Below are 57,671 nucleotides of genomic sequence, written 5' to 3' on the forward strand. Positions count from 1 at the left end.
GACCGTGAAACGACTCTACGCCGATGATAGTGCGGATTCCCGTGTGAAAGTAGGTAATCGTCAGGCTCCCTAAGCCAAGAACCCCCGCCCGAAAGGCGGGGGTTTTTGCATTTGCAGCGCAGAAATGCGCGATCTCACGGTTCTTCCATACCTTGCATGACGGCCGTACCCGTCAGCGCGCTCGCACCGAGCGTGGCGCCCGCGCCCCAATTCAATGCTCCGCCTGCGCCCCGTTGACTTCCCGCCGAAACGCCCCCGGGCTCGTCCCCGTCCATTTCCGGAACGCTCGATGGAACGCACTGGGCTCGGTAAAACCGAGTTCCGCCGCGATTTCCGCGACGCTGAGCGTGTGTCCGCGCAGCAGCGACTGGGCCAGCGCGCCGCGCAGTTCGTCCTTGATCGACGCGAAGCTCTGCCCCTCGCTGCGCAGGCGTCGCCGCAGCGTCGCGGGCGTCGTGCCGAGGCGCACGGCCAGCGTGTCGAAGTCCGGCCACTCGCTGGCCGGCAGCGCCTTCAGTCGTGCGCGCGTCTTCGCCACCCAGCCGGTGTCGTGCCGATAGCGCACGAGCAGGTTGCCGGGCGCGCCGCGCAGGAAGGTCTTCAGCGCCTGCCCGGAGCGGATCGTCGGCAGCGCGAGGTACGTGGCGTTGAACGCGAGCCGGCTGTCGGGACGGTCGAAATGCACGGGCACACCGAAGAACTGGTGGTAGTCACCGCGCTGGTCGGGGCTCGGGCACGCGAAATCGATGCGCTGCAGCGGAATGCGCCGGCCGATCAGCCAGCAGGCGACGCCGAGCAGGATCAGCCAGAACGTCCGGTAAGCGAACGCCGAATACGGTGCGCCTGCCTGCGTGAGGACGATCTGCGCCTGGCCGTCGGCGACCACGAGCTCGCCGTGCGGTTCGTCGAGCACGACACGCAGGAACTGCAGCGCACGCCGCAGCGCCTTCTCGAGCGTGCCCGCGTGCAGCACGGCATGGCACAGCAGCGTGAAGCTGCCGCGCCGCATCGGGCGGGCCGCGAGCCCGAAGAATTCGTCATCGATCGCGCTGGCGATCGCCAGCCACAACCGGCCGTACTGCTGCGGCGTGACGGGCTCGCGCACGGCGGCCGGCAGGCCGGCGGCACGCAGCACGGCCTCGGTCGGCATCCGCCGCCGGCGCAGGCTCTCGAGCGCATCCTCGACGAAACCCGGCGAGATCATCTGCGGCCCCATTTTTTCATGTCCTCCAGACATGGCAAAAGCGATCACGATTCTAGATTCTGTTTGTCATTGATTGCAATGTGACGGCTGTCTACCATCATCGATATACCCCCGGTTCGCCGGCGGTCATAACGAACAGGAGACACGCATGCGTGATGGAGCAACCGCCCGGGTGGTGCCGGCCTACGCCGACGCCGTGGCCGGCTTCCGTATCGAGACCGCCGCCGCACATCTGCACGGCGACCTGGAGCAGGGCCTGAACGCCTGCGTCGAATGCTGCGACCGGCATGCGGCGGCGGATCCGGATGCGATCGCGCTCGACTGGATCGACGTCGGCGGCCGGCACCGCAGCTTCACGTTCGCGCAGATGCAGGCGCTGTCGGCGCGGGTCGCGAACCTGCTGGTCGAGGAGGGCGTGAAGCCGGGCGACGTGGTCGCCGGCCTGTTGCCGCGTACGCCGGAACTCGTCGCGACGATTCTCGGCACGTGGCGCGCAGGCGCCGTCTATCAGCCGCTCTTCACCGCGTTCGGACCGAAGGCGATCGAGCACCGGCTGCGCATGAGCGATGCGCGTCTGGTCGTCACCAACATCGCGAATCGCGCGAAGCTCGACGAGATCGTGGATTGCCCGCGGGTCGCGACGGTGCGCGAGGCGGGCGACGCGCTGCCGGCGCGCGACATCGATTTCCGTGCGGCGCTCGACGCGCAGTCCGCGCTATTCGAACCGGTGCCGCGCAAGGGCACCGACCTGTTCATGATGATGTCGACGTCGGGTACGACGGGCCTGCCGAAGGGCGTGCCGGTGCCGCTGCGCGCGCTGCTCGCGTTCGGCGCATACATGCGCGACGCGGTGGACCTGCGCGCCGGCGATCGTTTCTGGAACATCGCCGATCCGGGCTGGGCATACGGCCTCTACTACGCGATCACGGGCCCGCTGCTGCTCGGCCACGCCACGACGCTGTACGAGGGCGGCTTCACGGTCGACAGCACCTACGACGTGATCGAACGGCTCGGCATCACGAGCCTCGCCGGTTCGCCGACCGCGTACCGGATGCTGATGGCGGCCGGCACGGAAGCGGCATCGCGCCTGAAAGGGCAGCTGCGGGTCGTCAGCAGCGCGGGCGAACCGCTGAATCCGGAAGTCGTGCGCTGGTTCCACGCGGCGCTCGGCGCACCGATCTACGATCACTACGGCCAGACCGAGCTCGGCATGGTCGTGAACAATCATCACGGGCTCACGCACGTCGTCCATGCCGGTTCGGCCGGTCTCGCGATGCCCGGCTATCGCGTCGCGGTGCTCGACGACACCGGTCGCGAACTCGGCCCCGGCGAGCCCGGCAACCTCGCGATCGACATCGCGCGCTCGCCGCTGCTGTGGTTCTCCGGCTACTGGCAGCAGGACACGCCGGCGATCGCGGGCGGCTACTACCGGACCGGCGACAACGTCGAGCTCGAGCCGGACGGCACCGTGAGCTTCATCGGCCGCGCGGACGACGTGATCACCTCGTCCGGCTACCGGATCGGCCCGTTCGACGTGGAAAGCGCGTTGATCGAGCATCCGGCCGTCAGCGAGGCCGCGGTGATCGGCGTGCCGGACCCGGAGCGCACGGAGATCGTCAAGGCGTTCGTCGTGCTGTCGAAGGGCTTCGACGGCACGCCGGCGCTGGCCGACGAACTCAGCCAGCACGTGAAGCGACGGCTGTCGGCCCACGCCTATCCGCGCGCGATCGAGTTCGTCGACGCGCTGCCGAAAACCCCGAGCGGCAAGATCCAGCGCTTCGTGCTGCGCAAGATGGAAGCCGAGAAGGTCGCTCAATCCTGACTATCGAATACTGACTACGGACTGCGAATGAACATCAAGGATCGCGTTTTTCTGATTACGGGCGCCGGTTCGGGCCTCGGTGCCGCGGTGGCGCGCATGGTGGTCGCCAAAGGCGGCAACGCCGTGCTGCTGGACGTCAACGAAGACGCCGGCGCGAGCCTCGCGCACGAACTCGGCACATCCGCACGCTTCGTGAAGACCGACGTGACGAGCGAAGCCGACGGGCAGGCCGCCGTTGCCGCCGCGCGCGCCGCGTTCGGCCGCATCGATGCGCTCGTGAATTGCGCGGGCGTCGCACCGGGCGAGAAGGTGGTCGGCCGCGAAGGCCCGCATTCGCTCGATCGCTTCGCGCGTGCGGTATCGATCAACCTGGTCGGCACGTTCAACATGATCCGGCTGGCGGCGGATGCGATGTCGAAACAGGACGCCGACGCGGAAGGCGAGCGTGGCGTGATCGTCAACACCGCGTCGGTCGCGGCGTTCGACGGACAGATCGGGCAGGCCGCGTATGCGGCATCGAAGAGCGGCGTGGTGGGCATGACGCTGCCGATCGCGCGCGAACTCGCGCGGTTCGGCATTCGCGTGGTGACGATCGCGCCGGGCATCTTCGCGACGCCGATGATGGCCGGCATGCCGCAGGACGTGCAGGACGCGCTCGGCAAGAGCGTGCCGTTCCCGCCGCGGCTCGGCCGCCCCGAAGAATTCGCGGCGCTGGTGCGCCACGTCGCCGAGAATACGATGCTGAACGGCGAAGTCATCCGTCTCGATGGCGCGCTGCGCATGGCACCGCGCTGACACTGGAGGAATGCAATCATGACGACACAGGATCCGATCGTAATCGTCGGCGCGGCACGCACGCCGATGGGTGGTTTTCAGGGCGACCTGGCCGCGGCCAGCGCGAGCGAGCTCGGCGCGGTGGCGATCCGCGCGGCGCTCGAGCGCGCGAACGTGCCCGCGGAGCGCATCGATGAAATCGTGTTCGGCTGCGTGCTGCCGGCCGGCCAGGGTCAGGCGCCGGCGCGGCAGGCCGCGCTGAAGGCCGGCTTGCCGCTGGGTACGGGCGCGACCACGGTCAACAAGATGTGCGGCTCCGGGATGAAAGCCGCGATGTTCGTGCACGACCTGCTGCTGGCCGGATCGGCGGACGTGGCGGTCGCGGGCGGGATGGAGAGCATGACGAATGCGCCGTACCTGCTGCCGAAGGCGCGCGCGGGAATGCGCATGGGGCACGGCCAGGTGCTCGACCACATGTTCCTCGACGGGCTCGAGGATGCGTACGACAAGGGCCGGCTGATGGGCACGTTCGCGGAGGATTGCGCGCAGGCTTACCAGTTCACGCGCGAGGAGCAGGACGCGTTCGCGATCGCGTCGCTGACGCGCGCGCAACGCGCGATCGCGGAAGGGCGCTTCGTGTCGGAGATCGCGCCGGTGACGGTGAAGGCCGGCAAGACGGAAGCCGTCGTGTCGATCGACGAGCAGCCGGGCAAAGCGAAGCTCGACAAGATTCCGACGCTCAAGCCGGCGTTCCGCGAAGGCGGCACGGTGACGGCCGCCAATTCGTCGTCGATTTCCGACGGTGCGGCCGCGCTCGTGATGATGCGCCGCTCGGAAGCAGACCGGCTCGGCCTCGCGCCGAAGGCGGTGATCGTCGGGCATTCGACCTACGCGAACAAGCCGGGCCTGTTCGCGACGGCGCCGATCGGCGCGATCCGCAAGCTGTCGGAGAAAACCGGCTGGAGCCTGCGCGACGTCGACCTGTTCGAGATCAACGAAGCGTTCGCGGTGGTTGCGATGGCCGCGATGCGCGATCTCGACCTGTCGCACGACAAGGTGAACGTGCACGGCGGCGCGTGCGCGCTCGGCCATCCGATCGGCGCATCGGGCGCACGCGTGATGGTGACGCTGCTGGCCGCGCTCGAAGCGTATGGGCTCAAGCGCGGCGTCGCGTCGCTGTGCATCGGCGGCGGCGAGGCGACGGCGATCGCGATCGAGCGCGTCGCGTAACGCGCGCCGGGAGGACGCAGGCGGTCTGGCCCGGGACCATACCGCCGCATCGGCGAAGCGCGTCACGCGCGCTTCGCCGAATCCGCCGTCATTCGACCGTTTCGCCTTTCGCCTGCAGGTCGGCGTGATAGGACGAGCGCACCATCGGCCCCGATGCGACCTGGCTGAACCCGAGCGCAAGCGCGCGCTGCCGCAACTGCGCGAATTCCGCGGGTGGAACGAAGCGCTTCACCGGCAGGTGGTGGCGGGTCGGCTGCAGATACTGGCCGAGGGTCAGCATGTCGACACCATGCGCGCGCAAGTCGCGCATCACCTGTTCGACCTCGTCGATCTCTTCGCCGAGGCCCAGCATCAGGCCCGACTTGGTCGGCACGTTCGGCGCCGCGGACCTGAATGCCTGCAGCAGGCCCAGCGAGTGCCGGTAGTCGGCGCCCGGCCGCGCCTCGCGATACAAGCGCGGCACGGTTTCCAGATTATGGTTGAACACATCCGGCGGGGATGCCGTGAGCAGGTTCAGCGCGACCTCGTGCCTGCCGCGAAAATCCGGCGTCAGCGCCTCGATCCGGAGTGCCGGGTCGATCCCGCGTGCGGCGCCGATGCAGGCCGCAAAGTGTGCGGCGCCGCCGTCGCGCAGGTCGTCGCGATCGACCGACGTGATCACCACGTACTTGAGCCTCATCGCGGCGATCGTTTCGGCGAGTCGTGCCGGCTCGTCCGGATCGAGCGGAAGCGGGCGGCCGTGCCCGACATCGCAGAACGGACAACGCCGTGTACAGATGTCGCCCATGATCATGAAGGTCGCCGTGCCGTGAGCGAAGCACTCGCCGAGATTCGGGCAACCGGCTTCCTCGCATACCGTATGCAGCTTCTGCTCGCGCAGGATTTTCTTGAGCGCCATCACCTCGCGCGAGCCGGGAAAGGCGGCACGAATCCATTCAGGCTTGCGCGGCATGTCGGCCGGTTCGGTCGCGACGATCCTCACGGGGATGCGTGCCATTTTTTCGGCGGCGGAGAGCCGGGTTCCGGCGGCCATCGGCGTGTTGCGGATATTCGTGTTCGCCATGGCTTACCCGCGGTAGTAGCGTTGCGCGACGAACGGGGTTCTCGCGACTTCCATCGGAACCGGTTTGCCGCGGACGATCGCATGCAGCGCCGTGCCCGGTGTCGCGAATTCGGCCGCGACATGGCCGATGGCCACCGGGCCGCCGTACGTCGGACCGAAGCCGCCGCTCGTCACCGTGCCGATCGAGCGCCCGTCGGCGTCGACGATGTCGGCGCCCTCGCGCACCGGCACCCTGTCTTTCACGACGAAGCCGACGCGTCTTCTTTTCACGCCCTCGGCGATCTGCCGCGCGACGACATCCGCGCCGGGATAGCCGCCGGCGCGTGCACCGCCAGGGCGTCGCACTTTCGAGAGGGCCCACAGCAGCCCGCCTTCGATCGGCGTGGTGCCGGTGTCGATGTCGTGGCCGTACAGGCACAGGCCGGCTTCGAGACGCAGCGAATCGCGCGCGCCGAGACCGATCGGCTCGACGGCAGGGTCGGCCAGCAGCAGGCGTGCGAGCGCTTCCGCCCGATCGGCCGGCACGGAGATCTCGTAGCCGTCCTCGCCGGTGTAGCCGGAGCGGCTGACCATGCACGCCGCGCCGGCCAGCTCGACACGCGTGCTTTGCATGAAGACCAGTTCGGCCAGGCGGGGCGCCAGGCGCGCCAGAATCGACGCGGCGGCCGGCCCTTGCAGGGCGAGCAGCGCGCGGTCGGCCAGCTCGACGACGTCACAGCGGTGGCCGATCCGTTCCCTCAGATGGCGGAGGTCGCGGTCCTTGCACGCGGCGTTGACGACCGCGATCAGCTCGGCGTCGCCGAGGCGGGTGATCATCAGGTCGTCGAGAATGCCGCCTTGCTCGTTCGTGAACAACGCGTAGCGCTGCATGCCCGGCGGGAGGTCGATCACGTCGACCGGCACCAGCGTTTCGAGCGCGGCGGCGGCATCCGGGCCCGACAGCAGCACCTGTCCCATGTGCGAGACATCGAACAGCCCGGCCTGCTCGCGCGTGTGAAGATGCTCTTTGAGTATGCCGAGCGGGTACTGGACGGGCATTTCGTACCCGGCGAACGGAACCATCTTCGCGCCGAGCTCGACGTGAAGGTCGTGAAGTGGAGTACGGGAAAGTGGGATCGTCATCGTTATTCCGGATCAACAGGATTTTAGGAGATCGCGCGCGGCACAGCTTCGGAGTACGGAATGAACGACTGGAACGATCCCGTATCCGGAGGCGTGTCCCGTTCTCCGGAGCGACGTCGAAGTCGCTCCCGAAGAACGGTCGGGCAATGGCCCGAACGGCCGTTACTTGCCGTATACCGGGAATGCGCCGCACAGTTCGGCGACGTGTCGCCGAACGCGGTCGATGACCGACGGGTTCTCGATATCGGCCAGGATGTCGCAGATCCAGCCGGCCACCGCGCGCGCTTCCGCTTCCCTGAAACCGCGGCTCGTCACGGCAGGCGTGCCGATGCGAATGCCGCTGGTGACGAACGGGCTCTGCGGGTCGTCGGGCACCGCGTTCTTGTTCACGGTGATGTGCGCGCGGCCCAGCGCCGCATCGGCCGCCTTGCCGGTCAATCCCTGGCGGATCAGGCTGACGAGGAACAGGTGATTGTCCGTTCCGCCGGAGACGATGTCGAAGCCGCGTGTGACGAACGTATCGGCCATGGCCCGGGCGTTGGCGACCACCTGCTGCTGATGGATCCGGAACCCGGGCGACAGCGCTTCCTTGAACGCAACGGCCTTGGCGGCGATGACATGCATCAGCGGGCCGCCCTGGATGCCGGGGAACACGACGGAATTGAGCTTCTTCTCGATCTCCGGGTTCGTCCGGGCGAGAATCAGGCCCCCGCGCGGGCCGCGCAACGTCTTGTGGGTCGTCGTGGTGACGACGTCCGCGTGCGGCAGCGGATTCGGGTACGCGCCGGCCGCCACCAGGCCCGCGACGTGAGCCATGTCGACGAACAGGTATGCGCCGATGGCGTCGGCGATCTGCCGGAAGCGCGCCCAGTCCACCACGCGGGAATAGGCGGAGAAGCCGGCCGTGATCAGTTTCGGCCGGTGCGCGATCGCCAGCGCCTCGACCTGGTCGTAATCGATCTCGCCGGTTTTCGCGTTCAGGCCGTACTGCACCGCACGGTAGAGCTTGCCCGAGAAATTCACATGCGCGCCATGCGTCAGGTGACCGCCGTGCGCGAGGCTCATGCCGAGTATCGTGTCGTGCGGCTCGAGCAGTGCCATGTAGACGGCGGCGTTGGCCTGGCTGCCGGAATGAGGCTGCACGTTCGCGTAGCCGGCACCGAACAGCGCCTTTGCGCGATCGATCGCCAGCTGTTCGACAACGTCGACGAATTCACAGCCGCCGTAGTAGCGCTTGCCCGGATAGCCCTCGGCATACTTGTTGGTCAGCACCGAGCCTTGCGCCTGCAGCACGCGCGGGCTCGTGTAGTTTTCCGAAGCGATGAGCTCGATATGGTCTTCCTGGCGAATGCGCTCGCGTTCCATCGCCGTCCACAGTTCGTCATCGAAGCCTTCGATCCGCATGTCTTTGCTGAACATTTTTCCTTCTCCTGGTATCGGTGCGGCGCGCACGTCGGGTGCGCGGCCGCTCAAGCAGGGTTGAGTGTCGTTACGAGTGGGTCGGCCGGCGCGTCACGATCGATACGCTTCCATCGGCGGACACGAACACACGAGGTTGCGGTCGCCGTAGACGTTGTCGACCCGCGAAACCGGCGGCCAGTACTTGCCGCCTGCCGTCGCCGCGACGCCGAGCGGATAGACGGCCTGTTCGCGCGAATACGCGTGAGGCCAGTCGCCCACGAGTTCGGCCGCCGTGTGCGGCGCGTGCTTGAGCGGATTGTCTTCGGCATCCAGCGTGCCCGCTTCCACGGCTGCGATTTCGGCGCGGATCGCGATCATCGCGTCGATGAACCGGTCGAGTTCGGCCTTCGATTCCGATTCGGTCGGCTCGATCATCAGCGTGCCGGCGACCGGGAAGCTCATCGTCGGCGCGTGGAAGCCGAAATCGATCAGGCGCTTGGCGACGTCGTCGACGCTGATGCCGCTGCTGTCCTTCAACGGCCGCAGGTCGATGATGCATTCGTGCGCGACGCGGCCGTTCGGCCCCGTATAGAGAATCGGGTAGTGTGGCGAGAGGCGCGCGGCGATGTAGTTGGCGTTGAGGATCGCCACCTCGGTTGCACGCTGCAACCCGCGCGACCCCATCAACGTGATGTAGGTCCACGTGATCGGCAGGATGCTCGCGCTGCCGAGCGGCGCCGCGGACACCGCACCGATCCCCGGCACGCTGCCCTCCCGATGCCCGGGCAGGAACGGCGCAAGATGCGCCTTGACGCCGATCGGGCCGACGCCGGGGCCGCCGCCGCCGTGCGGGATGCAGAAGGTCTTGTGCAGGTTCAGGTGCGACACGTCGCCGCCGAACGCGCCCGGCTGGGCAAGGCCGACCAGCGCGTTCATGTTGGCGCCGTCGATGTAGACCTGGCCGCCGTGCGCATGGACGATGTCGCAGGCGTCGCGTACGCGGGCCTCGAACACGCCGTGGGTCGACGGATAGGTGATCATGATCGCGGCCAGCCGGCTGTCGTACCGGGCGGCCTTGGCGGCGAGGTCCTCGATGTCGACGTTGCCGTCGTCGTCGCAATCGACGACGACGACCTGCATGCCAGCCATCTGTGCGGATGCCGGGTTCGTGCCGTGCGCCGACGACGGAATCAGGCAGATGTCGCGCTGTGCCTCGCCGCGGCTCGCGTGATACGCGCGGATCGCGAGCAGGCCCGCGTATTCGCCTTGCGAGCCCGCATTCGGCTGCAGCGACACCGCGTCGTATCCGGTGATCGTACACAGCATCGCCTCGAGTTCCCGCGCCAGCACGCGATAGCCGTCGGCCTGTTCGGCCGGTGCGAACGGATGCAGCCGGGCGAACGCCGGCCACGTGATCGGCATCATTTCCACGGTGGCGTTCAGCTTCATCGTGCAGCTGCCGAGCGGAATCATCGTGCGGTCGAGCGCGAGATCCTGGTCGGCGAGCCGGCGCAGGTAGCGCAGCATTTGCGTTTCCGAATGGTGGCTGTTGAACGCCGGGTGCATGAGGAAGGCGCTTCGGCGCAGCAGCGGGGCAGGCAACGCATCGGCGGTGGCGGCGTCGACGGCCGCGAAGTCGGGAACGGCGCGCCCTTCGGAGAAGATCGACCAGAGCGTGACGATATCGTCGGACGTGGTCGTCTCGTCGAGCGAGATGCCGATCCGGCGCACGTCGATGGCGCGCAGGTTGACCCGGCGGGCCCGTGCCGCCGCGTGCACGGCATCGGTGCGAATGCCGCTGTCGACGGCGATGGTGTCGAAGCAGTATTCGGTTGGCACGGCATGGCCGAGCCGGCGCAGGCCCGCGGCCAGGATCGCGGTGAGGCGGTGGATGCGGCGCGCGATCGCGGTCAGTCCGTGCGGGCCGTGATAGGCCGCGTAGAAGCCGGCGATATTGGCGAGCAGTACTTGCGCGGTGCAGATGTTGCTGGTGGCCTTCTCGCGCCGGATGTGCTGTTCGCGCGTCTGCATCGCGAGGCGCAGCGCCGGGCGGCCGTGCGCGTCGATCGACATGCCGACCAGTCGTCCCGGCATCGTGCGCTTGAACGTGTCGCGCGTCGCGAAATAACCGGCGTGCGGGCCGCCGTAACCCAGCGGCACGCCGAAGCGCTGCGTGGTGCCGACCGCCACGTCGGCGCCGAATTCGCCCGGCGGCGCGAGCAGGGTCAGCGCGAGCAGGTCGGCGGCGACCACGGCAAGCGCGCCGTTCGCATGCAGGGTGCCGACCACGTCGCGGTAATCGTGGATGTCGCCGAAGGTGCCCGGATATTGCAGCAGCGCGGCGAAACAGCCGGTGGCGGACAGATCGCGGCGCGGATCTCCGACGACGATCTCGATGCCGAGCGGCTCCGCGCGCGTGCGAACGATCTCGATCGTCTGCGGATGGCAATCGTGCGCGACGAAGAAGATCCGGCTGTCCGACCGGGCGAGGCGCCGGCAGAACGTCATCGCCTCGGCGGCCGCGGTGCCTTCGTCGAGCATCGACGCGTTGGCGATCTCGAGGCCGGTCAGGTCGGCGATCATGGTCTGGAAGTTGAGCAGCGCCTCCAGGCGGCCTTGCGAGATTTCCGGCTGGTACGGCGTGTAGGCCGTGTACCAGGCCGGATTTTCCAGCACGTTGCGCTGAATGACCGGCGGCGTGTGGGTGTCGTGGTATCCCATGCCGATGAACGAGCGGAACACCTGGTTGCGGCCTGCCAGTGCAGCCAGCCGGTCCAGCGCGTCGGCTTCGGTGCAGCCGGGAGGCAGGGCGAGCGGCGCATCGCTGCGGATCGCTGCGGGGACGACCTGCTTCACCAGCTCGTCGACGGAGTCCACGCCGAGCACGGCCAGCATCGCGGCCTGTTCGTCGGCATCGGGGCCGATGTGGCGGCGGACGAACGACTCGCGCTGCGCGACGGAATCGAATGCGTTCATGGCCGTCTCCATCATTCGCCGATATAGGCGCGATACGCGGCGGCGTCCATCAACCCGCTCAGCTGCTCCGGGCTGTCGATGCGCATCCTGAAGAACCAGCCGTCGCATTCCGCCGAATCGTTGACGAGGCTCGGCGTGTCGCCCAGGGCGGCGTTCGCTTCCAGCACGGTGCCGGACACCGGCATCTTGACCTCGCCGGCGGCCTTGACCGATTCGACGGTGGCGGCCTCGTCGTACTGGGCAAAGGCGTCGCCTTCGTTTGGCAGTGCGACATAAACCAGATCGCCCAGCTGCGATTGCGCGTGGTCGGTAATGCCGACGGTGGCGCTGCCGTCGTCTTCGACGCGCAGCCATTCATGGGATTCGGTGTATCGGACCTCGCTCATATGCTCTCTTCCTGACAGGGTTGCGTTGAGTGATGCGGCACACGCAAGCCGGAAGTGCACGGGCGGGAGGATGATCGACGAGTCGGCATCCGGACGAGACCGGGGCATTCCAGGCTGCATGCCTGATGCCCCCTCTGTCCGTTTGCCTGAGAGATTGCGCGCCCCGGCGGGGCGCTTCTCCTTCGGCGAGGCTTGGTCGACGACCAGAGGCCTACTCTCCAGAGCGCTAATCGATGCGTCAGTCCTTTTGCCTGAGAGTTTCTGGGGCGATTCCCCTTCGGCGCCGCCGGACGGCGGTCTCTCCTGACACATCCCGATAGCTGGCGACAATCTAGTCGCACGCCCGCGGCGGTGTCAACACCCCGTTCGACCGCCCATGCGGCGAGGCAGATGCCGCGGCACGGCGCAGGCGCGCCGAAAACGGCGCGCGGCATGGCGGAGCAAGGCCGCGCCGCGATCGCGGCCGGTCGATACTTCGGTGGAGACCGAAATGAATATCCGATATCGACTATCTGTCCGCCGGCGGGGGGCGGTTGCCCGACTGGGCCATCAGGTCGTCGAGGAACGCGCGAAGCACGGTCGGCTGCGCGGCGCCGCGACGCGTGATCGACGAGAACGGCCACGCGGACGTGAGCTGTTCCGCGGCGAGCTGGCGCATCTGGCCGGCGTCGACCCACTGTCTCGCGTAGTGCCGCGGCAGAAAGCCGATATACGCGCCCGTCAGGATCAGGATCGCCTGTGCCTCGACATTGTCGACGGTCGCGGCCGCGCTGCCGCTCTCGAGCAATTGCAGGTCGCGCTGCTGCAGGAACGCGCGCGCGACCACCTGGCTTTGCCGGATGCGTTCGATCAGCGCGTCGCCGGTGGCGTCGGTCGAGAACAGCGGATGGTAGCGGCTGCAGTAGAGGCCGTCGGGCTCCTCGTACAGTTGCGTGTAGGACAGGCCGGCGACGGTGAGCGGGAAGTGGCCGATCGCGAGGTGCAGCCGCCCGTCGAGCACGCGCTCCTCGAGTTCGGCCGGCGTGCCGATGTAGATGTCGAGCTGGACGTCGTGACCGCGCGAGACGAACCGGCGCAGCGCGAGCGGCAGGATGCTGTCGGTGTCGGTGACCGTGTTGTCGATGATGCCGAGATGAAGCCGGCCCGAGATGCGCTGCTTGAGCGCATGGGTGTCCATGCAGAACGCTTCCACCGCGAGCGCGAGGCGCTGCGCGGATTCGTAGGTCGCGACGCCGTGTTCCGTCAGACGAAAGCCGCTGCGGCCGCGTTCGCACAATTTGACGCCGAGGCGCGTTTCGAGGCTGGTCATCTGCTCGCTGATGGTCGACTGGCTCACGTTCAGCGCGGCCTGCGCGGCGGAGAAACCGCCGCATTTCACGATGGTCATGAAAATCCTGAGCAGTTTCAGGTCGATGTCCTGCAGCTGTTTCACGTTCCGTTCTCCTCCGTCCGTCACATCGGAATATCCGATATGGACATCTGATGCCTGCTATTTTTCCGGAAAAAATTTTTGCCCATAGTGACCGCAAAGGCAAGCGCATGGACGGCCGTGCGCCGAAGACGAATCCGCATACAGATGGAGACGGAGACAATGCAGAACAACAGCTATGAAAAGGGCAGGCTCAACCTGCCGTTCGTCGGTCACTGCACCTTTGCGAAGGCGCCGGTGTGTCTCGACTGGGAGAACATCGACGCGGACGTCGCGATCCTGGGTGCGCCCAACGACATGGGCACCCAGTGGCGCTCGGGCGCGCGCTTCGGCCCGCGCGGCATTCGCGAGGCGTCGACGCTGTTTTCGTTCGGGCACGCGGGCGCGTACGATCACGAAGACGACGTGCTCTACCTGACCGAGGACCAGGTTCGCATGGTGGACGTCGGCGATGCGGACATCGTGCACACCGACATGGCCACGAGCAACGCGAACATCGAACTGGCCGTGCGCAAGATTCTCGCCGGCGGGGCGATGCCGGTAGTGCTCGGCGGCGATCATTCGGTGCATGCGCCGGTGATCAAGGCGTTCGAAGGCCGCGGGCCGATTCACATCGTGCATTTCGATGCGCACCTCGACTTCGTCGACGAACGCCACGGCGTGCGATACGGACACGGCAACCCGTTGCGCCGGGCCTCCGAGATGGACCATATCGCCGGCATGACGCAGCTCGGCATCCGCAACGTCTCGTCATCCAACCGCAGCGACTATGACGCGGCCCGTGCCGCGGGTTCCAACATCCTGTCCGTGCGCGATGTCCGGCGCCTCGGCACCGACGGCGTGCTCGAGCAGATTCCGCAGCGCGGCGCCTACTACATCACGATCGACATCGACGGCTTCGATCCGTCGATCGCGCCGGGAACCGGCACGCCGAGCCACGGCGGTTTCCAGTACTACGAAGTGCTCGAGATCATCCAGGCGCTCGCGAAGCGCAGCCACGGAAGCATCGTCGGCATGGACCTGGTGGAAGTGGCGCCGGCTTACGATCCGACCGGCACGACGTCGATCCTGGCCGCGCAACTGCTGATGAACAGTATCGGTTTCATTTTCCACGCGCGCAGCCTGGCCCGCGCCCGCTGAGACATTCATATCAGGAATCGGGCGCGACGTCTCGCGGGACGCCCGAAGTCACTACCGTACGGCCCGGGGGACCTCGCCGAGAGGCGCCGGGCAGGCTATCAAGGAAGATCAACATGGATGCCGTAGTCGCGCAATATCTCGATCGTCACGATGTTTCCCAGGCGACCCGCAACTTTCTCGCCAAGCCGATGAAGATGTTCATCGGGGGCGCGTGGGTGGACGGCAGCGACGGCCAGTTCAGCGCCGTCACCGAGCCGTCGACCGAGGGCGTCATCACGCAGATTCCGTTCGCGACGCCGGCCGATCTCGACCGTGCCGTCGCCGCCGCCCGCCACCAGATCGATCACGGCGAATGGCGCCGCCTCAAGCCGCTGGAGCGCGAGCGGCTGCTGCACCGGCTGGCCGACCTGATCGAGGCGCACGCGGACGAACTCGCGGAGATCGAGTCGATCGACATGGGCAAGTCCGTCGCGCAGGCCCGCGCGATCGACATCCAGGGCACGGTCGACACGTTCCGCTATTTCGCCGGCTGGGCATCCAAGCTGCACGGCCGCACGGTCGAGCCGTCGCTGCCGGGCAACTATCTGGCTTATACGCGCAAGGAGCCGATCGGTGTCGTGGGCGCGATCGTGCCGTGGAACTATCCGCTGCAGACCATGGCCTGGAAGCTGGCGGCCGCGCTGGCGGTCGGCTGCACGACGGTCGTGAAGCCGGCCGAACTCACGTCGCTGTCGACGCTGCGCTTTGCCGAACTGGTGCAGGAAGCCGGCATTCCGGACGGGGTGGTCAACATCGTGACCGGTCGCGGCAGCGTGATCGGCGCCGCGATGGCGAGCCACCCGGGCATCGACAAGCTGACCTTCACGGGTTCGACGCCGGTCGGGCGCGACGTCGGGCAGAACGCGGTGCGGCACATCAAGCGCGTGACGCTCGAACTCGGCGGGAAGTCCCCGGTCATCGTGCTGGATGACGCCGATATTGACGCCGCCGCGCAGGCCGTGGCCAACGGCGTGTTCTTCAACTCCGGCCAGGTGTGCGACGCGGGCACGCGGGCCTACATCCACCGCGACATCCATGACCGCTTCCTCGCGGCGCTCGCCGACTACACGGCGACGTTGAAGATCGCCCCCGGGCTGGATCGCGATTGCTTCATCAGCCCGCTCGTGTCCGCCAGGCAAAAGGACACGGTCCTGTCGTACATCGAATCCGGCATCCGGGAAGGCGCCGAATGCTACTACGGCGGCCGCGCCCATGCGGGCCCGGGGCACTTCGTCGAACCGACGATCTTCGCGCATTGCCGTCCCGACATGCGGATCGTCCGCGAGGAAATCTTCGGCCCGGTGCTCGTGACCGCGCCGTTCGACACGCTCGACGAGGCCGTGGCGCTCGCGAACGATTCGTCGTTCGGCCTGGCCGCCGCGATCTACTCGAACGATCTGGGCCGCGTGCATGGACTGATTCCGCGGTTGCAGGCGGGCACGGTCTATGTGAATGCGCACAGCACCATCGATCCGGCGCTGCCGTTCGGCGGGTTCAAGACGTCCGGGTTCGGCAAGGACCTCGGGCCGGAGCAGCTCGACTATCTGATGGAGACCAAGTCAGTCTGCATCACGCTTCCCTGACCGGTTGCACGTGATGTGCCGCCTGCGGCCGGCATGCACGGCAAAAGCCTGCAGCCGGCCGAAGGCGGCCTGATTCCGATGCGAAATCTTCTCGACCCGTTCGTCCGGACCGGTCCGGGGAATTCGCTCTGCTTAGCCCTTTGCGATCATGGGGTACGACATGCAGGCAGAAACAAACGTATTGAAGGCGCCGCGCGGCGACCACGGTGCCATCGAGGCGCACTCGATCGACTTCGTCCCGGAAAGCGAGCGTACCGACCGGCTGGCCAGCCAGGGGCCGTTCTGGTTCGTCGGGAACTTCACGTTCTTCACGATGACGATCGGCTTCGTCGGGCCGAGCGTCGGTCTCGATTCGTTCTGGACCACCGTCTCGGGCACGCTCGGCATCATGTTCGGCACGCTGTTCATGGCGTTCCACGGCTCGCAGGGACCGCATCTCGGCTTGCCGCAGATGATCCAGTCGCGCGCGCAGTTCGGTTATCGCGGCGTCGTGCTCGTGCTGCTGGCGACGTTGTTCGTCTTCGCGGGCTTCAACATCGTCAACCTGGTATTGATGATGCAGGGCCTCAGGACGCTGTTCCATTGGGATCCGCTGCAGGTCGCGCTGGTCGTGACGGTGCCGGCCACGATCCTCGCGATCCTCGGACACGACTGGATGCACCGGACGTTCAAATGGTCGTTGTATCTTTCGCTGCCGCTTTACGGCCTCGTGACGCTGGCGGTGCTGGCCGGCTGGATCCATGACGCGCCGGCGGCGGCCGGTGCGCCGGTCGCGAAGCTGGGCTTCAACTGGACCGGCTTCATCGCGCAGTTCGCGGCGGCGGCCAGCTACAACATCGCGTATGCGCCGTACGTGTCGGACTATTCGCGCTACCTGCCGAAGAACACGCCGAGCGGCAGGCTGATCGCCGCGGTGTTCGTCGGGGCATCGCTGTCCGGCGCGTGGATGATCGCGGTGGGCGGATGGCTCGGTGCGCACCTGCATGCGACCGATGTGCTCGTCGCGCTCCACGGCGTGGGTGCCGGAATCGCGCCGCAGCTGGGCACGGCGGTCGTGGCCATCACGATCGTCGCGTTCCTGCCGGTGATCGCGATGAACATCTACAGCGCGAAGCTGACGGCCATCACCAGCGTGGACTCGTTCCGGAAGGTGGAGCCGACCGCGAAGGCACGGATCGCGGCGATCGTCTTCGTCGTGCTGCTGCAGTTCGGCGTGGCGATGCGCATCTACGCGTCCGGTTCCGGCCTGTCGGTGCTCAACATCTATCTGGTGGTGATGCTGTATTTCCTGGTGCCGTGGACGGCAGTCAACCTGACCGACTACTTCTTCGTGCGCAAGGGGCGTTACGCGGTGCCGCATTTCTTTCGCCCGCGCGACAGCCTGTACGGGAACTGGGGCGGACGCGGCCTGCTTTCGTACCTGATCGGGTTCGTGTCGATGGTGCCGTTCTTCTGCATCTTCGACGGCGACCGCGAGGTCTATGTCGGCCCGCTCGCGAAGGCGATGGGCAGTGTCGACCTGGCCTGGCTGGTGGGGCTGATCGTCTCGGCGCTCGCGTACTACGTGCTGTGCCGGTCGCTCGACCTGCGGCGCGAGGAAGCGGAAATCGCGCACATCGAAGCGCACATGCCGGAGTTCACCACCGGCGAGAAAAAGCGCGGCTGACCCGGCACGCCAGGATCATTCATCGAGCAGGATAATCAAGATGACTAAATACTACGACTACATCATTGTGGGCGCCGGGTCGGCGGGATGCGTGCTGGCGAACCGCCTGACCGAGGATGCGAACGTCAGCGTGCTGGTTCTGGAGTACGGCGGAAGCGATCGCAGCGTGATCATCCAGATGCCGAGCGCGTTCTCGATGCCGATGAACACGAAGCGGTTCAACTGGCACTACGAGACGGCGCCGGAACGGAACCTGGACGGACGCCGCCTGCATTGCCCGCGCGGCAAGGTGCTCGGCGGCTCGTCGTCGATCAACGGCCTGGTCTACATTCGCGGGCATGCGTGCGATTTCGACGAATGGGAATCGCTCGGCGCGCGCGACTGGGGATACCGCAACTGCCTGCCGTATTTCCGCAAGGCCGAGAGCTACAAGTTCGGCGGCGACGAATATCGCGGCGCGGACGGCCCGCTGAGCACCAACAACGGCAACAACATGCAGAACCCGCTGTACGGCGCATGGGTGGAAGCGGGGGCCGAGGCCGGCTACATCAAGACCGACGATTGCAACGGCTACATGCAGGAAGGGTTCGGCGCGATGCACATGACGGTCAAGAACGGCGTTCGGTGGTCGACCGCGAACGCGTACCTGCGCCCGGCGATGCAGCGACCCAACCTGACCGTTCTCACCCATGCGATGACGCGCCGGATCGTGATGGAAGGCAAACGCGCGGTCGGCGTGGTCTACGAGCAGGGCGGCGTCCAGCACACGGTGCGCTGCACGCGCGAAGTGCTGGTGTCGTCGGGGCCGATCGGCTCGCCGCATCTGCTGCAGCGCTCGGGGATCGGGCCGGCCGACGTGTTGAACAAGGCAGGGATCGAGATCGTGCACGACCTGCCGGGCGTCGGCGAGAATCTTCAGGATCACTCGGAAATCTACATTCAGTACGAGTGCAAGGAGCCGGTGTCGCTCAACGGCAAGATGGGGCTGCTCGGCAAGGCGATGATCGGCCTGCGCTGGCTGCTGTTCAAGGACGGGTTGGGTGCCAGCAACCATTTCGAGGCAGGCGGGTTCATCCGTTCCGAAGCAGGGCTGCGCTGGCCCGACATCCAGTTCCACTTCCTGCCGGCGGCGATGCGTTACGACGGCGACAAGCCGTACAAGGGGCACGGCTTCATGGTGCTCACGGGGCCGAACAAGCCCAAGAGCCGCGGGCACGTTCGGGTTCGCTCCGCCGATCCGTACGAGCATCCGGAGATCCGGTTCAACTATCTCGACCGCGAGGAAGATCGCGAGGGGTTCCGTCGCTGCGTGCGCCTCACGCGCGAGATCGTCGGGCAGCCGGCCATGGATCGCTTCCGCGGCGTGGAGCTGGCACCCGGCCCGGACGTGACGACGGACGACGAGATCGATGCGTTCGTGCGTGCCAACATGGAAAGCACGATGCATCCGTGCGGCTCGTGCCGGATGGGCGAGGACGCGATGGCCGTGGTGGATTCGGAATTGCGCGTGCGCGGCGTTCAGGGCCTGCGCGTCATCGATTCGTCGGTGTTTCCGACCGAGCCGAACGGGAACCTGAACGCGCCGACCATCATGCTGGCCGAGCGGGCGGCCGATCTGGTGCGCGGGCGGAAGACGCTCGCGCCGTCCGATGCGTCGGTCGGCTTCGTCGAGAACTGGGAAGCGCAGCAGCGCACGGGCGTTCCCAAGCGCAAGGTGGCCGCTTAAGCGCGGCGCACGATGGCGCGCGTTCGGCGGTCACGTCACCGATCGCGCGCCGCCTCCGGCGACACCGCGCCGCACGCGCGGATCACGAGCTGCACGACCTCTTCGGTCGTCTCGGCGAAAGCCTTCTGCGTGAGCGCACGCTTGCCGCTCAGCGCGCGGATCTGCGCATCGAAATCCGCATAGTGCTGGGTGGTCGCCCAGATCAGGTACATCAACGCGTGCGGATCGATCGGCGCGAGCAGGCCGCGCGCGATCCAGCCTTCGATCACCTTCACGCGCGTGTCGAACCACGGCTTCACGCGCTCCGACAGGATGTCCTGCATGTGCGCGGCGCCGTGGATGATCTCGTTCGCCCATACCTTCGAGCCGAGCGGGCGCCGTCGCGACAGATCCATCTTCGCGCGCACGTAGCTGGCGATCGCTTCGACCGGATCGTCGCCGGTCTCGAACGATCCGGCCGCGCGGTGCCAGTCTTCGAACAGGTCGTCGAGCACACGGCGGTACAGCGCAAGCTTCGTCGGGAAGTAGTAATGCAGGTTCGCCTTCGGCAGGCCCGCGCGCTCCGCGATCATCGCGGTGCTCGCGCCGTCGAGCCCGCGCTCCGCGAACACGGCTTCCGCGCAGGCCAGCAGATGCGCTTCGTTGGACTCGCGAATGTGTGCCTTGCGTCGCCGCAAAGGCGTGCCCGTTTCGTCGTCGCCGATGGTGTCGGCGGCCGCCAGGTCATGTCTCATCGTTGCCCTCGCGCGGCATGCATGCCGCGTTGGGCTTCATTCTAGCCGCTGGTTCGCATCGAACGCACGCGCGAACACATCGGCGCGCGCGCGGTGCTGCGATGCGGTGGCACGTTTCTCGCTCGATCGATTCACGCAAGAAAGACATTGCGCTGCGCATTTTGATCGTCTAAAACCTGTCCAATCGGACAGGATTCGACGAGCGGCGGAACGTAGTGCCAACCCTGACGCCGTTTGATCGGACGAATCGCGCGAACGATGCGCATCTGCACCTCGCAGGTGCGGGTTTGCCCCGACGGCTGCAATGCGCGCACCGGCATCGGCCGGGATGACGGCATGACCGACCCCACAGGAGCGATACGAATGGACACGGTATCGGAAACAGTGAAGCGGGCAGGATTCGACACGTCGATCAAGGTCGACGGCAGGCGGTTGTGGGACAGCCTGATGGAGGTCGCGAAGATCGGCGCGACGCCGAAAGGCGGCGTCTGCCGCCTCGCGCTGACCGATCTCGACAAGGCCGGCCGCGACCTGATCGTCGGCTGGGCGAAAGCCGCCGGCTGCGCGGTGACGGTCGATGCGATGGGCAACGTGTTCATGCGCCGCGCGGGCCGCGTGGCCGACGCGGCGCCGGTCGTCACCGGGTCGCACGCGGACTCGCAGCCGACCGGCGGCCGCTTCGACGGCATCTACGGGGTGCTCGGCGGTCTCGAAGTGATTCGCACGCTGAACGATCGCGGCATCGAGACCGAACACCCGGTCGAGGTCGTGATCTGGACCAACGAGGAAGGCTCGCGCTTCGCGCCGGCGATGGTGGCGTCGGGCGTGTTCGCCGGCGTGTTTACGCTCGAGTACGGGCTGTCGCGCAAGGACGTCGACGGCAAGACGATCGGCGAGGAACTCGCGCGCATCGGCTACGCGGGCGACGTGCCGTGCGGCGGCCGCAAGCTGCACGCGGCGTTCGAGCTGCATATCGAGCAGGGGCCGATTCTCGAGGCCGAGTGCAAGACGATCGGCGTCGTGACGGACGCGCAGGGGCAGCGCTGGTACGAGATCACGTTCACCGGCCAGGAAGCGCACGCGGGGCCGACGCCGATGCCGCGCCGCCGCGACGCGCTGCTCGGGGCGTCGCGCGTGGTGGATCTCGTCAACCGGATCGGCCTCGATCACGCGCCGTTCGGCTGCGCGACGGTCGGGATGATGCAGGTTCACCCGAACTCGCGCAACGTGATTCCGGGCCGCGTGTTCTTCACCGTCGATTTCCGTCATCCGGACGACGCCGTGCTCGCGGAGATGGACGCCGCGCTGCGCGACGGCGTCGCGCGCATCGCGGGCGAGATCGGGCTCGAAACCGAGCTCGAGCAGATTTTCTACTACGAGCCGGTCGCGTTCGATCCGGCCTGCGTGGCGGCCGTGCGCGACGCGGCCGAGCGCTTCGGCTACTCGCATCGCGACATCGTGTCGGGTGCGGGGCACGACGCGTGCTACCTGGCGCAGGTGGCGCCGACGTCGATGGTGTTCGTACCCTGCGTCGACGGCATCAGCCACAACGAGATCGAGGACGCGACGCCTGCGTGGATCGAGGCCGGCGCGAACGTGCTGCTGCACGCGATGCTGTCGCGTGCCTGCGAGCCGGCTTCATGACGGCGGGATATAGCGCGGCCGGCAGGCTGCGCACTGCGTGACATTGGCATTCCAAAGCATGACCGCCCCGACTGTGCATTCGCAGCCGGCGGGGACGGCTTTGTCTCCACCCAGTCGAAGGAACGCGTATGACCACCCAGCCAACCGGCGATATCGCCGCGCATCGCCTGTCGTCCACGCAACTCTCGTGTGAATTCGCCGATATCGCGCCGCTGCTCGATCCGACAGCCGCCGCGGCCGCCGCCAGCCGCTGCCACTACTGCTACGACGCGCCGTGCGTGCAGGCCTGCCCGACGCAGATCGACATCCCGGGCTTCATCCGCAAGATCGGCAACGGCAACCTGAAGGGCGCCGCGACCGACATCCTGTCCGCGAATCCGCTCGGCGGGATGTGCGCACGCGTGTGCCCGACCGAGATCCTGTGCGAAGGCGCGTGCGTGCGCAATCACCAGGATGCGCAGCCGGTCGCGATCGGCGCGCTGCAGCGCCACGCGACCGACTGGGCGATGGCGAGCGGCGCGGTGCGCTTCACGCGTGCGCCCGATACGGGGCGGCACGTCGCGGTGGTCGGCGCGGGGCCGGCCGGGCTCGCGTGCGCGCACCGGCTCGCGCTCGCCGGGCATCGCGTCACGCTGTTCGATGCGCGACCGAAGGCGGGCGGCCTGAACGAATACGGGATCGCCGCGTACAAGACCGTCGACGATTTCGCGCAGCGCGAAGTCGAGTGGTTGCTGTCGGTCGGCGGCATCGCGCTGGAGACGGGCGTCGCGCTCGGCCGCGACGTGACGCTCGACGCGCTGCGCGAGCGGCACGACGCGGTGTTTCTCGCGATGGGCCTCGGCGGCGTGCGCACGCTCGCGATCGACGGCGAGCAATTGACCGGCGTGATGAACGCTGTCGACTTCATCGAGCAGGTGCGCCAGGCCGACCCGCTGGAGAACGTGCCGGTCGGGCGGCGCGTGGTCGTGATCGGCGGCGGCAACACGGCGATCGACGCGTCCGTGCAGAGCCGCAAGCTGGGCGCGCAGCGCGTGACGATGGTGTACCGGCGCGGCGTGGACGCGATGAGCGCGACCTGGGCCGAACGTGAGTTCGCGCAGAAGTGCGGCGTCATGCTCGTCACGCACGCAAAACCGGTGCGCATCGCGGGCGCGAACGGGCACGTGACGGGCGTCGAATTCGAGGCCGCGTCGGGTGAGCGCTTCACCGTCGACGCGGACATGGTGCTGAAGGCGATCGGCCAGACGCTGGTGCCGGACGGTGTCGCGGCCACGCTGCTGACCGAGGACGGGTCGCGCATCGCGGTCGACGCGGACGGGCGCACGGCTTTGCCCGACGTGTGGGCCGGCGGCGATTGCGCGGCGACGGGCGGCATCGACCTGACGGTGCAGGCCGTGCAGGACGGCAAGCGCGCGGCGGCGGCGATCGACGCGGCGCTCGCGCAGCGCGACGCCCGGGCCGCGTGAGCGCGCGATACGCACCTGCGCCGCGGACCTCGCGCGCACCACGATAAACGCTCTCACCGACACGGAGCCGAACATGGCCGACCTTCGCTGCACCATCGCAGGCATCACTTCGCCGAATCCGTTCTGGCTGGCCTCCGCGCCGCCGACCGACAAGGCATACAACGTCAACCGCGCATTCGAGGCGGGCTGGGGCGGCGTCGTGTGGAAGACGCTCGGGCTCGATCCACACGTCGTCAACGTCAGCTCGCGCTACGGCGCGGTGCAGTGGAACGGCCAGCGGATCGCGGGGCTGAACAACATCGAACTGATCACCGACCGGCCGCTCGACGTGAACCTGAAGGAGATCGCGCAGGTGAAGCGCGACTGGCCCGACCGCGCGCTGATCGTGTCGCTGATGGTGCCGTGCAACGAGCGCGACTGGAAATGGATCCTGCCGCTCGTCGAGGATACGGGCGCCGATGCGGTCGAGCTGAACTTCGGCTGCCCGCACGGGATGAGCGAGCGCGGGATGGGCGCGGCGGTCGGCCAGGTGCCGGAATACGTCGAGATGGTCACGCGCTGGGTCAAGGAAGGCACGAAGCTGCCGTGTCTCGTGAAGCTCACGCCGAACATCAGCGACATCCGGATGGGCTCGCGCGCCGCGTACAAGGGCGGCGCGGACGGCGTGTCGCTGATCAACACGATCAACTCGATCGTCGCGGTGGATCTCGACCAGATGGCGCCGATGCCGACCGTCGACGGCAAGGGCACGCACGGCGGTTATTGCGGCCCGGCGGTCAAGCCGATCGCGCTGAACATGGTCGCCGAGATCGCGCGCGACCCGGAGACGCCCAACCTGCCGATCTCCGGCATCGGCGGGATTTCGTCGTGGCGCGACGCGGCCGAGTTCATGGTGCTCGGCGCCGGCAGCGTGCAGGTGTGCACCGCCGCGATGCATTACGGATTCCGGATCGTGTCGGATCTCGTCGACGGGCTGTCGAACTGGATGGACGAGAAGGGCTACGCGACGCTCGACGACATACGCGGCCGCGCGGTACCGAACGTCACCGACTGGAAATACCTGAACCTGAAGTACGACATCAAGGCGCGCATCGACCAGGACCGCTGCATCCAGTGCGGGCTGTGCCATATCGCATGCGAGGACACGTCGCACCAGGCGATCACCGCCGTGAAGGACGGCGTGCGGCATTTCGAAGTGGTGGACGCGGCGTGCGTCGGGTGCAATCTTTGCATGCATGTGTGTCCGGTCGAGCAATGCATCACGATGGAGCGGGTCGATGCGGGCGACTACGCGAACTGGACCACGCATCCGAACAACCCGGCGCGGGCTGATGCGGGTGCGAGCCCGGCGGAACCCGCGAAGCACGAGAAGCACGCGAAGGCGGCCTGACCGACGTCCGGCGGCGCGGTATCGTCCGCGCTGCTGCTTGTGTCCTGTTCTGCCGGCATCGCACGATGCCGGCGTCGACGTTTACGTGGAGCGCATTCGATGAAACCAGCAGCGATTCCCGCCGAACCCGACAGCGCCGCGGCGCCGGCCGGCAGCCTGTACAACGACGACCTCGCACCGACGACGGCGGCGCAGCGCACGTGGCGCTGGTATCACTTCGCGGCGCTGTGGGTCGGGATGGTGATGAACATCGCGTCGTACATGCTCGCGGCCGGGCTGATCCAGGAAGGCATGTCGCCGTGGCAGGCGGTACTGACGGTGCTGCTCGGCAACCTGATCGTGCTCGTGCCGATGCTGTTGATCGGTCATGCGGGTGCGAAGCACGGGATTCCGTACGCGGTGCTCGTGCGGGCGTCGTTCGGCACGCAGGGCGCGAAGCTGCCCGCGCTGTTGCGCGCGATCGTCGCGTGCGGCTGGTACGGCATCCAGACCTGGCTCGGCGGCAGCGCGATCTACACGCTGCTGAACATCCTGACCGGCAACGCGCTGCACGGCGCCGCGCTGCCGCTCGTCGGCATCTCGCTCGGGCAGCTCGCATGCTTCCTCGTGTTCTGGGCGCTGCAGTTGTACTTCATCCTGCACGGCACCGATTCGATCCGCTGGCTCGAAAGCTGGTCCGCGCCGATCAAGGTCGTGATGTGCGTCGCGCTCGTGTGGTGGGCGACGTCGCAGGCGGGCGGCGTCGGCTCGATGCTGTCGGCGCCGTCGCAGTTCGTCGCGGGCGGCAAGAAGGCCGGGCTGTTCTGGGCGACGTTCTGGCCGGGCCTGACCGCGATGGTCGGCTTCTGGGCGACGCTCGCGTTGAACATTCCCGACTTCACGCGCTTCGCGCATTCGCAGCGCGACCAGGTGATCGGGCAGTCGATCGGGCTGCCGCTGCCGATGGCGCTGCTGTCGGTGGTGTCGGTCGTCGTGACGTCGGCCACCGTCGTGATCTACGGCAACGCGATCTGGGATCCGATCGACCTGACGAGCCGGATGACCGGCATCGGCGTGGGCATCGCGCTCGTGATCCTCACGCTCGACACGATGTGCTGCAACCTCGCGGCGAACCTCGTCGGCCCCGCATACGATTTCTCGAGCCTGTGGCCGAAGGCGATCTCGTATCGCGCCGGCGGGATGATCACCGCGACGATCGCGATCGTGATGATGCCGTGGAAGATCCTCGCGACGACGGACGGCTACATCTTCACCTGGCTCGTCGGCTATTCGGCGCTGCTCGGGCCGGTCGCGGGCATCCTGATGGTCGACTACTTCCTGATTCGCGGCACGCGGCTCGATACGCGCGCGCTGTTCGACGAGCGCGGCGACTTCAGCTATGCGCGCGGCTGGAACCCGGCCGCACTGGCGGCGCTCGCCATCGGCGTGCTGCCGAACCTGCCCGGCTTCCTGCACACCGCATTCCCGGCGTCGTTCCCGAACGTGCCGGCGTTCTTCAACACGCTTTACACGTATGCGTGGTTCGTCGGCCTCGTGCTGGCGTCCGGCGTGTACGGCACCTGGATGAAGTGGCGCGCCGGACAGCGCGCGCAGATCGCGAATGCGTGATGCGCGAACGCATGCGGCACCCGACAGTCAACGAGGAGGCAACGACATGGCAATCCTGATTCGCGGCGGCACCGTGGTCGATGCGGACCGCACCTATCGCGCGGACGTACTGTGTGCCGACCCGCAGGACGGCGGCACGATCCTGCAGATCGCCGAGACGATCGACGCGCCGGCCGGCGCGACGGTGGTCGATGCGCATGACCAGTACGTGATGCCGGGCGGCATCGATCCGCATACGCACATGGAACTGCCGTTCATGGGCACGACGGCGAGCGACGATTTCTATTCGGGCACGGCCGCGGGGCTCTCGGGAGGCACGACGAGCATCATCGACTTCGTGATCCCGAGCCCGAAGCAGCCGTTGATGGACGCGTTTCACGAATGGCGCGGCTGGGCCGAGAAGGCGGCCGCCGACTACGGCTTCCACGTGGCCGTCACCTGGTGGGACGAATCGGTGCACCGCGACATGGGCACGCTCGTGCGCGAGCACGGCGTGTCGAGCTTCAAGCACTTCATGGCGTACAAGAACGCGATCATGGCCGACGACGAGGTGCTCGTGAACAGCTTCTCGCGTTCGCTCGAACTCGGCGCGCTGCCGACCGTGCACGCGGAGAACGGCGAGCTCGTGTTTCAGTTGCAGAAGGCGCTGCTCGCGCGCGGGATGACGGGGCCGGAGGCGCATCCGCTGTCGCGCCCGCCGGAGGTCGAAGGCGAGGCCGCGAACCGCGCGATCCGCATCGCGCAGGTGCTCGGCGTGCCGGTGTATATCGTGCACGTGTCGTCGAAGGACGCGGTCGATGCGATCACGCGCGCGCGCAGCGAAGGGCTGCGCGTGTTCGGCGAGGTGCTGCCGGGCCATCTGGTGATCGACGAGGCCGTGTATCGCGACCCGGACTGGACGCGTGCGGCCGCGCACGTGATGAGCCCGCCGTTTCGCTCGGCCGAGCATCGCGAAGCGCTGTGGCGCGGGCTGCAGGCCGGACAGCTGCATACGACGGCGACCGATCACTGCGTGTTCTGCGCGTCGCAGAAGGCGATGGGCCGCGAGGACTTCACGAAGATCCCGAACGGCTGCGGCGGCGTCGAGGACCGCATGTCGGTGCTGTGGCATCACGGCGTGAATCAAGGGCGCATCACGCCGAACGAGTTCGTGCGGATCACGTCGACGAACGCCGCGCAGATCTTCAACCTGTATCCGCGCAAGGGGGCGGTGCAGGTCGGCGCCGATGCCGACCTGGTCGTATGGGACCCGGCCGCGACGAAGACGATCTCGGTGAAGACCCATCACCAGCAGGTCGACTTCAACGTGTTCGAAGGGATGACGGTGCAGGGCGTCGCGACCCACACGCTCACGCGCGGCGCGCTCGCGTGGGCCGACGGCGAACTGCGTGCCGTGCGCGGTGCGGGGCGTTACCTGAAGCGGCCGCCCGCGGCCGGCTACTACGAGGCCGCGCGCATCGCGAACCGGCTGCGCGAGCCGCATCCGGTCGAGCGCGCCGGCTGAACACGCACGAAACCGGCTCGAGGCCGGTTCGAAACGGGTTCGAAACGGGCACGCTCGCTGCGCTGTCAGCGCGCGTCGCCCGGGTTTGCCTCGCGGATCGGAATCACGGTGCGTGCGCCGCACTGGCGCAGCAGGTCACGCAGTTCGTTGATGACCGGAAACACCTCGTGGTTCCAGTCGGCGCCTTGCCGGTCGTGCGCTTCCTGCTCGCGCTCGACGATCCAGCGATCCTCGCGGAAGATCCGCTCGGTGAACCAGACCAGCAGCGGCCACGCGAGATCGAGCGCGAACGGGATGCCCGGCTTGTGGATCGACAGCAGTCCGAACGTGCGGTTGGTGCGCTGCTGCGCGTCGAGCGGCACGTAGACGATCCACAGGTCCATCACGAGCGTGCCTTCGCTCGAGCGGATCTGCAGCGTCTGGTACGGGTAGCCCGTGCGGACCGTCATCACGCTCTTGTCGGCCTGGTCGGTCGGTTTCTTGCTGGCGCCGAACACGAGCGCCTCGCCGACCGGCTGCTTGCCTTCCATACGCGCGAACGTGTAGTCGACCTCGACCCAGTCGTCGCCGCGCCGGCGGCCGACGCTGCGTGCGCGCATCTGTCCCATCTGCTTGCGATGCAGGAACTGATGGTTCATGTCCATCAGGTTCTCGTGCATGAACGAGTAGTGGCACTTGACCTCGCGACCGAAGCGGCGCGTCTTGTACGCGGGATCGTCCGCCGATTCCAGCGCGGGGAACGGGCGTTCGTCCGCGAGCGTCGCATCGCCGGGGAACACGAAGATCAGCCCGTGCGCCTCGCGGCACGGATACGCGCGCACGCCGTTCGGCAATCGATCGCGGCCGAGGTATGGCACGTCGACACAGCGGCCGCTGTCGCACGCGTAGGTCCAGCCGTGGTAGCAGCAGCGCAGCGTTTCGCCGCTCACGACGCCCGCATGCAGCGGCACCTGGCGGTGCGCGCAACGATCTTCGAGCGCGTAGACGGCGCCGGATTCGGTGCGCACGAGCACGATCGGATCGCCGGCGAAGCGCACGCCGAGCGTCTTGCCGCGCTTGAGTTCGCGCGACCACGCGAGCGGATACCAGTGATCGGGATGGATGGGCACGCGGCGCAGGTCGCGCACGACCGAGCCACTGGACGGTTCTTCGAGAGCACTGCTGTCAGACAAAGGCACTGCGCGCATGCGTGACGCCTCCTGGCTGGCTGGAGAGTTCCGGGCGCCGCGCGGTGCGCGGCGGGGGACTGATCTGGAGAAGTCTACGCGAAGTTTGCCCGCGAAGCTGACCCGATGCGGGTTTGCCCGGCCCGGACAGCATGCGTTTCGTTGATGCAGCGCAAACGCGGCCGGCGGCGCGGGCCGGCCGGGTCAGCGCGCACACCGGCCGCCGCGGCGCCGGCGGTCCCTCACAGGCCGGCGTCGCGCCACAGCACCGCGTCGGCGCGGTACAGCGCCGGAAAGCGCTGCTTCAGCCCGGCGACCTTCGGCAGGTCGTTGAACGCGATGTACGGAGCGTCGGGATGCAGCTCGAGGTAGTTCTGGTGATACGCCTCCGCCGGATAGAAGCCCTTGTACGGCTCGACGCGCGTGACGACGGGCGCCGGGAACGTGTGCGCGGTGCCCAGCTGCGCGATGTAGGCGGTCGCGACCGCGCGCTGCTGCGCGGTGGTCGGGAAGATCGCGGAGCGGTATTGCGGTCCTTCGTCGGGCCCCTGACGGTTGAGTTCGGTCGGGTCGTGCGCGACCGAGAAGAACACCTGCAGCAACCGGCCGTAGGTGACCTGCGTCGGGTCGTAGACGATGCGCACCGATTCCGCATGGCCCGTCAGCCCGCTGCCGACCAGCGCGTAGTGCGCGGTTTCGGAGGCGCCGCCCGCGTAGCCGGCCGTGACCTGCTTCACGCCCTTCACGTGCTCGAACACGCCCTGCACGCCCCAGAAACAGCCGCCGGCGAGCACGGCCGTTTCCTCGTGGGAGGCGCCCGGGGTTTCGTCGAGCGTCGGTGCGGGCACGGTGCGCATCGGTTCCGCGGAACTGACGACGCGCTGGTAGCCGAACACAGCGGCGGCCGCGATGGCGATCGCGCCGATGCGGCGCAGCATGGCCGCCCGCCGCCGCGGTGCGGAATCGCGAGTGGATGTCGGGATCATGAGTTGCTCCTTCGAAATGCGGGACGGAATGAGGTGGACGGGAGGCGGCGCGCGTGACGGCGTTCGCCACCGCGTGCGCCACTGCGTGCGCGTTCAGCCGAACGTAAACGCATAGGCATCGACGCCGGGATCGAGAAACTCGATCGAGAACGTGCGGTCGGCGATCGCGCCCGGCTGCCGGACGAGCTGGTACAGGCGTTGGCCGGTGACGGTGCCATAGCCCTGCGCATCGACGTCCGCGCCGTGTGCCGCGCCGGGCGCCGCGCCGTCGAGCGTCACGCGAAAGCGCACCGGCCTGCCGTTCGCGCCCGGGCCGAGCACGAGGTGCAGGTCGCGCGCGTGGAAGCGGTAGACGATCCGGCCGGCCGGCGCGGCGAGCGTCGCGCGCTCGGCGCCGACCTGCCAGGTGCCGGCGAGGGCCCAGTCGTTCAGGTCGGGGTGCGCGGGCGCGTCGTAACGGTGTGCCGCGTCGCGCACGACGCCGCCCGGCGACGTGAAGTCGTCCGCGCGCGCATAGCCGACATAGGTTTCGGGCGAGCGGACGTCCGCGCTGTCGGCCGCCGCGAGCGCGCCCTTCGCGGGTGCGCCGGCGAGCCCGAGCGGCACGTTCAGCGCTTCCGGGTGGCCGGCTTCGGCGAGCAGCGACTGGATCGCGCGTTCCGACTGCGCGTATTCGCCTTCGCCGAAGTGGTGGTGGCGGATCCGCCCTTGCGCGTCGACGAAGTAGTGCGCGGGCCAGTATTCGTTGCCGAACGCGCGCCAGATCGCATAGCCGTTGTCGATCGCGACCGGGTAGTCGATGCCCAGGTCGTGCACGGCCTTCTTCACGTTGCCGATGTCGCGCTCGAACGCGAACTCTGGTGCGTGCACGCCGATCACGACGAGGCCGTACGGCGCGTACTTGCGCGCCCAGGCGGTCGTGTACGGCAGCGTGCGCAGGCAGTTGATGCACGAATACGTCCAGAAATCGACGAGCACGACCTTGCCGCGCAGGCCGGCCGCGCTCAGCGGCGGCGAATTCAGCCACTGCACGGCGCCGTCGAGCGACGGCAGCGTGCCTTCGACGGGCAGCGCGGCCGGTGCCTGCGGCGCCGGCGTCGTGCCGGCGGTGCGCATCATCGCGGCGCCGGCCGCCGGTGCATCACCGGACGTCGCGGCCATCATTGTGCTGGCGGGCGCGGCACCGTCGCCGCTGGCGGTATCGCTGGTCGCGGACGTCGCCGCCGGCGCGCCATGCGAGCGGCCGCCGAGCCGGTCGACGAGCTTCGTCTCGAGACCGCCCGTCGTGACGCTCGACAACTGCGCGAGCGCCCCCGTGTCGAGGCCGAGCGCGATCGCGCCGACGCCGGCCAGCAGCGCCGCGCCGATCCCGCGCTTGATCCATTCGCCGGCGCCGAGCGAGCGCTTCATCGCGGCGAACACCTTGCCGCCGATCACGAGCGCGACGCCGAGCGACGTCGCCGCGCCGGCCGCATACGCAACCAGCAGCAGCGTCGTGCCGACGCTCGCGCCGCGCAGCGCCGCGCCGGTCAGTACGAGCCCGAGGATCGGACCCGCGCACGGCGCCCACAGCAGGCCGGTCGCGACGCCGAGCAGCAGCGACGACGCGGGGCCGGCCGGGCGGCCGTCGCGCTGCGCGAACCCGGTGAGCCGGTTGCCGGCCGCGACGAGCGGGCGCGTCAGGTGCTCGGCGAAGCGCGGCAGCAGCAGCGTCAGGCCGAACACCGCGAGCAGCACGATGGCGAGCCAGCGGCCGGCCTGGTTGGCCTGCGCGACCCAGCCGCCGCCGACGGCGGCGAGCGTCGCGACGACGGCGAACGTGAGCGCCATGCCGATCAGCAACGGCAGGCCGGAACGCACGAACGGCTGGTCGGCGCGCGCGAACACGAACGGCAGCACGGGCAGGATGCACGGGCTCAGGATCGTGAGCACGCCGCCGAGATAGGCGAGGACGATGAGCAGCATGGAGCGGTCTCCGGTGGTTCGGGAAGGCGGCGGCCCGTCAGGCGGCGGCCGGGTGGAAGGCGAGCGCGAGCCCGTTCATGCAGTAGCGCAGGCCGGTAGGCGGCGGGCCGTCGTCGAACACGTGGCCGAGATGGCCGCCGCAGCGGCGGCAGTGCACTTCGGTGCGCGACATCCCGTACGACGGATCGAGCGCGGTCGCGACCGCGTGGTCGAGCGGCTTCCAGAAGCTTGGCCAGCCGGTGTGGCTGTCGAACTTCGTGTCCGACGAGAACAGCGCGAGGTCGCAGCCGGCGCACGCGAACGTGCCGTGGCGGTGCTCGCCGTTCAGCGGGCTGCTGTACGGCGGCTCGGTGCCGGCGTCGCGCAGCACCGTGTATTGGGCGGGCGTGAGGCGGCGGTGCCATTCGGCGTCGCTGCGGGTGATCTCGAACGGGGCGGCTGTCGGTCCGGCGGCGGGCGGCGCGGCGAACGCGCGGCCGACCAGCGCACGGCGGCCCGTCGACGACAGCGCCGCGAGTGTCGCAAGGCCGGTCGCGCCGGCGAACAGCAGATGTCTGCGGGTGGGCATGATGGGCTCCTGGAAGCAGGTCCTGAAAACATGCGCACAGAGTAGGTGGCGGGCGGTGTCGAAGTCCTCACGGAAAGTTAAATGAATCGTGATATCTGGGGTGTTCCGTGGGGGGGCGGTGGAATCGTCGATGCTCCAACTGGGAAGAGCCTTCGAACGGGTGAGCCGCCGATATTTACCGAGCACCGGTTCACGCCACGATTTTTAGTGTTCGTCGAGTTGCGTGGCGAATCCGGACTTTGGCTTGCCGATCAAATCGGACTGGGAAACGAGCGTTGTTTGGCTGCGGTCGCGAATCACACCGAGCGTCTGATGCGCATTGATAGACGGATGAGTTTGCAAGCTGGCGCGACCGACGTGTGGTGCGCGTGTGGATGCGGAAGGTTGACAGTTTTTACGTCGAAACTTCAGGGGGCGAGTTAGGACGTGCGCGGTTGTGCAGTGAAAGGGGGCACGGCGCGCTCCGCCGAAGTGGTCCATGTCGAGGAAGGATCCGGCGGAATGAAGGGGAACATAGTAAGGGCTATGTTACCCTTCATTTCGGGACATCGAGCGGACGGCCCAGGCTCGTGTGGCTCACACGACTAAAGTTGAGTCGAGGCCCGGCTGCCGGTGGCGGGCAGAGGGGCGGCAGGAGACGCGGCACGAGACGATTCCGTAGTCCGCGCAGGTCGGCCGGGCAGATTCGGCTGGAGAAACAGTCAGGTTGTGGGACACCGGAAGCCGGACCACGTAGTCAGCGCGAGTGATGACGCCCGCACCGGCCCGCTGGTTGTGTGAGCGCTGGCCGGGCGGAAGACGTTCGCGATTGCTCTTGGCGAGCGTGTCCGCGACAGGTGTAAGCCGGAGTTCATTGGTGGGCTGCCCGTCGCAGGCGTTGGTGGGGCGGAGGCCAGCGATTTGCGTGTGTGCAGCGGGATGAGGTAGGGTGCAGCTTTCACTTTGTTGCCGAGGCTGTTCATGAACAAGCAGGAACTCATTGACGCGGTCGCAGCGGGCGCAGGCGTCAGCAAAACCGACGCGAGCAAAACCGTCCAGGCGGTCCTGGACGCGATCACGGACGCGGTGAGTCGCGGCGAATCGGTACAGCTGATCGGTTTCGGCGCGTTTTCGCAGGGGCAGCGCGCTGCCCGCACGGGACGTAATCCGACGACGGGCGCGGAGATTGCCATCCCGGCCGCGAATACTGTGAAGTTCACCGCCGGCAAGGCGTTCAAGGACGTGGTGAACGCACTGTGACGCAGCGTGATGTCGGGCAGGCCGCTTATGCGGGACTGCACCGTGAAATTGCGGATGTAGTCGCGTCGGCGCGCGAAGCGACGGCTCGCACGGTGAACGCCCTGATGACGGCGACCTATTGGGAGATCGGGCGACGAATCGTTGAGTTCGAGCAGGGCGGGGAGGGACGGGCCGCTTATGGCGAGGCGGTGATCCGCCGTTTGGGCGCCGATCTGTCAGAGCGATTCGGTCGCGGCTTCGGATGGCGCAATCTCGCACAGATGCGCGCCTTTTACTTGACGTGGCCTGCGGATCGGATTGTGCAGACACTGTCTGCACAATCCACGCCCGCCCGGATTGTCCCGACAGCGTCTGCAAAATCAACCAAGGCGGCGGTGAAGGCGCCGCCGGGCGTGGCGTTTGAGCTGAATGCTATCGCTCAGGCTTTTCCGTTGCCCTGGTCCGCCTACGTTCGCCTCCTCGCGGTAAAAGCGCAAGCTGCTCGCGACTTTTACGAGGCCGAAGCGCTGCGTGAGGGCTGGTCTGTGCGGCAGCTTGACCGTCAGATCAGCAGTCAGCTCTATGATCGGCTGGTGCTGTCACGCAACAAGGCGTCCTTGCTCGGAAAGGCGGCTGTAGCGCAACCCGGCGATCTTCTATCGCCTGAGGAAGCGATCCGCGATCCGTTTGTCCTCGAATTTCTTGACATGAAGGACGAATATTCGGAGTCGGATCTCGAAGCGGCCTTGATCCAGCACTTGTCGGACTTTCTCCTCGAGCTCGGCGATGACTTTGCGTTCGTAGGTCGGCAGCGGCGTCTACGGATCGATGACGCTTGGTTTCGAGTCGATCTCGTGTTTTTTCACCGGCGCTTGCGATGCCTGCTCATTATCGATTTGAAGGTTGGGCGCTTCAGCTATGCGGATGCGGGGCAGATGCATCTCTACCTCAACTACGCGCGTGAACATTGGATGAAGCCCGGCGAAAACCCCCCGGTTGGCTTGATTCTGTGTGCAGAAAAAGGCGCGGCCGAGGCGCATTATGCACTCGACAACTTACCGAACAAGATACTCGCAGCGGAGTATCAGACGGTCCTCCCGGATGAGGCCACGTTCGCGCGAGAATTGGAACGTACCAGGATCGAACTGGAGCGCCGGGGCCGTAAGGCGTGACTTCCCGTCCGAGGTTCCGAGGTGCTTAAACACGCGCGGATGGGCGAATACGATGAAGCGGTCGCCCGGTAAAATTTGATGTTGCTGGCACGGCAAGCAAGCTATGCGAAAACACTCAACCGTGCGCCGACGGCCACTGACGAAGGCGCAACTACTACCTCTTCCGGTTGATCAGGTCCGTCGTCTTTCTCTCAAACACCACCTCGCACTTGCACTGCTTTGCGGCGGCAGTGGTGATATCGAGTCGATCGCCACGCTGTCCAATATGCTCGCGCTCGCGTTCTATTGCGTTCCGACGGCGAAGCGGACCTTTATCGCTCCGCGGACTTCGCACTCAACCAATGCATTGCGCGGGCAGAGCGGGGTGGCAAGTGGACTTTTACAGACGCGGAACGGACTGCACTCGAAGCGTTGCTTCGTGTTCATGATAAGCAACTTGCTGCGGTGCCGGTCCATCGCTATCTTGAAGCGCTGGAGCAGGTGCAGCATGTTGGCACGCCTTCCTTTAGCTTGCCGATCGAATCGGACTGATGCTGAACGTTTTCTGCCTGTCGCGGCGAATACGCCGGCGGTTGATGTGCACGGATAAATCTGCGAGTTGGCGCAGCCAATGCGTGATCCGTGTGTGGACCTCGTAGTCGACAGTTTCTACGTAGAAACTCTAGCAAGTGAGTCAGGGCGTGTGTATCGTCAAAGGGCACCGCGATATTCTTTGTCTAAGTGGTTCTATTCCGTGGCGGGATCTAGTGGAATAAAGGGGTATCAGGATGACGGTACTTCGTGCCCCGCGGGCCAGCGTCGAAGGCATCCAGCGCTACGGCGGCTGCCTCGGCCGTCGGCGCCCGGTAACCGGCACGGTCTGGTCGTGAACGTTCAGGCCAGCGAGGCGAATGGCCGAGCGGAACGCAAAGTGGCGACGGAGATGCTGCGCGATGTGTCGGGTTCGGACGTGCGTATTACGGTGGGCGCAGACAAGGCGTACGACACGCGTGGCTTTGTGAAGGCCTGCCGCGAATACAACGTGACGCCGCACGTCGCACGCAACACGAAGCGCACCGGCGGAAGTGCAATCGATGGTCGGACGACGCGGCATCTCGGTTACGCATTGAGCCAACGCAAACGCAAATGCATCGAACAGTGCTTCGGCTGGGGCAAACGGATCGGGCCGATCCGGCAGGTGATGGTGAGGGGCTTGGAGAAAGTTGATCAGTTGCTCACGCTGACGATGGCGGCCTACAACCTGACGCGGCTGAGAACGTTGGGATTCGTGCATCCGCAGGGCGCGTAATGCAGGAAATCTGGCGGGAAAAACCTTCACTGGCCGGTCTCTACCGCTGAATCCGGCGTGACGCAACAAAATTGCCGAGCGGTTGAACGAATTCATGTCATTTGCGAGAGTGGTCTGAATCCGGTCGATGAGTATTTCAACGGCCTGCTAAGTTCGGGCCTCGCATGCGGCCGCGGCCCAACCTGGCGCGGTGTTGTCGGCATTCTTGCCCCGGTGTCACTCGGTGGCCTTGCGGTTATTCCGGGCGCGCACGTACTTTCCGTGGCGGTGGCAGCGTCGTACTGACGATCATCCTGGCGAGTGTGTGCAAGCCGTGTCTGGACAAGCTCGAGCTGCGCAGGGCACGCGCCGGGGCAGGACCCGCTAGCGGAACGCCCGCATCTGCCCCGTCATCATCTGCAGCATCTTGTTGGCGGCCACCGAGAGCTTGCGGCCCACGCGCGTGACCATGTGCGCCTCGGCGTTCTCGAGGATCGGATGCGCGATCTCGATCGCGAACAGTTCCCTGGCCTGCAGCTCGGCCGCAACCGCGAAGGCCGGCATCACCGAGATGCCGAGCCCCGATTTCACGAACTCCTTCAGGATCGCGAATGAATTGGTGGTGACGATCGGCCCGAGCCGAACGCGCTCGGCGTATTCCACGGCCTCCATCATCTGCCGCGTGCCGTAGGACGGGTGGGTGGCCGCCAACGGGTAGGTGGCGAGCTGCTGCACCGTCAGAACCTTGTGGCTGCGGCGCGGGAAGTCGGGGCCGACGATCGCCATCATCGGCTGCCGCTTCGACGCGCGCGACACCAGCTTGGGCTCGGCGGGAGGATTGTAGACCAGGCCGATCTCGCCCTCGTCGTTCGAGATCTTGCGGATCACGTCGTTGGTGCTACCCACGTCGAGGTTGACGCGGATCCCGGGGAACTGCCGGCAGAACTGCTGCATCGGCCCGGCCAGCAGGTCCGAGACGAAACCCTCGCCGAGCACCAGGCTGACCTGGCCGGTCTTGAGCCCGCGCAACTCCTGCAGGCGCGAGATCAGGTCGTCGCGGTGCGCGAGCTGCTCGCGAAAATATTCGATCACGCAGCGTCCCGCCTCGGTGGGCGTCACGCCGCGCGCGTGGCGCTCCGATAGCAATCACAGTAGTGGCGACGGGCAAGTCGTTCAATGATGCCGAGAACGCGTCTTGAGCGCCGGTTCAGATTGTCGGGAGCATGCAGACGTCTGCACGATTGCGGTCGGCCGGCCATTTGATGACCATGTCACGTCGGATCGCCACATTGTCGATCACGCGCGCGGGAGAGGTGGCCGCGGTCGAGGAGATCCGCCGGGTCATTGGCGATTTGCCCAGCTATGGCTATCGCCGGGTTTGGGGCATCTTGCGCAACGAGCGCGTTGCAGTCGGACTGGCGCCGTTTAATGCCAAGCGAATCTATCGCGTCATGCGCACACATGGGCTGCTGATGCAGCGCCGACCGATTCCACCTCGGCCCCAACGTCGACACGACGGCAAGGTAGCCGTAGCGCGCAGCAATCAGCGATGGTGCTTGGACGGCTTCGAGTTCCGCTGAGACAACGGCGAGCCGCTGCGCGTAACGTTCGCTCTGGATTGCTGTGACCGTGAGGCGATGAGCTGGGCGGCTACGACGGCAGGCCACAGCGGCGACATCGTGCGCGACGTGATGCTGGCTGCAGTGGAAAATCGGTTTGGCAACGACTGCATACGCCGTCCGAAATCGAGTGGCTGAGCGACAACGGTTCGGGCTACACGGCCGACGACACGCGTCGGTTCGCAGTGGCCATCGGCCTGAAGCCATTGACCACGCCGGTATGCAGCCCGCAAAGTAACGGGATGGCCGAGAGCTTCGTGAAGACGATGAAACGCGACTACGTCGCCTTCATGCCGAAGCCGGACGCAGCGACTGCTGCACGCAACTTGGCCATCGCGTTCGAGCATTACAATGAGAAGCATCCCCATAGCGCGCTGAAATACCGCTCGCCTCGCGAGTTCCGGCGCTCGATGGATTCAGCAACCTAAGTGTGATGCTGTGTCCGGTATTACAGGGTCAACTCCACTTGTGCGCCCCCCGTTCGAGGCTTGGCCGTGATTCGCGGAAAATCCGCCGCATCTCGACCTACGTGATTGATTTGAAGACGAAATTAGTGGTCGGCTCGAGCGACGAAACGGGACGCTGCAGGTCTGGCAGATCGTCCACGAAGGGGTTGATATGCTGCCGCCGGTTCGGCGACAGCGCCTTTACGGTGCCAGCATCGAATTGAAGCGGGTTGTTGGCCAGATAAGCACCGCTTGGTAGCGATAATCTTGAGTCAATGCGCGCCGGAGGTCTACGGGCTTCCCTTTTGGCGCTGCTGACAATAGCGACATTGCTGCATCTCCAATTCTTCCTCTTCGGTGAACGGGCTCTGGGTTGGGTCGGCGTGGTGGCACTCATGGCGCAGCCACTCGCCAAATCGCTGATAGCTCTCCATATTGCTGCGCCAGTTGGGCGCGCATAGGTAGTAGCCGAGCGGGCTCTCGAAGCGCTGCTTAAAAGGCTCGATTAGTTGCCCACTGGTCAATGCGTCCTTCACCAGGCAGGAAGGAACCAGCGCAACGCCCAGCCCGGAGACGGCGCCCTGAATGATCAAGGTGAACAGATTGAAACCAGGGCCGATACGGGCGCTCTTGTGCTCGCCGACGTAAGCGATAAACCAGTCTTCCCAGGCTGACGGAATCTCGTTGTGCTGCAGCAGCGTGCAGTCTTTCAGATCAATGAAGTGTTTGATGGCACATCGGTCCCGATAGGCCGGTGAACATACCACGCTGGTTTCCTTGCCGATGAGATAGGTGGCCTCTGCAATTGTCCAGTCTCCGTAGCCGTATTGAATCGATGCGTCATAGTCAGGACCGGCCTCCATGCTGTCGATGGTGTGATAACGCACGAAGTTGATGGAGACGTCTGCGTTGAGCGACCTGAATCCCTCCAGCCTGCAGAGCAGCCAGTTGGCTGCAAAGGTGGGAGCCACCGACAGATTTAGCAAATGGGTGCCCTTGGCGGTGGACATCACCTGCGTGGTGGCGCTTTCCAAAGTCTGTAGGGCGGGTCGCACCTGCTTAAGATAGTTTTCGCCGATATGGGTTAGAGCCAGGCCATTTCGGGACCGGATGAAAAGCAGATGCCCGAGGTACCCCTCAAGCTCTCCAATATGTCTGCTGACCGCACTTTGCGTCACAAAGAGTTCTTTCGCTGCCTTCGAAAAGGACAAATGCCGTGCCGAAACGATGAAGGCATTCAGCTCCGAGATGGTAGGGCAACGTCTTCGCATAGCTTGTATGAGTGTTACTCATGAGGGTAGAACTATTTGGCAGAAAGCTGGCCAAGAAACACGCAGACGCTGCTTTTTGTCGTCACTAATGTTCAACGTGAACACAACGATAGCTGCGCCTAGCGAATCAAAAAATTATGCAACCGACTCTTATCCGAAATGCCAGGATTCTCGACACCCGAAATCTTGAATTGCATTTTACTCATGCTGTGCTGATCCAGGGCGGCATCATCCAGAAAATAGGAGGTACCGAGCTGGCGTGCGAAGGCGCGCTGGAAATCGACGCCAACGGTATGACCCTGATGCCCGGCCTGATCGACTGTCACGTGCATGTGATGGCCTCGTCTTTTAACCTGGGCGCAGTCGCCCGCATGCCCAACGCGCTAGCGCTGCTGCGGGCCCTGCCGATTATGAAGGGCATGCTGGACCGCGGCTTTACCGCAGTGCGCGACGCCGGCGGTGCCGACTGGGCGCTGGCCGAGGCGGTGAAAACCCGGCAGGTAGTCGGGCCACGCCTGTTCTGCGCCGGCAAGGCCTTGTCCCAGACCGGCGGGCATGGCGACTTCCGCGCCCGCAATGACATCCTCGAAGACCCCTGTGCGTGCGCCTACAAGATCGGCAACATTGCCCGCGTGGTGGATGGCGTCGATGCCTGTCGCCTCGCGGTCCGCGAGGAAATCCTGAAAGGTGCATCGCAGATCAAGGTGATGGCCTCCGGCGGCGTGGCCTCTCCCAATGATCCGATTACCAATATGGGTTTTTCCGAGACTGAACTGCGCGCCATCGTGGAAGAGGCAGGCAACGCCAACACCTATGTCATGGCACACGCCTATACACCCAAGGCCATTACGCGCGCCATCCAGTGTGGCGTGCGCACCATCGAGCACGGCAACCTGGTGGATGAGCCCACGGCCAAACTGATGAAGGAGAAAGGTGCCTACATGGTGCCCACGCTCATTACGTACGAGGGCTTGGCCAACGACGGCCCCAAGTACGGCCTGCCGCCCGAATCGGTGCGCAAGATAGCCGGGGTGCGCACCAACGGCCTGGAGGCGCTGAAGGTGCTGGACAAGGTAGGCGTGAAGATGGGCTACGGCTCCGACCTGCTGGGCGAAACGCACCACATGCAGTCGGAAGAACTGCTGTTGCGCGCCAAGGTCCTCGGCAATGCCAAGACGATCCAGCAGGCGACGCTGATCAGCGCCGAGATCCTGAACCACGCGGGTCTGCTGGGCGAGGTTGCGGAGCAAGCCTATGCCGATCTGCTGTTGATTGACGGTAATCCGCTCGATGACATTGGATTGCTGACCCGGCATGACACGGCCATCAAGCTCGTCATGCAGGACGGCGTCATCCATAAGAACTGCCTCTGATCGACATCCACCCATCGTCCTTGAGAACAATCCATGTACACCGTATCGGAACGCCTAGAGCGTTTGCCGTTCAGCCGCTTTCACTTCAAACTTCTCATCATCGGCGGGCTGGGGCTGGCCTTTGAAGCATTGGATGCGGGGATCATCGCCTTCATCCTGCCGTCGCTGCGCGCGAAATGGGACCTGACCGGCGGTCAGGCGGGCTGGATCGCCAGCAGCACCTATGTCGGCTTCCTGGTCGGTGCGCTGCTGTCGGGCCTGTTGGGCGACCGCTTCGGACGCAAGGTGGTGATGATGTGGTCGCTGGTGCTCTTTTGTGTCGCCACCTTCGCCAACGCATTCGCGACGAACTTCCATGAATTCTACATCCTGCGCATGATCGCTGGTGTCGGTATGGGGGCCGAAGGCGCCATTGTCGCGCCATATCTGACGGAGTTCGTCAACAGCCGCTACCGTGGCCGCTTCACGGGAGCACTGGCTGGGTTCTTCTCATTCGGCTTCGTGCTGTCCGCGCTGCTGGGCTATCTGGTTGTGCCGACGGGTCCCGGTGGCTGGCGCTATCTCATGGTTATCGCGGCGCTACCGGTGGTGCTCCTGCTGTGGATGCGGCGCGCGCTGTTCGAGTCGCCGCGCTGGCTCGAAGATGTGGGCCGCCATGACGAAGCGGCGCGCGTGTGCGACGCCATCGAGGCTCAAGTAAAAAGCGCCACGGGTCGGCCTTTGCCGGACCCGGAAAAAGGCCCGCACCATGCGACACCGTCCAGCGCCGACGGGCGAGACAGTTTCTTTGGGCGGCTGGGCGTTCTGTTCAAGCCGCAATACCTCACCACCACGATCGTGGTCTGGGTGTTCTGGATTGCCGTCATTTTTTGCTACTACGCCTTCCTGGTCTGGATTCCCAGTCTTCTGGTGACCAAGGGCTTTACCATCACCAGGAGCTTCTCGTTCACCATCCTGATCTATCTGGCGCAGATTCCCGGCTACTACTCCGCAGCCTATCTGAACGACAAGATCGGCCGCAAATATACAATTTTGGCCTACATGCTGGTCGCATGTTTGGCCGCGCTGGGGCTGGCTTTTGCCGCGGGTGATACGGAAATTGTCCTCTACAGCATGCTGCTGTCCTTCGGCATGAACGGCGTGATCGCCGGCCAGTACACCTACACGGCCGAGATCTATCCCACCTCCATTCGCGCTACCGGCATGGGCACGGCTTCGGCGCTCGCCCGTATCGGATCGATCGCTTCGCCCACCATCGTCGGCGCCGCCTATCCGGTGCTGGGCTTCGGCGGGGTGTTCGTGCTGATCACCGCTGTGCTCTTTGTCGGCGGGCTGGGCATTCTGTTCTTCGGCAAAAACACGCAAGGCATGACCTTGGAGGGCATCAACGAATGACACTTGAGCAGACATTGGAGGGCCTCGCACAGGCCGCGTGCGGGTTGGGCCAGGCCGAAGGCGCCGAGGCGCAGTGGTCCGTCATTTCGCGTCTTGCTGAATCTGTCTTCGGCTACAGCCTGCTGACGGGTCTGGTGTACCTGAAGGATCAGCGCCTGATGCGTCGCATCTTCTCAACCGATGAAACCGTGAGTCCGCCGGGCGGCTTCAAGGCCACGGGCAAGGGCCCCTGGTCGGCGCGAGTGTTGGACCAGGGGCGACACTACATCGGCAACAACGAGGCCGATATCCGCTCCGTGTTTTCCGAAGCGGAACTGCTGATCGAGCGCGGCCTGCACTCGGTGCTCAACCTTCCCATCTGGGGCGCGGGCAGTGTAATCGGATCGCTCAATCTTCTGCATCACCGGCATGCTTACGAACATACCGACGAGCGGGTGATGCATCTGGTGTCGGGCATTTGCGCACCGGTGTTTCTACTGGCGAAAGAGGTGGAGCAAGAGGCGGTGGCATCGGTGGATTTTTCCAGGCTGGAGAGCGTTTAGATTATCCGCACCTGGATGTTGTTGCTCAGGGCTTTGCATCGATTTCGATTCAGTCTCATCAATCACATAATTCGTATTACTAAATTGACCGTATCAGTATTAAATAAGATTCACGCCACAGGTTAGGAGCACAAATGAAAAAGGTATGTCTTGCAGCGATGTTCATCTCGGCTGCAGCGGGAACCCATGCGCAGAGCACGGTTACGCTGTATGGGACGGTGGACGACGGTATTACCTACACCAATAATCAAGGTGGGCACAGCAATATTCAGGCATCGAATGGCGCGCTTGGTAGCAGCAAATGGGGCTTCCTCACAAAAGAAGACCTTGGCGGCGGGTACAGTGCGCTGGCGCGTCTGGAGAATGGCTTCGACATCAACAGAGGAACAATGAATAACGGTGGCCGCCTGTTCGGGCGACAGGCTTACGTTGGCATGGGGTCGCCGTTCGGCACTGTGACGATGGGCCGTCAGTATGATTTAGTTCTCGATTCGTTGATCGGTTTGTCTGCGTCGAGCCGCCTCGGTGGCATCCTCGCGGCGCATGCGGCAGATGTCGACAACGTGTGGGGCGATTATTCGCTGAGCAACTCGATCAAGTATGTCTCGCCGATTTATGCGGGATTCAAAGTTTCGACGTTGTTCAGCTTTGGGGGCGTCTCGGGTGATTTCTCGAACGGGAAGAAGGAGTCCGTTAGTCTCAGTTATGCGGGTAATGCGCTCAGTGCTGCGGCCGTCTTCTCGCGCATAGACAATCCGGCCACATCCATCTATGACGCATCCGCGGCTCCGGTCGCGGGAGGTATCTTCGTCAATCCGATCACCAACCCGACATTCAGCGGCTACACGTCCGCGCGAGCTTTGCAGGTCGCCGGTGCCGGTATCAACTATCGACTGGGGCAAGCACTGATCGGCTTCACCTATACGAACACCCGGTTCGAAAACGTGGTTCGCACGTCATCGACGCCATTCTCCGGGACGGCGACGTTCAACAATTTCGAAGCCCTCGCTACCTACAATGTAACGCCCGCTTTCATGCTGGGAACGTCATACGACTACACCAAAGCCGAAACCGCGAAGTACCTGCAACTTAACGCGGGTGCCTGGTACAACCTTTCCAAGCGGACTCTGCTCTATGCAACGACGTCGTGGGAGCACGCAACGGGGATTGATTCAACTGGAAAAGCAGCGGTAGCCGCGCTGACATTCTTAACGCCCTCCTCGACGGGCAATCAAGTTGCGGTCCGCGCGGGCATTCGGCATAACTTCTGAAGTTTGCTAAACAATTTCAACATATTTTCATTCTGATCAATATGGCAAGCACAACTTTGGGCTGAGGCTGACCCGTTTCCGTGAACGGTTGGGCAGTTAAATTTTAAGCAGGTGGGGTTCCTCCGTTTGACGTGGCGCTGCGAGTTGTCCACGGCCGGCCAGCGGGTCGCCTATCACGACCATGACGCTGGCCGGCGGTGGGCAACTCGCTCGGCGAGTATGTTCGGTTTTGTTCGCGGTGGATCTGCTCGTAGATGATCGGCGAGCGATAGCCAAGGCTGCTGTGGCGGCGATGCGGGTTATACCAGCCTTCGATGAATGAGAAGATCGCGCGGCTGGCTTGCTCGTGGTTTTCGAAGCGCGTGCGCGCGAGCAATTCACATTCGAGCGTGGCGAAGAGCGACTCGCACATGGCGTTATCGAAGCAGTCGCCCACAGAGCCCATGGATGGGCGCACGCCGGCCTTGCGGCAACGCTGCCCAAACGCCAGGGAGGTGTATTGGCAACCTTGATCGGAATAGTGAATGACGCCCTTGGCGTGGCATTGCGCCAGCGCCATATCCAAGGCCTTGAGCATCAGTTCCGTGCGCAGGTGGCGGCCCATCGCCCAGCCGACGATACGGCGACTGAACACGTCCAGCACCACGGCCAGATAGAGAAAGCCTGCGCGGGTCGGTACGAAGGTCGCGTCGGCGACCCACAGACGATTCGGCGCATCGGCGTTGAAGTGCCGTTGCACCAAGTCTGGTGCGGCGCGTGCCCCGGCTTGTCGTTGTGTAGTGGTGATCCATTTGCGCCGGCTCACGCCACGCAGACCTGCAATGCGCATCAGTCGTGCGACCCGTTTGCGCGCGACATGGATACCTTGCTCAGCAAGCTCCGCATGAACGCGGGGCACGCCGTAGGTGCCGCGTGAGCCGGCATAGATGGCCCGGATGCGGGCCGACAGATCGGCATCACTGCAAGCATGCGCCGAGGGCGCTCGTCGACGCCAGGCGTAGAAGCCGCTGGCAGAGACCCCCAGCAGCCGTGCCATCGTCGCAATAGGCCAGGTGGCCTGATTCGCTTTCATGAACTCGAACCCTTGTCGGGCAGCGTTCCGGTCTCCCTCGCAAACCAGGCCGAGGCTTTTGCCAGGATCTCGCGCTCAAGCTTGAGCTGGCGGTTCTCGCGGCGCAGACGCGATAGCTCTTCGCGTTCGGCGGAGGTCAATCCGTCGTGTCGTATGCCGGCGTCACGATCGGCCTGGGCAACCCAGCCGTAGATGGTCGGCGTGCTCGGACCGCACTCCTTGGCTAGTTCTTTGGGGCGACGCCCGGCATGAACCAGGTCCACGATCTGTTGCCGAAATTCCGGTGCATAGGGCGCTCGGTATTTGGACATGATCCGCACCTCCTTCTTGACAGGATAGATCGTGTCCACGAAAGCGGGTCATCTCCAGGCGTAAAGGTTGACGAGCAGCTTCGAGCTAGGCTGAAAGAGTCGGTCACACGCGTTGCGCGCCCGCCTCATTGGCTGATAAAGCAAGCAATCTTCTCGTATCTGGAGAAAATCGAAAGTGGTCAACTTCCTCCTGAGCTGTCTGCCGAAAATGGTGTCGACGAGCCCGAAGACAATATTCAAGCCATCGTTGAAGTGACCGATAGGCCCTTCCCTTTCCTCGACTTCGCGCAGAACGTGCAGCCGCAGTCGGTTCTGCGCACGGCGATCACCGCTGCGTACCGCCGTCCTGAGGCGGAATGTTTGCCGTTCCTGATCGGACAAGCGCGTCTGTCGCCGAACGTATCGGCGGAGGCCGAAAAGCTCGCGACGCGTCTCGTCGAAGCACTGCGCGCGAAAAGCTCGGGCGGTGGCGTCGAAGGGCTGATCCACGAGTTCTCGCTGTCGAGCCAGGAAGGCGTGGCGCTCATGTGTCTGGCTGAAGCGCTACTGCGCATTCCCGATCGCGCCACGTGCAACGCGCTGATTCGCGACAAGATCAGCAAGGGCGACTGGCGCTCGCACGTCGGCCATGCGCCGTCGCTGTTCGTGAACGCGGCGACGTGAGGCCTGATGATCACAGGCAAGCTGGTGACGACCAATAGCGAAACGGGTCTTTCGTAGGCGCTCACGCGCATGATCGGCAAGGGCGGTGAGCCGTTGATCCGCAAGGGCGTCGATATGGCGATGCGCCTGATGGGCGAGCAGTTCGTCACGGGCGAAAACATTTCGGAAACGCCGGCGAACAGCCGCAAGCTCGAAGCGCGCGGTTTCCGCTACTCGTACGACATGCTCGGCGAAGCCGCGACGACGGAAGCCGACGCGCAGCGCTACTACGACTCGTACGAACAGGCGATCCACGCAATCGGCAAGGCGGCAGGCGGCCGCGGTATCTACGAAGGCCCGGGCATCTCGATCAAGCTGTCCGCGCTGCACGCGCGCTACTCGCGCTCGCAGCACGAGCGCACGATGAATGAGTTGCTGCCGCGCGTGCGCTCGCTCGCCATTCTGGCGCGCCGCTACGACATCGGCCTGAATATCGATGCCGAAGAAGCGGACCGCCTCGAAATCTCACTCGATCTGCTCGAAGCGTTGTGCTTCGATCCCGAACTGCAAGGCTGGAACGGTATCGGCTTCGTCGTGCAGGCATATCAGAAGCGTTGTCCGTTCGTGATCGACTACATCGTCGATCTCGCGCGCCGCAGCCGTCACCGCATCATGGCGCGCCTCGTGAAGGGCGCGTACTGGGATACGGAAATCAAGCGCGCGCAGGTGGATGGCCTCGAAGGTTATCCGGTGTACACGCGCAAGATCTATACGGACGTGTCGTTCCTCGCGTGCGCGAAGAAACTGCCCGGCGCGCCGGATGCCGTCTATCCGCAGTTCGCGACGCACAACGCGCATACGCTGTCCTCGATCTATCACCTCGCGGTCCAGAACTACTATCCTGGCCAGTACGAGTTCCAGTGCCTGCACGGCATGGGCGAGCCGCTGTACGAAGAAGTCACGGGCCGCGACAAGCTGAACCGTCCGTGCCGCGTGTATGCGCCCGTGGGCACACACGAAACGCTGCTCGCGTATCTCGTGCGCCGCTTGCTGGAAAACGGCGCGAATACGTCGTTCGTGAACCGTATCGCCGATGAAAGCGTGGCCATCAAGGACCTCGTTGCCGATCCGGTGGAAGAAGCCTCGAGGGTCGTGCCGCTCGGCGCGCCGCACGCGAAGATTCCGCTGCCGCGCAATCTATACGGCGCCGAGCGTCTCAATTCGATGGGCCTCGATCTGTCGAACGAGCGTCGCCTGGCGTCGCTGTCGTCGGCGTTGCTCGCGAGCGCGCATCATCCGTGGCGCGCCGCGTCGATGCTCGAAGACAATGAAATCGTGGTGGGCGCCGCGCGCGACGTGCGCAACCCCGCAGATCAGCGCGACCTCGTCGGCACGGTTGTCGAAGCGACCGCGGATCACGTGAGCGCCGCGCTCGCGCATGCTGTGGCCGCCGCACCGATCTGGCAGGCCACGCCGGTCGATGCACGCGCCGATTGCCTCGCGCGTGCCGCTGATCTGCTCGAAGCGCAGATGCATACCCTGATGGGTCTGGTGGTGCGTGAAGCCGGCAAGTCGCTGGCGAACGCGGTCGCGGAAATTCGCGAAGCGATCGACTTCCTGAGCTACTACTCCACGCAGATCCGCGACGAGTTCTCGAACGATACGCACCGTCCGCTCGGTCCGGTGGTCTGTATCAGCCCGTGGAATTTCCCGCTGGCGATTTTCATGGGCCAGATGGCCGCCGCGCTGGCAGCAGGCAACACGGTGCTCGCGAAGCCGGCCGAACAGACGCCGCTAATCGCCGCGCAAGCCGTGCGCATTCTGCGTGAAGCCGGCGTGCCGGCCGGCGCGGTGCAACTGCTGCCGGGCAACGGTGAAACAGTAGGCGCCGCGTTGGTGGCCGACCCGCGTACCCGCGCGGTGATGTTCACCGGTTCGACCGAAGTCGCGCGCCTCATCAACAAGACGCTGTCGGGCCGCCTTGATCCGGACGGCAAGCCGATCCCGCTGATCGCAGAAACCGGGGGCCAGAACGCGATGATCGTCGACTCGTCGGCACTGGCCGAGCAGGTGGTGGCGGACGTGCTGCAATCGTCGTTCGACTCCGCCGGTCAACGGTGTTCCGCGTTGCGCGTTCTTTGTCTGCAGGACGATGTAGCGGACCGCACGCTGGAGATGCTGACGGGTGCGATGCGCGAACTGGCCGTGGGCAATCCGGACCGTCTGTCGATCGACGTGGGTCCGGTGATCGACCTCGACGCGAAGCGCGGCATCGACGCGCACGTCGCCGCGATGCGCGAGAAAGGCCGCAAGGTCGAGCAACTGCCGATGCCGGAGGGCTGTGCGCAAGGCACGTTCGTGCCGCCGACGCTGATCGATGTTGTCATGGCGCCGGCTCAAATCGAGGTTAGGCGAACGTCGACGAATCGTTCGGCCTCTTGACGCCGGATGTTGCCTGGGACAGCCCGTCGAGCAACGCGATGAGCGAATTGAATAGCGCGGAGAGTTGATCCGCGTGCGCACCGGCCCGACTCAGCATTTCCCGTTGCTCCGCAGCCGTGGCTTCCCATTGCCAACGCATGAATTGCTCGTATTGAATCGGCAACAGCTTTCGTTGCTCGGTGTAGCAATGCCTGACTCGCTCGAGCATTGCACGGTCCGGCATGCGTTCTTCCATGATGTGTCGGGTCAATTTGTCGTGGGTCGCCCGGGCTTCGTCCAGTTGAGCGTCGACCAGATAGAACAGGATCGGCAAAAACTGGATGGGCCGCCATGTCGGCGATCGCTGCTTGTCTTCAGTCATCGCTTTAATATCTGTTAAATGATCGCGAAGTCGGTCGATCACGGAATTACATATCCGATCAAACAGCGGACCTTGGATCGACCGGGCCGGAACCCGGATCGAGGCGCGGATCAATGGCTTGAAATGGGCGGAGAGGCGGGCGCGTGGAATACGCCGCGCCAATCACATGTCCGACACGGCGTGCGGGATGCAAGCCTCAACTTCGTTCAGAGGGCCGCCCGCACGCCTCGGCGCAGTCGCGGAGTAGGACAATCGTGCGACGCACGATTCACTCTGGATCCACGCGCTGACAGTTCCCGTGCGCGCCGACATCAATCGTTTCCATCAGTCGGTCGATGTCGAGCAGGATTATCACTTGTTCGGCGTCGTCTCCTTCGTGGATGGCGAGACTCGCGATGAATTCCATTTGCAATGCGGTCCCGGACGCCGGCGCAGGGCGGCGAGCAGAGAGATCGACATCGACGACGCCGCTCACTGAGTCGACGATCAGACCGATCGCCTGTTCTGCATCATTGAGTACGATGATGGCGGTCGGTACGGCGTCGTTGGCCGGGTTCAGCGAGAACTTCGTTCGTAGATCGACGATCGGTATGACAAGGCCGCGCAGATTGATTGTGCCCTTGACGAATGGTGGCGCATCGGTGGCGGGCGTCGGTTCTATATAGGGGCGAATCTCTCGGACACTCGAGATATCGATTCCGTATTCCTCGTTGTCGAGCACGAAGGAGACAAATACCTGCGTGGTCGCTTGGTCGGCGCCATCGCATACGGATGCGACGTACCCGATTTCAACTGCTTCCGTCATGTCATGCTCCCCAAATAGGATGGTTCGAGCCGAATCAATTGGCGTTTCAGTCGCCCGTCGCGTGCGCTCGCACATGCGAGGATGTCGTTCTCGTCCCGATTAAGGACGGCCGGTGTTCGAAGGGCTTCGAGTTGACCGCCGCCTCTTCCACCAATGTCGCGTCCGGCCATGAGGCCTCGCACGCCAGAGGGATCGTGTCGTCGATCTGCTCGATGCCGCTGTTCCGTTCGCGGAGGTCGTGGCGATCCGGCCTGCGATACCTGTCACCCGCGCCGCGGTGCCGACGGCTTGGGTCGTCATGCAGATGGAGTCGCCGGCGAGATGCGCGGCGACACGAATTTCCTGTGCGGACGATGCCGGCTGGCCTTCGCTTGGTGCGCGCTGTACAAGCGCGGTCAATTCAATTGCCGCTTCTTCGACACTGCGACCGGTTGCTCGGACACAAGCCGCTACCACCGCGGCAGCGAGTTCGAGAAGGCGTGTCCGAAACGCGATCTCGATACCGTTCTCCTCATCGCCGCGCAGGAACGTGACCGGCACCGGCACTGCGGCTTCTTCATCGTCGTCGCAGCGCGGCTCATCCGATACGGTCGCTTTGGGTTCTGTCATCGCATGTTCCGAAAACGGAATGGTTCGCGCCGTATCAAAAGGCGGTCCAGTCTGATGCAGTGTTCGCCGCGACACGGGGCGACGGTGTTTTTGCCTCCGCCACAGGCGTGCGGCCGGCTCGAACCGGCCGTGGCACGATCGCCATGGTTATTGCACCCCGGTGCGCCGCCGGCTGCTCGTATGCGTGGCTATCCGCGGATCCGACGCGGAAGAACGAGACTGCCTCGGTCAATCGATGGCCCTGATCTTCGAGCGACTTCGACGCGGCCGCTGCTTCTTCCACCAGTGCCGCGTTCTGTTGCGTGACTTCGTCCATCTGCGTGATCGCGATGTTGACCTGTTCGATTCCGCGACTTTGTTCGGAGGACGCCGCGGCGATTTCGCCCATGATGTCCGTCACGCGCGCCACGGCTTTCGTCACTTCGGCCATCGTGTGGCCCGCATCGTCGGCAAAACGCGAGCCGTCCTGAATCTTCTGTACGGATGCGCCGATCAGCGCCTTGATTTCCTTGGCTGCACTCGATGAACGTTGCGCGAGGCTTCTCACTTCGCTCGCCACGACGGCGAAGCCGCGACCCTGCTCACCCGCACGGGCAGATTCCACGGCGGCGTTCAGCGCGAGAATATTGGTCTGGAACGCGATGCCTTCGATGATCCCGGTGATCTCGGCTATCTTCGAAGAGCTATGGCTGATGTCGGTCATGGTTTCCACGACCTGACTTACCACCGCGCTGCCCTTGTGCGCAACGTCCGACGCACCGCCGGCCAGGGCGCTCGCATGTTGCGCGCTCTCCGCGTTCTGACGCACGGTGGCGGTGAGTTGTTCCATGCTCGATGCCGTCTCCTGCAACGCCGCCGCCTGTTGCTCCGTGCGGGACGACAGGTCCTGGTTGCCCGCCGCGATCTGACTGGATCCCGTCGCGATGCCGTCCGCGGCAGTACGGACTTGCCCGATCAGCCGGACGAGGCTCGCCTGCATCTCTCCCATTGACGCGAGCACGCTGCCCCGCGGCGCGGCCGCGGCGCCATCGACGGTGCCGAGGTCGCCGGCCGCGACGCGGCGCGTGACGTCGCTCAGGTCGCCGGGCTCCGCGCCGAGCGCACGTGTCATGCTGCGCGTGATCAGGAACGCTGCAACGGCGGCGACCGCGACTGAAGCGAGACAGATGCCGATCAGCAGAGCGAGGTGTCTGCCGTACTGTTGCACGGACGCCTGCTTGCTTTCAGTCGCCCGATTGCTCGCGAAATCGACATAGGTGCCAGTTGCCGCGACGAGTTCGTTCAGCAGCGGCCGGCACTGATCGACGATCATCGCGATCGCCTGGTCGCGCTGGCCATGCAACGCAGCGTCGCCGATCGCGACGGCCACCGGGCCATATCTTGACTCGATGCGGTTGATCTCGGCCACCAGCGCACGGGCCTTCGCCGTCACGTCGGGATTCGTGGCGATTGCTTCGTTCAGTTGGCGAAGCCGTGCCTGCACTTCCTCGTGCGCCTGTGTCATCGCAACGCGTTCTGCTTCGATATCGTCGGGCTTCGTCACGAGCACGAGATTACGCACGGCGGTCGCACGCCGAAGTACCGCCGCACGAATTTTCTCCGTCAACTCCGCGCGTGCACGCGCGCCGTCGACGTAGCTGGCGAAGCTGTCGTTCGCGTCCCCGAGCGCACCGAGTGCGAGCACCGAAACCAGAACCACCAGCACGGCCATCATGCCGAAGGTCAGCGCGAGTTTCATTCGCACGGTCAATTGTCCAAAGCTCATGTTTGGTCTTCCCCTGTAGTTCGCCCTAGTCGGGCGGTTGTGGCTGTGCTTGTTATGAACGTCGGGGTCGGGAAGGCGTCGACATGCGTCCACGCTTATCCGCGCCCCCGTTGTCGATATCGCGACCACGCAGGGACCGGTGCCGTGCTTCGATTGCTTCGCGGCCGTTCGCGAAGGGTGGAGCACGGCATGCCCGGCGCGATCTGCGAGATCGTTCCCGGGAAATACATGCAAGCGGTGTGCCACATAAAGGGTGCCGTCGGACAAGGCTTTGCCGGCAGTGCGGCAGCGAGCGTGTCAACGCGCCCGGACAAGCGTGTCCGGAATTCGGACGCTAACCGATGTCGAGGTTCGCCATGCGCGTGTACAGAGACTGACGGCTGATGCCGAGCCGCTTCGCTGCCTCCGCGCGATTGTCGCCGGTGAGGCCCAGCGTGCGCAGGATCATCTCGCGCTCGATGGCGGCGAGTGCTTCCGACAGCGGACGATTGAGCATCGCGGCCGGTAGCAGCGGGTCGCGCGACGGGACACCCGGCTCGTCGAGAAACGCGAGATCGCGTTCGGTGACGACGGCTCCGGGCGCGAGCGCATTCACGCGTGCGATCACGTTGCGCAGTTCGCGTACGTTGCCTGGCCACGCATACGCGATCAAGCGGCGCTCTGCCTGAACGGACAGCCGCTTCGTTGTGCCCGAGCTCGACGTCGTGTCGAGAAAATGGACTGCGAGCGGCAGGATATCGGCCAGCCGCTCGCGCAGCGGCGGCAGATGAATGGGTATGACGTTTAGCCGATAAAGCAGGTCTTCGCGAAACGTTCCGTTCGCAACCATGGTCCGCAGGTTTCGGTGGGTTGCCGCAATCACGCGGACGTTCACCGAAATGGACCGGTTGACGCCGAGCGGGGTGACTTGCTGTTCCTGCAGGACGCGCAGCAGCTTAGCCTGCATGGAGGTCGCCATGTCGCCGACCTCGTCCAGAAAAAGCGTGCCGCCGTCGGCTTCGACGATTCGGCCCGTCCGTGCAGCCGTGGCGCCCGTGAAAGCGCCTTTGCAATGGCCGAAGAGCTCGCTTTCGAGAAGCTCATGAGGAATCGCGGCGCAATTGACGGCGACGAACGGGCCAGCGCTACGCGATGACGCAACGTGGAGTACCCTGGCCGCGACTTCCTTGCCGGTTCCCGTTTCCCCGGTGACGAGAACGGTCGCGTCCGACGCCGCGGCGCGGCCGATGCATTTTTGTACTTCGCGCATCGCCGCGCTGATGCCAAGCAAGCGTGGCTCCGAATCGCCAGGCTCGTCGAATGCGTCGACATTCGCCTGCGCATTGGAAGCGGCATCGGACGGCAGATGGGCGGCGAAGATGCGCTCGAGCAGGCTCGAGATATCGTCGCGACCGACCGGCTTCGTCAAGTGGTCGAAGGCGCCGAGGCGCATGGCAGCGATAGTGTTGCCGCTGCGGGCATAGGCGGTCAGTACCACGACGGGTACCGTCGCGAGTCGATGGACGCGCCGCAGTTTCTCGAGCACGGCTATTCCGTCCATGTCGGGCAACCTGATGTCGAGGAATATGCATGCGGGTTGCAGACCTTGTTCGACGCAGGCGAGCGCGTGCTCGCCCGTGCCGGTACATAGGGTTTCGTAACCGAGATCGGTCAGCGTTTCGGACAATCCTTCGCAGAAGGCATCGTCGTCGTCGATCAACAGGATGGTCGCCATGGGATATCGATGACAAAGCAGGCAGTAGGGGTGGCGGCATGATAGGCATTACCGCCGTGCGACGATGCAATCTCTCGAACCAGAGTGAGACCCAGCCCGCAGCCGCCGGGCCGCGCGCTGACGAAGGGTTCGAAGATGCGCGCGCGCTGGGTTTCGGCAACGCCGGGGCCGTCGTCGGCGACTTCGAGCACGAAGCGCATGCCGCATGGCGAAGCTCGATGGCTGGCCTCGATGTGAACCTTGCCGCCCGGGCGAACGTGCGCCAGCGAATTGACGATCAGATTGTCGAGCGCACGACGCATCTGGGCGGGATCGAATACGGGGAGATCGGTCGTTTCGCCGGTGGATGCCGCCGGCATATTGCAGGCCACCGTCAACGCGACATCCTGGCTGCGCGCGAGCTCGTCGTGTGTCTGCACGCTTTCCGGAAGCCACGTGGCTGGATCGACCGGCTCCGTGCGCGGCGTAACGGGCTGGGTGAGCGCCAGGAGTCTCGATACCTGGATTTCGACGCGCTCGATCTGGCCCAAAATCGAGCGCAGCGCCGATTGCTGCCGGACGGCATCGCCGGCCAGCGCGTTCTCGGCTTTCAATCGCATCGCACCAGCCGGATTGCGAATTTCATGGGCAACCTCGGCGGCCAGTGTGCCGAGCAGCGCGACCCGATGAGCCTGAGCGAGGCGTGTTTCCAGTTCGCTCGCCTGCTCGCGAGCATCGCGGTCACGCGCAATCCAGCGGTTGATTGCATGCGCGATCCGATCTAGTTCCGGTTCGCCCGGGCAGCGGATACTGCCGGCCGATTCGGCGGCGTCGTTCGAGAGCGCCGCGTCGAGCCTTACCAGTTTCTGGCGCCATGCGTCCAGTGCGAAGGCGAGATACAAGGAAACGGCGAACAGAGCCGCCAGAACGACGGCGAATGTCAATACGATGGCGTCGCCGTCACGGACCAACATCGATTGCGCGCGCGTAAGCGTCCACGCGTAGAGCCCGGTATGTCCGTTCACGGGACACGCGGTCGCGATGACCGCCTCGCGATTTCGTCCGACTATTTCGGTGGCAGGACGAGTGTCGGTGGACGCTGCGGAGAGCGCGCTCAGAATCAGCGGCGTTTCCGCCTCCGGAATGTCGCGCTTGATGCCGCTGCCTGGGTAGGACGGAAACGCGTAAGCCAAGAACCCGCCGGTTTTCTCCGATGCACTCGACGGCGGCGTGGAACGAGACGCGGTAGCCCTCCAGAAGCCTCCTTCGATACCAGCGGATACGGCAAGGGCGGCGTTGAGGACGTCGTGCAACAGTTGAGCGTTCGGCTCCGTCGAGTGCAGTAACGACAGCGTGTAGTGGGAAGCGATCGCTTCGCACGCGTCACTCGCTCGCTGCTTGGTGGAGGCGATCCGGTGGCCTTCGGCGCAACTGGCCATCAACCATACGATTGCGATCAGCGATGCGCACAGCGTTGCGGCAAGTGCCCTGAGTAGAGACAATTGCGTTGAAAACCTTGGTCTGACTAGCATCATATTCGTGCGATGGACGGTGCGTCGCGTGCGTCGGTGGAAATCGCCTGTGGCGTGCGGTTGCGATCTCGTCTCGCACCGACAGCGCAGCGCGTTCAGTCCCTCGCGAGTAGGCGAGCGATTTGAAAGGTCGCTCGCATTTCGAGCAAGCCATGGGCTCCGCCAACCAGTTGCGTCATGGGCGGCACCGACGATCGAACTCGCTTGATATTATGTGTCGGTAAACAAGACGAACGATGTCGTTTGGATAGCTGCGTCTCGACGCCCCGGGCAGGGCGATATCGAGGAGGTGCACGAGCGGGACCGCGCACGTGGGATGTCCGTAGGCGTGGCTCCGTTGTGGGGAGATCACCAATCGCCGGTATTTCATTTGAATGATCATTTCATGCCTGAATCTAGTGGCTATCCTTATTATCTGAACGGTACACGAATGATATAGGTTCGTTGTTGAGGGCAATCGTTTGCGCGTGGTGTGCCGTCAAAAAATATTTTTCGTACCGGAGCCACGACGCCGGGCGCGAGCAGATCCAGCGTTGCGATCAGAGTCCGCACGAAGTCCGCGGATACGCCGAGTCGAAGCGGGTGGGGGCGGCGGTGGCGTGGTCGACTATCTAGCATATGGAGTACGGTGTGCTGGCGCTATTCTTGCCGCGCTCGAGGGCCTGGAGGTCATGGCTCGCGGCACAAACGTGCTTGGTGCGTTTGCCGCCAGTGGTGGCCAATCGAGGCTAGACGTAAGGATGTTGCGCTCCATACATCACTCTCGGGACGTAATGTCCAGGTAAGCGAGTCGCCATTTGCTGGTAACGGGCAGGTGTTTCAATGTGCGCGGGTGTTGACGTTCGCCCAGAATTGACCCAACGGAGATGCGTGGACATCAACACGTAGGCCAAGCAACCAATCCGTGCCGTGCCGTGCCGCGCGGTGCTTCGCCGCCTCGGCGAGGCAATCATTGATAAACGATCTGCGCTGCAAGATCGTGCTTGATCGACGTAGCCATTTTTCCGAGGTCGGGACACTGATCCGGCTGCAAATACGGCGTCTTCGAGGTCAGATCGAGCGTCCGCGTCACGGTGATGGTCCTGTCTTCGACGGCATAGGAAGACGTGTACGTACCGAACGGCGAAGCGACGGTGACGGGTTTGGGAAGGCTCAACACCTTCATGGCGACCGGCAACTCTACTTTCGTGACTTCGCTGATGTGTCCTGCCTTGAACAGGAACGGCGTCCTGCGTTTGCCGTAACCTAGCCCATCGAAGACGCTCGAAATCGTGTTGATGCCACCCAATCCTCTCGGGACACGCATGGCGCCGGGACCGGGCAGAGGCGTGTAGTCAGGAAGCTCGAACACGCTGGAGAACGCGAAAGCATGCCCTACGTCATTGATGTCGCCGTGTATGTAGCGGCCCGTGCCGTCTAATCCGCTGGCTGTCAGAAATGCCTGCGCGAACACCGGTTCGGAGCCCGCAGGCAGCCGCGCGAAGATGGAACGCGCAATCAAGTCGTATTCGCCGCGTGTATTCACTTCGCTACTGCCCCGAACGTTGCCGAGGTTGTCGAGCTTGATTTGCGTGGTGACCATCACCTTGTCGGCGTCCGGGTTGGCAAGGGTGACTTGCCTGATTTCTTCGGGCCATTTCAATCTTGGAGAACGCCCTCGATGTCGTCGGCAGTGTCCCGAGCAGCTCGGTCTTGTCGGCGAGCTTGCTCACGATCAGGTGCCGTACCTTACCTTCGGCCTGCCACACGCCGTACACGGCGAGTAGCGCATTGTCTGCATCCCCGAATCAGGCAATGCGTTTGTGTTTGACGCACGCCGCGTTCGCTACCACGAATCCTGAAAGGATATGACGCGCTCGACGATATCGGCGAAGGTCTGGACGGAAGGGCGAATGGCTTCGACATCGAGTGCGCCGAATCCCAAAAGAAATCCGTCACGGAATTCGGGATCGCCTTGATTGAACGAATGCAGCCGGCGAAGGTAAATGCTCTGCTCAAGAGAGCGCGATATGGTCGTGTCGAAGTCAACCAGATCGCGAATCCTGACAGTCATATGCAGACCCACCGCGTTTCGCGACATCTCGAGCGCGTCGCCAAAATTCTGATCCAGGCATCGGAGTAATTCCGAATGTCTTTCACCGTAGATATCGCGCATCCGCCGTATGTGCTTCGCGAAATGGCCATCGGCAATGAAGTCGGCCATCGCTGCTTGCAACAAAAGGTGCCCTGGCCTGTACAAGCGTAACGAAGCGGCTGAAAAGGAATCGACCAGA

At 65.0% G+C, this 57,671-nt stretch carries 43 protein-coding genes, 5 pseudogenes and 1 riboswitch (1 of these 49 running past the window's edge); of the genes and pseudogenes, 23 read left to right on the forward strand and 25 right to left on the reverse strand.

Annotated features, from left to right (window positions below; genetic code table 11):
• Nucleotides 1-211: 211 nt before the first annotated feature.
• Nucleotides 212-1,216 (reverse strand): AraC family transcriptional regulator, encoded by a 1,005-nt coding sequence (locus DIE17_RS31705; RefSeq protein WP_124921604.1) that lies wholly within the window; start codon nucleotides 1,214-1,216, stop codon nucleotides 212-214.
• 136 nt (nucleotides 1,217-1,352) lie between these two features.
• Here DIE17_RS31705 and DIE17_RS31715 point away from each other — a divergent pair, with 136 nt between their 5' ends.
• The 3 genes from DIE17_RS31715 to DIE17_RS31725 are packed head-to-tail and all read left to right on the forward strand — an operon-like array spanning nucleotide 1,353 to nucleotide 5,030.
• Nucleotides 1,353-3,026: an acyl-CoA synthetase gene (locus DIE17_RS31715; protein WP_124921605.1), complete on the forward strand. Its 1,674-nt coding sequence runs from the start codon at nucleotides 1,353-1,355 to the stop codon at nucleotides 3,024-3,026.
• 27 nt (nucleotides 3,027-3,053) lie between these two features.
• Complete coding sequence (locus DIE17_RS31720) at nucleotides 3,054-3,821, forward strand: 3-hydroxyacyl-CoA dehydrogenase (protein WP_124921606.1); 768 nt, start codon at nucleotides 3,054-3,056, stop codon at nucleotides 3,819-3,821.
• Nucleotides 3,822-3,839: 18 nt separating this feature from the next.
• Entirely contained in the window at nucleotides 3,840-5,030 is a 1,191-nt protein-coding gene (locus DIE17_RS31725; RefSeq protein WP_124921607.1) for an acetyl-CoA C-acetyltransferase, read from the forward strand.
• Nucleotides 5,031-5,118: 88 nt separating this feature from the next.
• On the opposite strand, the gene lipA is transcribed toward DIE17_RS31725, so the two are convergent.
• The 6 genes from lipA to DIE17_RS31755 form a co-directional block, all read right to left on the reverse strand.
• A complete protein-coding gene (lipA, locus tag DIE17_RS31730; RefSeq protein ID WP_124921608.1) occupies nucleotides 5,119-6,093 on the reverse strand; it encodes a lipoyl synthase in 975 nt (324 codons plus the stop codon).
• Nucleotides 6,094-6,096: 3 nt separating this feature from the next.
• Nucleotides 6,097-7,215 (reverse strand): glycine cleavage system aminomethyltransferase GcvT, encoded by a 1,119-nt coding sequence (gcvT, locus tag DIE17_RS31735; protein ID WP_124921609.1) that lies wholly within the window; start codon nucleotides 7,213-7,215, stop codon nucleotides 6,097-6,099.
• Nucleotides 7,216-7,377: 162 nt separating this feature from the next.
• A complete protein-coding gene (gene glyA, locus DIE17_RS31740) occupies nucleotides 7,378-8,634 on the reverse strand; it encodes a serine hydroxymethyltransferase (RefSeq protein WP_124921610.1) in 1,257 nt (418 codons plus the stop codon).
• A gap of 93 nt (nucleotides 8,635-8,727) precedes the next feature.
• Nucleotides 8,728-11,592, reverse strand: a complete 2,865-nt coding sequence (gene gcvP / locus DIE17_RS31745; RefSeq protein ID WP_124921611.1) for an aminomethyl-transferring glycine dehydrogenase — start codon at nucleotides 11,590-11,592, stop codon at nucleotides 8,728-8,730.
• 11 nt (nucleotides 11,593-11,603) lie between these two features.
• Nucleotides 11,604-12,086: a glycine cleavage system protein GcvH gene (gene gcvH / locus DIE17_RS31750; protein WP_311768790.1), complete on the reverse strand. Its 483-nt coding sequence runs from the start codon at nucleotides 12,084-12,086 to the stop codon at nucleotides 11,604-11,606.
• A gap of 121 nt (nucleotides 12,087-12,207) precedes the next feature.
• A riboswitch (glycine riboswitch) is annotated at nucleotides 12,208-12,294 on the reverse strand.
• Nucleotides 12,295-12,486: 192 nt separating this feature from the next.
• Entirely contained in the window at nucleotides 12,487-13,410 is a 924-nt protein-coding gene (locus DIE17_RS31755) for a LysR family transcriptional regulator (protein WP_124921612.1), read from the reverse strand.
• Between the two features lie 50 nt (nucleotides 13,411-13,460).
• On the opposite strand from DIE17_RS31755, the gene DIE17_RS38110 reads away from it, so the two are divergent.
• The 5 genes from DIE17_RS38110 (at nucleotide 13,461) to betA (ending at nucleotide 19,561) form a co-directional block, all read left to right on the forward strand.
• Nucleotides 13,461-13,589 (forward strand): hypothetical protein, encoded by a 129-nt coding sequence (locus tag DIE17_RS38110; protein WP_260427325.1) that lies wholly within the window; start codon nucleotides 13,461-13,463, stop codon nucleotides 13,587-13,589.
• Complete coding sequence (gene speB / locus DIE17_RS31760) at nucleotides 13,570-14,547, forward strand: agmatinase (protein ID WP_124488504.1); 978 nt, start codon at nucleotides 13,570-13,572, stop codon at nucleotides 14,545-14,547. The genes DIE17_RS38110 and speB overlap by 20 nt, the downstream gene beginning before the upstream one ends.
• Before the next feature lie 113 nt (nucleotides 14,548-14,660).
• Nucleotides 14,661-16,169, forward strand: a complete 1,509-nt coding sequence (locus DIE17_RS31765) for an aldehyde dehydrogenase (protein WP_124921613.1) — start codon at nucleotides 14,661-14,663, stop codon at nucleotides 16,167-16,169.
• A 160-nt stretch (nucleotides 16,170-16,329) separates the two neighbouring features.
• A complete protein-coding gene (locus tag DIE17_RS31770) occupies nucleotides 16,330-17,835 on the forward strand; it encodes a cytosine permease (RefSeq protein ID WP_221622576.1) in 1,506 nt (501 codons plus the stop codon).
• Nucleotides 17,836-17,875: 40 nt separating this feature from the next.
• Nucleotides 17,876-19,561, forward strand: a complete 1,686-nt coding sequence (gene betA, locus DIE17_RS31775; RefSeq protein WP_124921614.1) for a choline dehydrogenase — start codon at nucleotides 17,876-17,878, stop codon at nucleotides 19,559-19,561.
• A gap of 35 nt (nucleotides 19,562-19,596) precedes the next feature.
• Here the strand turns inward: betA and DIE17_RS31780 are convergent, their stop codons facing one another.
• Nucleotides 19,597-20,295: a TetR/AcrR family transcriptional regulator gene (locus tag DIE17_RS31780; RefSeq protein WP_124921615.1), complete on the reverse strand. Its 699-nt coding sequence runs from the start codon at nucleotides 20,293-20,295 to the stop codon at nucleotides 19,597-19,599.
• 131 nt (nucleotides 20,296-20,426) lie between these two features.
• A complete protein-coding gene (locus DIE17_RS37615; protein ID WP_185641032.1) occupies nucleotides 20,427-20,666 on the reverse strand; it encodes a hypothetical protein in 240 nt (79 codons plus the stop codon).
• Here DIE17_RS37615 and DIE17_RS31790 point away from each other — a divergent pair.
• The 5 genes from DIE17_RS31790 (at nucleotide 20,659) to hydA (ending at nucleotide 27,907) form a co-directional block, all read left to right on the forward strand.
• The gene (locus DIE17_RS31790; RefSeq protein ID WP_124921616.1) at nucleotides 20,659-21,939 is read left to right on the forward strand and encodes a Zn-dependent hydrolase; all 1,281 of its coding nucleotides are present in this window, start codon (nucleotides 20,659-20,661) and stop codon (nucleotides 21,937-21,939) included. The genes DIE17_RS37615 and DIE17_RS31790 overlap by 8 nt on opposite strands.
• A gap of 128 nt (nucleotides 21,940-22,067) precedes the next feature.
• A complete protein-coding gene (locus tag DIE17_RS31795) occupies nucleotides 22,068-23,405 on the forward strand; it encodes an NAD(P)-dependent oxidoreductase (protein WP_124921617.1) in 1,338 nt (445 codons plus the stop codon).
• A 73-nt stretch (nucleotides 23,406-23,478) separates the two neighbouring features.
• Nucleotides 23,479-24,795: an NAD-dependent dihydropyrimidine dehydrogenase subunit PreA gene (preA, locus tag DIE17_RS31800; RefSeq protein ID WP_124921618.1), complete on the forward strand. Its 1,317-nt coding sequence runs from the start codon at nucleotides 23,479-23,481 to the stop codon at nucleotides 24,793-24,795.
• Nucleotides 24,796-24,894: 99 nt separating this feature from the next.
• Nucleotides 24,895-26,403, forward strand: a complete 1,509-nt coding sequence (locus DIE17_RS31805; protein WP_124921619.1) for an NCS1 family nucleobase:cation symporter-1 — start codon at nucleotides 24,895-24,897, stop codon at nucleotides 26,401-26,403.
• A gap of 46 nt (nucleotides 26,404-26,449) precedes the next feature.
• Complete coding sequence (gene hydA / locus DIE17_RS31810) at nucleotides 26,450-27,907, forward strand: dihydropyrimidinase (protein ID WP_124921620.1); 1,458 nt, start codon at nucleotides 26,450-26,452, stop codon at nucleotides 27,905-27,907.
• A 65-nt stretch (nucleotides 27,908-27,972) separates the two neighbouring features.
• Here hydA and DIE17_RS31815 read toward each other — a convergent pair whose 3' ends face one another.
• The 4 genes from DIE17_RS31815 to msrB all read right to left on the reverse strand — a co-directional run bounded on the left by DIE17_RS31815 (nucleotide 27,973) and on the right by msrB (nucleotide 32,592).
• Entirely contained in the window at nucleotides 27,973-29,094 is a 1,122-nt protein-coding gene (locus tag DIE17_RS31815; protein WP_124921621.1) for an aromatic ring-hydroxylating dioxygenase subunit alpha, read from the reverse strand.
• Nucleotides 29,095-29,315: 221 nt separating this feature from the next.
• Nucleotides 29,316-30,059, reverse strand: coding sequence for a peptide-methionine (S)-S-oxide reductase MsrA (msrA, locus tag DIE17_RS31820; RefSeq protein WP_044847214.1), 744 nt, complete (start codon nucleotides 30,057-30,059; stop codon nucleotides 29,316-29,318).
• 93 nt (nucleotides 30,060-30,152) lie between these two features.
• Nucleotides 30,153-32,024 carry a cytochrome c biogenesis protein DipZ gene (locus DIE17_RS31825; protein WP_124921622.1) on the reverse strand — a complete coding sequence of 624 codons (1,872 nt, stop codon included), beginning with the start codon at nucleotides 32,022-32,024 and terminating at the stop codon, nucleotides 30,153-30,155.
• Between the two features lie 37 nt (nucleotides 32,025-32,061).
• Nucleotides 32,062-32,592: a peptide-methionine (R)-S-oxide reductase MsrB gene (gene msrB / locus DIE17_RS31830; RefSeq protein WP_124921623.1), complete on the reverse strand. Its 531-nt coding sequence runs from the start codon at nucleotides 32,590-32,592 to the stop codon at nucleotides 32,062-32,064.
• An 81-nt stretch (nucleotides 32,593-32,673) separates the two neighbouring features.
• Here msrB and DIE17_RS31835 point away from each other — a divergent pair, with 81 nt between their 5' ends.
• From DIE17_RS31835 to DIE17_RS31845, 3 genes are all read left to right on the forward strand, one after another.
• Nucleotides 32,674-33,015: a hypothetical protein gene (locus tag DIE17_RS31835; RefSeq protein ID WP_124921624.1), complete on the forward strand. Its 342-nt coding sequence runs from the start codon at nucleotides 32,674-32,676 to the stop codon at nucleotides 33,013-33,015.
• Between the two features lie 537 nt (nucleotides 33,016-33,552).
• Nucleotides 33,553-33,831, forward strand: coding sequence for an HU family DNA-binding protein (locus tag DIE17_RS31840; RefSeq protein ID WP_059571965.1), 279 nt, complete (start codon nucleotides 33,553-33,555; stop codon nucleotides 33,829-33,831).
• Nucleotides 33,828-34,982 carry a YhcG family protein gene (locus tag DIE17_RS31845; RefSeq protein ID WP_124921625.1) on the forward strand — a complete coding sequence of 385 codons (1,155 nt, stop codon included), beginning with the start codon at nucleotides 33,828-33,830 and terminating at the stop codon, nucleotides 34,980-34,982. The genes DIE17_RS31840 and DIE17_RS31845 overlap by 4 nt, the downstream gene beginning before the upstream one ends.
• 282 nt (nucleotides 34,983-35,264) lie before the next feature.
• On the opposite strand, the gene DIE17_RS37620 is transcribed toward DIE17_RS31845, so the two are convergent.
• Nucleotides 35,265-35,471, reverse strand: a complete 207-nt coding sequence (locus DIE17_RS37620) for a hypothetical protein (protein WP_185735410.1) — start codon at nucleotides 35,469-35,471, stop codon at nucleotides 35,265-35,267.
• 358 nt (nucleotides 35,472-35,829) lie between these two features.
• On the opposite strand from DIE17_RS37620, the pseudogene DIE17_RS31855 reads away from it, so the two are divergent.
• A pseudogene (locus DIE17_RS31855) lies at nucleotides 35,830-36,270 on the forward strand (transposase); the annotation flags it as partial.
• A gap of 363 nt (nucleotides 36,271-36,633) precedes the next feature.
• Here DIE17_RS31855 and DIE17_RS31860 read toward each other — a convergent pair.
• A pseudogene (locus DIE17_RS31860) lies at nucleotides 36,634-37,392 on the reverse strand (LysR substrate-binding domain-containing protein); the annotation flags it as partial.
• Between the two features lie 176 nt (nucleotides 37,393-37,568).
• On the opposite strand from DIE17_RS31860, the pseudogene DIE17_RS31865 reads away from it, so the two are divergent.
• Nucleotides 37,569-38,296: pseudogene (locus DIE17_RS31865) on the forward strand (IS3 family transposase); the annotation flags it as partial.
• 308 nt (nucleotides 38,297-38,604) lie between these two features.
• Here DIE17_RS31865 and DIE17_RS31870 read toward each other — a convergent pair.
• Entirely contained in the window at nucleotides 38,605-39,585 is a 981-nt protein-coding gene (locus tag DIE17_RS31870; RefSeq protein ID WP_260439278.1) for a LysR substrate-binding domain-containing protein, read from the reverse strand.
• 137 nt (nucleotides 39,586-39,722) lie between these two features.
• On the opposite strand from DIE17_RS31870, the gene DIE17_RS31875 reads away from it, so the two are divergent.
• The 4 genes from DIE17_RS31875 (at nucleotide 39,723) to DIE17_RS31890 (ending at nucleotide 44,166) form a co-directional block, all read left to right on the forward strand.
• Nucleotides 39,723-40,958 (forward strand): amidohydrolase family protein, encoded by a 1,236-nt coding sequence (locus tag DIE17_RS31875; RefSeq protein WP_124921627.1) that lies wholly within the window; start codon nucleotides 39,723-39,725, stop codon nucleotides 40,956-40,958.
• Nucleotides 40,959-40,991: 33 nt separating this feature from the next.
• Nucleotides 40,992-42,353, forward strand: a complete 1,362-nt coding sequence (locus DIE17_RS31880; protein WP_124921628.1) for an MFS transporter — start codon at nucleotides 40,992-40,994, stop codon at nucleotides 42,351-42,353.
• The gene (locus DIE17_RS31885; protein WP_124921629.1) at nucleotides 42,350-42,895 is read left to right on the forward strand and encodes a GAF domain-containing protein; all 546 of its coding nucleotides are present in this window, start codon (nucleotides 42,350-42,352) and stop codon (nucleotides 42,893-42,895) included. The genes DIE17_RS31880 and DIE17_RS31885 overlap by 4 nt, the downstream gene beginning before the upstream one ends.
• 134 nt (nucleotides 42,896-43,029) lie before the next feature.
• A complete protein-coding gene (locus DIE17_RS31890) occupies nucleotides 43,030-44,166 on the forward strand; it encodes a porin (protein ID WP_124921630.1) in 1,137 nt (378 codons plus the stop codon).
• A gap of 235 nt (nucleotides 44,167-44,401) precedes the next feature.
• Here DIE17_RS31890 and DIE17_RS31895 read toward each other — a convergent pair.
• A pseudogene (locus tag DIE17_RS31895) lies at nucleotides 44,402-45,549 on the reverse strand (IS3 family transposase); the annotation flags it as partial.
• A 24-nt stretch (nucleotides 45,550-45,573) separates the two neighbouring features.
• On the opposite strand from DIE17_RS31895, the pseudogene putA reads away from it, so the two are divergent.
• A pseudogene (gene putA / locus DIE17_RS31900) lies at nucleotides 45,574-48,573 on the forward strand (trifunctional transcriptional regulator/proline dehydrogenase/L-glutamate gamma-semialdehyde dehydrogenase); the annotation flags it as partial.
• Nucleotides 48,574-48,598: 25 nt separating this feature from the next.
• Here the strand turns inward: putA and DIE17_RS31905 are convergent.
• The 8 genes from DIE17_RS31905 to DIE17_RS31940 all read right to left on the reverse strand — a co-directional run.
• Entirely contained in the window at nucleotides 48,599-49,036 is a 438-nt protein-coding gene (locus DIE17_RS31905) for a hypothetical protein (RefSeq protein ID WP_124921631.1), read from the reverse strand.
• Nucleotides 49,037-49,262: 226 nt separating this feature from the next.
• Entirely contained in the window at nucleotides 49,263-49,799 is a 537-nt protein-coding gene (locus tag DIE17_RS31910) for a chemotaxis protein CheW (protein WP_124921632.1), read from the reverse strand.
• A gap of 99 nt (nucleotides 49,800-49,898) precedes the next feature.
• A complete protein-coding gene (locus DIE17_RS31915; protein ID WP_124921633.1) occupies nucleotides 49,899-50,408 on the reverse strand; it encodes a hypothetical protein in 510 nt (169 codons plus the stop codon).
• A gap of 34 nt (nucleotides 50,409-50,442) precedes the next feature.
• Nucleotides 50,443-52,173: a methyl-accepting chemotaxis protein gene (locus tag DIE17_RS31920; protein WP_124921634.1), complete on the reverse strand. Its 1,731-nt coding sequence runs from the start codon at nucleotides 52,171-52,173 to the stop codon at nucleotides 50,443-50,445.
• A 334-nt stretch (nucleotides 52,174-52,507) separates the two neighbouring features.
• Complete coding sequence (locus DIE17_RS31925) at nucleotides 52,508-53,887, reverse strand: sigma-54 dependent transcriptional regulator (RefSeq protein ID WP_124921635.1); 1,380 nt, start codon at nucleotides 53,885-53,887, stop codon at nucleotides 52,508-52,510.
• Nucleotides 53,869-55,368: a HAMP domain-containing sensor histidine kinase gene (locus tag DIE17_RS31930; protein ID WP_311768791.1), complete on the reverse strand. Its 1,500-nt coding sequence runs from the start codon at nucleotides 55,366-55,368 to the stop codon at nucleotides 53,869-53,871. Before DIE17_RS31930 ends, DIE17_RS31925 begins: the two co-directional genes overlap by 19 nt.
• A gap of 979 nt (nucleotides 55,369-56,347) precedes the next feature.
• Nucleotides 56,348-57,040, reverse strand: coding sequence for a hypothetical protein (locus tag DIE17_RS31935; protein WP_124921637.1), 693 nt, complete (start codon nucleotides 57,038-57,040; stop codon nucleotides 56,348-56,350).
• Nucleotides 57,041-57,223: 183 nt separating this feature from the next.
• Nucleotides 57,224-57,671: the final stretch of a PLP-dependent aminotransferase family protein gene (locus DIE17_RS31940; RefSeq protein WP_124921638.1), read on the reverse strand. Its footprint extends 1,025 nt past the window's final position; the window shows 448 of its 1,473 coding nt (coding positions 1,026-1,473); the start codon falls outside the window, past its right edge; its stop codon occupies nucleotides 57,224-57,226.

The sequence above is a fragment of the Burkholderia sp. Bp9099 genome (assembly GCF_003857805.1).
In the GTDB taxonomy this organism is placed as follows: domain Bacteria; phylum Pseudomonadota; class Gammaproteobacteria; order Burkholderiales; family Burkholderiaceae; genus Burkholderia.

What these genes read in the sequence shown, in the direction of transcription:
- DIE17_RS31705 (WP_124921604.1), bottom strand. Translation starts at nt 1,216, where the DNA reads ATGGGGCCGCAGATGATCTCGCCGGGTTTCGTCGAGGATGCGCTCGAG.
- DIE17_RS31715 (WP_124921605.1), top strand. Translation starts at nt 1,353, where the DNA reads ATGCGTGATGGAGCAACCGCCCGGGTGGTGCCGGCCTACGCCGACGCC.
- DIE17_RS31720 (WP_124921606.1), top strand. Translation starts at nt 3,054, where the DNA reads ATGAACATCAAGGATCGCGTTTTTCTGATTACGGGCGCCGGTTCGGGC.
- DIE17_RS31725 (WP_124921607.1), top strand. Translation starts at nt 3,840, where the DNA reads ATGACGACACAGGATCCGATCGTAATCGTCGGCGCGGCACGCACGCCG.
- lipA (WP_124921608.1), bottom strand. Translation starts at nt 6,093, where the DNA reads ATGGCGAACACGAATATCCGCAACACGCCGATGGCCGCCGGAACCCGG.
- gcvT (WP_124921609.1), bottom strand. Translation starts at nt 7,215, where the DNA reads ATGACGATCCCACTTTCCCGTACTCCACTTCACGACCTTCACGTCGAG.
- glyA (WP_124921610.1), bottom strand. Translation starts at nt 8,634, where the DNA reads ATGTTCAGCAAAGACATGCGGATCGAAGGCTTCGATGACGAACTGTGG.
- gcvP (WP_124921611.1), bottom strand. Translation starts at nt 11,592, where the DNA reads ATGAACGCATTCGATTCCGTCGCGCAGCGCGAGTCGTTCGTCCGCCGC.
- gcvH (WP_311768790.1), bottom strand. Translation starts at nt 12,086, where the DNA reads ATGCCCCGGTCTCGTCCGGATGCCGACTCGTCGATCATCCTCCCGCCC.
- DIE17_RS38110 (WP_260427325.1), top strand. Translation starts at nt 13,461, where the DNA reads ATGCCTGCTATTTTTCCGGAAAAAATTTTTGCCCATAGTGACCGCAAA.
- speB (WP_124488504.1), top strand. Translation starts at nt 13,570, where the DNA reads ATGCAGAACAACAGCTATGAAAAGGGCAGGCTCAACCTGCCGTTCGTC.
- DIE17_RS31765 (WP_124921613.1), top strand. Translation starts at nt 14,661, where the DNA reads ATGGATGCCGTAGTCGCGCAATATCTCGATCGTCACGATGTTTCCCAG.
- DIE17_RS31770 (WP_221622576.1), top strand. Translation starts at nt 16,330, where the DNA reads ATGCAGGCAGAAACAAACGTATTGAAGGCGCCGCGCGGCGACCACGGT.
- betA (WP_124921614.1), top strand. Translation starts at nt 17,876, where the DNA reads ATGACTAAATACTACGACTACATCATTGTGGGCGCCGGGTCGGCGGGA.
- DIE17_RS31780 (WP_124921615.1), bottom strand. Translation starts at nt 20,295, where the DNA reads ATGAGACATGACCTGGCGGCCGCCGACACCATCGGCGACGACGAAACG.
- DIE17_RS31790 (WP_124921616.1), top strand. Translation starts at nt 20,659, where the DNA reads ATGGACACGGTATCGGAAACAGTGAAGCGGGCAGGATTCGACACGTCG.
- DIE17_RS31795 (WP_124921617.1), top strand. Translation starts at nt 22,068, where the DNA reads ATGACCACCCAGCCAACCGGCGATATCGCCGCGCATCGCCTGTCGTCC.
- preA (WP_124921618.1), top strand. Translation starts at nt 23,479, where the DNA reads ATGGCCGACCTTCGCTGCACCATCGCAGGCATCACTTCGCCGAATCCG.
- DIE17_RS31805 (WP_124921619.1), top strand. Translation starts at nt 24,895, where the DNA reads ATGAAACCAGCAGCGATTCCCGCCGAACCCGACAGCGCCGCGGCGCCG.
- hydA (WP_124921620.1), top strand. Translation starts at nt 26,450, where the DNA reads ATGGCAATCCTGATTCGCGGCGGCACCGTGGTCGATGCGGACCGCACC.
- DIE17_RS31815 (WP_124921621.1), bottom strand. Translation starts at nt 29,094, where the DNA reads ATGCGCGCAGTGCCTTTGTCTGACAGCAGTGCTCTCGAAGAACCGTCC.
- msrA (WP_044847214.1), bottom strand. Translation starts at nt 30,059, where the DNA reads ATGATCCCGACATCCACTCGCGATTCCGCACCGCGGCGGCGGGCGGCC.
- DIE17_RS31825 (WP_124921622.1), bottom strand. Translation starts at nt 32,024, where the DNA reads ATGCTGCTCATCGTCCTCGCCTATCTCGGCGGCGTGCTCACGATCCTG.
- msrB (WP_124921623.1), bottom strand. Translation starts at nt 32,592, where the DNA reads ATGCCCACCCGCAGACATCTGCTGTTCGCCGGCGCGACCGGCCTTGCG.
- DIE17_RS31835 (WP_124921624.1), top strand. Translation starts at nt 32,674, where the DNA reads ATGAATCGTGATATCTGGGGTGTTCCGTGGGGGGGCGGTGGAATCGTC.
- DIE17_RS31840 (WP_059571965.1), top strand. Translation starts at nt 33,553, where the DNA reads ATGAACAAGCAGGAACTCATTGACGCGGTCGCAGCGGGCGCAGGCGTC.
- DIE17_RS37620 (WP_185735410.1), bottom strand. Translation starts at nt 35,471, where the DNA reads ATGCTGCACCTGCTCCAGCGCTTCAAGATAGCGATGGACCGGCACCGC.
- DIE17_RS31870 (WP_260439278.1), bottom strand. Translation starts at nt 39,585, where the DNA reads ATGCGAAGACGTTGCCCTACCATCTCGGAGCTGAATGCCTTCATCGTT.
- DIE17_RS31875 (WP_124921627.1), top strand. Translation starts at nt 39,723, where the DNA reads ATGCAACCGACTCTTATCCGAAATGCCAGGATTCTCGACACCCGAAAT.
- DIE17_RS31880 (WP_124921628.1), top strand. Translation starts at nt 40,992, where the DNA reads ATGTACACCGTATCGGAACGCCTAGAGCGTTTGCCGTTCAGCCGCTTT.
- DIE17_RS31885 (WP_124921629.1), top strand. Translation starts at nt 42,350, where the DNA reads ATGACACTTGAGCAGACATTGGAGGGCCTCGCACAGGCCGCGTGCGGG.
- DIE17_RS31890 (WP_124921630.1), top strand. Translation starts at nt 43,030, where the DNA reads ATGAAAAAGGTATGTCTTGCAGCGATGTTCATCTCGGCTGCAGCGGGA.
- DIE17_RS31910 (WP_124921632.1), bottom strand. Translation starts at nt 49,799, where the DNA reads ATGACGGAAGCAGTTGAAATCGGGTACGTCGCATCCGTATGCGATGGC.
- DIE17_RS31915 (WP_124921633.1), bottom strand. Translation starts at nt 50,408, where the DNA reads ATGACAGAACCCAAAGCGACCGTATCGGATGAGCCGCGCTGCGACGAC.
- DIE17_RS31920 (WP_124921634.1), bottom strand. Translation starts at nt 52,173, where the DNA reads ATGAGCTTTGGACAATTGACCGTGCGAATGAAACTCGCGCTGACCTTC.
- DIE17_RS31925 (WP_124921635.1), bottom strand. Translation starts at nt 53,887, where the DNA reads ATGGCGACCATCCTGTTGATCGACGACGACGATGCCTTCTGCGAAGGA.